General features: G+C 62.5%; 56 protein-coding genes and 1 tRNA gene (2 of these 57 only partly in view). 26 read left to right on the top strand and 31 right to left on the bottom strand.

Translation table 11 applies throughout. The features are described from left to right. The 4 genes in view from LB559_RS25140 to LB559_RS25125 are tightly spaced (at most 32 nt apart) and all read left to right on the top strand, a layout consistent with a single transcriptional unit that may run on beyond the window. Positions 1-121, top strand: partial view of a BMP family protein gene (locus LB559_RS25140; RefSeq protein ID WP_013529887.1) — the end only. Its footprint begins 899 nt before the window's first position; only the last 121 of its 1,020 coding nucleotides appear in the window; the start codon falls outside the window, past its left edge; the stop codon is at positions 119-121. Between the two features lie 32 nt (positions 122-153). Continuing rightward, on the top strand, positions 154-1,677 hold the full coding sequence (locus LB559_RS25135; protein ID WP_224675219.1) for an ABC transporter ATP-binding protein: 1,524 nt from the start codon (positions 154-156) through the stop codon (positions 1,675-1,677). Then, on the top strand, positions 1,674-2,750 hold the full coding sequence (locus LB559_RS25130; RefSeq protein ID WP_224675218.1) for an ABC transporter permease: 1,077 nt from the start codon (positions 1,674-1,676) through the stop codon (positions 2,748-2,750). The genes LB559_RS25135 and LB559_RS25130 overlap by 4 nt, the downstream gene beginning before the upstream one ends. Then, positions 2,743-3,675, top strand: a complete 933-nt coding sequence (locus LB559_RS25125; protein ID WP_013529890.1) for an ABC transporter permease — start codon at positions 2,743-2,745, stop codon at positions 3,673-3,675. Before LB559_RS25130 ends, LB559_RS25125 begins: the two co-directional genes overlap by 8 nt. Positions 3,676-3,685: 10 nt before the next feature. Here the strand turns inward: LB559_RS25125 and LB559_RS25120 are convergent, their stop codons facing one another. The 5 genes from LB559_RS25120 to LB559_RS25100 form a co-directional block, all read right to left on the bottom strand. Then, a complete protein-coding gene (locus LB559_RS25120) occupies positions 3,686-4,606 on the bottom strand; it encodes an ABC transporter permease (protein WP_082826540.1) in 921 nt (306 codons plus the stop codon). Further along, positions 4,606-5,697 carry an ABC transporter permease gene (locus LB559_RS25115; RefSeq protein WP_013529892.1) on the bottom strand — a complete coding sequence of 364 codons (1,092 nt, stop codon included), beginning with the start codon at positions 5,695-5,697 and terminating at the stop codon, positions 4,606-4,608. The genes LB559_RS25120 and LB559_RS25115 overlap by 1 nt, the downstream gene beginning before the upstream one ends. Next, complete coding sequence (locus tag LB559_RS25110; RefSeq protein WP_063172969.1) at positions 5,681-7,228, bottom strand: ABC transporter ATP-binding protein; 1,548 nt, start codon at positions 7,226-7,228, stop codon at positions 5,681-5,683. Before LB559_RS25110 ends, LB559_RS25115 begins: the two co-directional genes overlap by 17 nt. 97 nt (positions 7,229-7,325) lie before the next feature. After that, complete coding sequence (locus LB559_RS25105) at positions 7,326-8,420, bottom strand: BMP family ABC transporter substrate-binding protein (protein WP_013529894.1); 1,095 nt, start codon at positions 8,418-8,420, stop codon at positions 7,326-7,328. Further along, entirely contained in the window at positions 8,417-9,253 is an 837-nt protein-coding gene (locus tag LB559_RS25100) for a GntR family transcriptional regulator (protein WP_063173785.1), read from the bottom strand. The genes LB559_RS25105 and LB559_RS25100 overlap by 4 nt, the downstream gene beginning before the upstream one ends. A 250-nt stretch (positions 9,254-9,503) precedes the next feature. On the opposite strand from LB559_RS25100, the gene LB559_RS25095 reads away from it, so the two are divergent. The 6 genes from LB559_RS25095 to fghA all read left to right on the top strand — a co-directional run bounded on the left by LB559_RS25095 (position 9,504) and on the right by fghA (position 16,033). Next, a complete protein-coding gene (locus LB559_RS25095) occupies positions 9,504-10,361 on the top strand; it encodes an aromatic ring-hydroxylating oxygenase subunit alpha (RefSeq protein WP_032809603.1) in 858 nt (285 codons plus the stop codon). 29 nt (positions 10,362-10,390) lie between these two features. Continuing rightward, a complete protein-coding gene (locus tag LB559_RS25090) occupies positions 10,391-11,284 on the top strand; it encodes an aromatic ring-hydroxylating oxygenase subunit alpha (RefSeq protein ID WP_063172968.1) in 894 nt (297 codons plus the stop codon). 21 nt (positions 11,285-11,305) lie between these two features. Further along, the gene (locus tag LB559_RS25085) at positions 11,306-13,072 is read left to right on the top strand and encodes a Rieske 2Fe-2S domain-containing protein (RefSeq protein ID WP_224675217.1); all 1,767 of its coding nucleotides are present in this window, start codon (positions 11,306-11,308) and stop codon (positions 13,070-13,072) included. Between the two features lie 66 nt (positions 13,073-13,138). After that, positions 13,139-13,789: a glutathione S-transferase family protein gene (locus tag LB559_RS25080; protein ID WP_224675216.1), complete on the top strand. Its 651-nt coding sequence runs from the start codon at positions 13,139-13,141 to the stop codon at positions 13,787-13,789. Positions 13,790-13,847: 58 nt separating this feature from the next. Then, complete coding sequence (locus tag LB559_RS25075) at positions 13,848-14,975, top strand: S-(hydroxymethyl)glutathione dehydrogenase/class III alcohol dehydrogenase (RefSeq protein ID WP_224675215.1); 1,128 nt, start codon at positions 13,848-13,850, stop codon at positions 14,973-14,975. A 212-nt stretch (positions 14,976-15,187) separates the two neighbouring features. Then, positions 15,188-16,033, top strand: coding sequence for an S-formylglutathione hydrolase (gene fghA, locus LB559_RS25070; protein ID WP_063172964.1), 846 nt, complete (start codon positions 15,188-15,190; stop codon positions 16,031-16,033). Between the two features lie 182 nt (positions 16,034-16,215). On the opposite strand, the gene LB559_RS25065 is transcribed toward fghA, so the two are convergent. Further along, a tRNA-Met gene (locus tag LB559_RS25065) sits at positions 16,216-16,292 on the bottom strand. Between the two features lie 240 nt (positions 16,293-16,532). On the opposite strand from LB559_RS25065, the gene LB559_RS25060 reads away from it, so the two are divergent. Further along, entirely contained in the window at positions 16,533-17,498 is a 966-nt protein-coding gene (locus tag LB559_RS25060; protein WP_013529902.1) for a Gfo/Idh/MocA family protein, read from the top strand. A 56-nt stretch (positions 17,499-17,554) separates the two neighbouring features. Here the strand turns inward: LB559_RS25060 and mnmA are convergent, their stop codons facing one another. After that, entirely contained in the window at positions 17,555-18,745 is a 1,191-nt protein-coding gene (mnmA, locus tag LB559_RS25055; RefSeq protein ID WP_013529903.1) for a tRNA 2-thiouridine(34) synthase MnmA, read from the bottom strand. A 289-nt stretch (positions 18,746-19,034) separates the two neighbouring features. On the opposite strand from mnmA, the gene LB559_RS25050 reads away from it, so the two are divergent. Then, positions 19,035-19,310, top strand: coding sequence for a DUF1153 domain-containing protein (locus LB559_RS25050; protein ID WP_013529904.1), 276 nt, complete (start codon positions 19,035-19,037; stop codon positions 19,308-19,310). A 69-nt stretch (positions 19,311-19,379) separates the two neighbouring features. On the opposite strand, the gene LB559_RS25045 is transcribed toward LB559_RS25050, so the two are convergent. Then, positions 19,380-20,306 (bottom strand): NADP-dependent oxidoreductase, encoded by a 927-nt coding sequence (locus tag LB559_RS25045; RefSeq protein WP_224675214.1) that lies wholly within the window; start codon positions 20,304-20,306, stop codon positions 19,380-19,382. 90 nt (positions 20,307-20,396) lie between these two features. Between LB559_RS25045 and LB559_RS25040 the strand changes: the two genes are divergently transcribed. After that, positions 20,397-20,795 (top strand): winged helix-turn-helix transcriptional regulator, encoded by a 399-nt coding sequence (locus LB559_RS25040; RefSeq protein WP_224675213.1) that lies wholly within the window; start codon positions 20,397-20,399, stop codon positions 20,793-20,795. A 97-nt stretch (positions 20,796-20,892) separates the two neighbouring features. On the opposite strand, the gene LB559_RS25035 is transcribed toward LB559_RS25040, so the two are convergent. Further along, a complete protein-coding gene (locus tag LB559_RS25035; RefSeq protein WP_013529907.1) occupies positions 20,893-21,270 on the bottom strand; it encodes a flagellar export protein FliJ in 378 nt (125 codons plus the stop codon). 452 nt (positions 21,271-21,722) lie between these two features. Between LB559_RS25035 and ctrA the strand changes: the two genes are divergently transcribed. Further along, entirely contained in the window at positions 21,723-22,418 is a 696-nt protein-coding gene (ctrA, locus tag LB559_RS25030; protein WP_006203583.1) for a response regulator transcription factor CtrA, read from the top strand. 104 nt (positions 22,419-22,522) lie between these two features. On the opposite strand, the gene LB559_RS25025 is transcribed toward ctrA, so the two are convergent. After that, positions 22,523-22,927 carry a PleD family two-component system response regulator gene (locus LB559_RS25025; RefSeq protein WP_024504503.1) on the bottom strand — a complete coding sequence of 135 codons (405 nt, stop codon included), beginning with the start codon at positions 22,925-22,927 and terminating at the stop codon, positions 22,523-22,525. A 237-nt stretch (positions 22,928-23,164) separates the two neighbouring features. Next, positions 23,165-23,794, bottom strand: a complete 630-nt coding sequence (gene chpT, locus LB559_RS25020; protein WP_027162205.1) for a histidine phosphotransferase ChpT — start codon at positions 23,792-23,794, stop codon at positions 23,165-23,167. A 392-nt stretch (positions 23,795-24,186) separates the two neighbouring features. Here chpT and LB559_RS25015 point away from each other — a divergent pair, with 392 nt between their 5' ends. Next, entirely contained in the window at positions 24,187-24,723 is a 537-nt protein-coding gene (locus tag LB559_RS25015) for a DUF1134 domain-containing protein (RefSeq protein ID WP_224621527.1), read from the top strand. A 175-nt stretch (positions 24,724-24,898) separates the two neighbouring features. Further along, positions 24,899-26,035 (top strand): hypothetical protein, encoded by a 1,137-nt coding sequence (locus LB559_RS25010; protein WP_224675212.1) that lies wholly within the window; start codon positions 24,899-24,901, stop codon positions 26,033-26,035. A 91-nt stretch (positions 26,036-26,126) separates the two neighbouring features. Here the strand turns inward: LB559_RS25010 and LB559_RS25005 are convergent, their stop codons facing one another. From LB559_RS25005 to LB559_RS24980, 6 genes are all read right to left on the bottom strand, one after another. Then, on the bottom strand, positions 26,127-26,942 hold the full coding sequence (locus tag LB559_RS25005; RefSeq protein ID WP_224675211.1) for a TrmH family RNA methyltransferase: 816 nt from the start codon (positions 26,940-26,942) through the stop codon (positions 26,127-26,129). 164 nt (positions 26,943-27,106) lie between these two features. Next, positions 27,107-27,451 (bottom strand): ArsR/SmtB family transcription factor, encoded by a 345-nt coding sequence (locus tag LB559_RS25000; RefSeq protein ID WP_013529913.1) that lies wholly within the window; start codon positions 27,449-27,451, stop codon positions 27,107-27,109. 152 nt (positions 27,452-27,603) lie between these two features. Beyond that, on the bottom strand, positions 27,604-28,383 hold the full coding sequence (locus tag LB559_RS24995) for a HugZ family protein (RefSeq protein WP_064994473.1): 780 nt from the start codon (positions 28,381-28,383) through the stop codon (positions 27,604-27,606). Between the two features lie 31 nt (positions 28,384-28,414). After that, the gene (locus LB559_RS24990; protein WP_127367270.1) at positions 28,415-29,590 is read right to left on the bottom strand and encodes a CaiB/BaiF CoA transferase family protein; all 1,176 of its coding nucleotides are present in this window, start codon (positions 29,588-29,590) and stop codon (positions 28,415-28,417) included. 7 nt (positions 29,591-29,597) lie between these two features. Continuing rightward, the gene (locus LB559_RS24985) at positions 29,598-30,359 is read right to left on the bottom strand and encodes a 3-hydroxyacyl-CoA dehydrogenase (RefSeq protein WP_013529916.1); all 762 of its coding nucleotides are present in this window, start codon (positions 30,357-30,359) and stop codon (positions 29,598-29,600) included. 60 nt (positions 30,360-30,419) lie between these two features. Beyond that, the gene (locus LB559_RS24980; RefSeq protein WP_013529917.1) at positions 30,420-30,956 is read right to left on the bottom strand and encodes a GNAT family N-acetyltransferase; all 537 of its coding nucleotides are present in this window, start codon (positions 30,954-30,956) and stop codon (positions 30,420-30,422) included. 274 nt (positions 30,957-31,230) lie between these two features. Here LB559_RS24980 and LB559_RS24975 point away from each other — a divergent pair, with 274 nt between their 5' ends. Next, positions 31,231-32,223 carry a glutathione S-transferase family protein gene (locus LB559_RS24975; protein ID WP_224675210.1) on the top strand — a complete coding sequence of 331 codons (993 nt, stop codon included), beginning with the start codon at positions 31,231-31,233 and terminating at the stop codon, positions 32,221-32,223. Between the two features lies 1 nt (position 32,224). Here LB559_RS24975 and LB559_RS24970 read toward each other — a convergent pair whose 3' ends face one another. Further along, a complete protein-coding gene (locus LB559_RS24970; protein ID WP_013529919.1) occupies positions 32,225-32,719 on the bottom strand; it encodes an NUDIX domain-containing protein in 495 nt (164 codons plus the stop codon). Between the two features lie 53 nt (positions 32,720-32,772). Between LB559_RS24970 and LB559_RS24965 the strand changes: the two genes are divergently transcribed. Beyond that, a complete protein-coding gene (locus LB559_RS24965) occupies positions 32,773-33,696 on the top strand; it encodes a metallophosphoesterase family protein (RefSeq protein WP_224675209.1) in 924 nt (307 codons plus the stop codon). On the opposite strand, the gene LB559_RS24960 is transcribed toward LB559_RS24965, so the two are convergent. The 4 genes from LB559_RS24960 to leuA form a co-directional block, all read right to left on the bottom strand. Next, positions 33,680-34,297: a hypothetical protein gene (locus tag LB559_RS24960; protein ID WP_224675208.1), complete on the bottom strand. Its 618-nt coding sequence runs from the start codon at positions 34,295-34,297 to the stop codon at positions 33,680-33,682. The two genes, LB559_RS24965 and LB559_RS24960, sit on opposite strands and share 17 nt — an antisense overlap. Before the next feature lie 113 nt (positions 34,298-34,410). Further along, the gene (locus tag LB559_RS24955; RefSeq protein WP_027162195.1) at positions 34,411-35,214 is read right to left on the bottom strand and encodes an alpha/beta fold hydrolase; all 804 of its coding nucleotides are present in this window, start codon (positions 35,212-35,214) and stop codon (positions 34,411-34,413) included. 197 nt (positions 35,215-35,411) lie between these two features. Beyond that, positions 35,412-37,184 (bottom strand): tetratricopeptide repeat protein, encoded by a 1,773-nt coding sequence (locus LB559_RS24950; RefSeq protein WP_224675207.1) that lies wholly within the window; start codon positions 37,182-37,184, stop codon positions 35,412-35,414. A 184-nt stretch (positions 37,185-37,368) separates the two neighbouring features. After that, entirely contained in the window at positions 37,369-39,108 is a 1,740-nt protein-coding gene (gene leuA / locus LB559_RS24945) for a 2-isopropylmalate synthase (RefSeq protein WP_032899463.1), read from the bottom strand. Between the two features lie 825 nt (positions 39,109-39,933). Here leuA and LB559_RS24940 point away from each other — a divergent pair. Together LB559_RS24940 and LB559_RS24935 are read left to right on the top strand one after the other, a co-directional pair. Then, the gene (locus LB559_RS24940; protein ID WP_024504514.1) at positions 39,934-41,100 is read left to right on the top strand and encodes an ATP-grasp domain-containing protein; all 1,167 of its coding nucleotides are present in this window, start codon (positions 39,934-39,936) and stop codon (positions 41,098-41,100) included. Between the two features lie 4 nt (positions 41,101-41,104). Next, positions 41,105-41,881 carry an esterase family protein gene (locus LB559_RS24935; protein WP_224675206.1) on the top strand — a complete coding sequence of 259 codons (777 nt, stop codon included), beginning with the start codon at positions 41,105-41,107 and terminating at the stop codon, positions 41,879-41,881. 23 nt (positions 41,882-41,904) lie between these two features. Here the strand turns inward: LB559_RS24935 and LB559_RS24930 are convergent, their stop codons facing one another. Next, positions 41,905-43,437, bottom strand: coding sequence for an MFS transporter (locus LB559_RS24930; RefSeq protein ID WP_013529928.1), 1,533 nt, complete (start codon positions 43,435-43,437; stop codon positions 41,905-41,907). Between the two features lie 147 nt (positions 43,438-43,584). On the opposite strand from LB559_RS24930, the gene LB559_RS24925 reads away from it, so the two are divergent. Together LB559_RS24925 and LB559_RS24920 are read left to right on the top strand one after the other, a co-directional pair. Then, the gene (locus LB559_RS24925; RefSeq protein ID WP_224675205.1) at positions 43,585-44,469 is read left to right on the top strand and encodes a LysR family transcriptional regulator; all 885 of its coding nucleotides are present in this window, start codon (positions 43,585-43,587) and stop codon (positions 44,467-44,469) included. A 125-nt stretch (positions 44,470-44,594) separates the two neighbouring features. Beyond that, the gene (locus LB559_RS24920; RefSeq protein WP_224675204.1) at positions 44,595-45,674 is read left to right on the top strand and encodes a siderophore-interacting protein; all 1,080 of its coding nucleotides are present in this window, start codon (positions 44,595-44,597) and stop codon (positions 45,672-45,674) included. Between the two features lie 7 nt (positions 45,675-45,681). On the opposite strand, the gene LB559_RS24915 is transcribed toward LB559_RS24920, so the two are convergent. The 5 genes from LB559_RS24915 to LB559_RS24895 form a co-directional block, all read right to left on the bottom strand. Then, the gene (locus tag LB559_RS24915) at positions 45,682-46,785 is read right to left on the bottom strand and encodes an AbrB family transcriptional regulator (RefSeq protein WP_224675203.1); all 1,104 of its coding nucleotides are present in this window, start codon (positions 46,783-46,785) and stop codon (positions 45,682-45,684) included. Between the two features lie 43 nt (positions 46,786-46,828). After that, positions 46,829-47,122, bottom strand: coding sequence for a type II toxin-antitoxin system Phd/YefM family antitoxin (locus tag LB559_RS24910; protein WP_224675202.1), 294 nt, complete (start codon positions 47,120-47,122; stop codon positions 46,829-46,831). A gap of 28 nt (positions 47,123-47,150) precedes the next feature. Beyond that, positions 47,151-47,459, bottom strand: a complete 309-nt coding sequence (locus LB559_RS24905; RefSeq protein ID WP_013529933.1) for a putative quinol monooxygenase — start codon at positions 47,457-47,459, stop codon at positions 47,151-47,153. A 63-nt stretch (positions 47,460-47,522) separates the two neighbouring features. Next, the gene (locus LB559_RS24900; protein WP_013529934.1) at positions 47,523-48,302 is read right to left on the bottom strand and encodes an SDR family NAD(P)-dependent oxidoreductase; all 780 of its coding nucleotides are present in this window, start codon (positions 48,300-48,302) and stop codon (positions 47,523-47,525) included. 125 nt (positions 48,303-48,427) lie between these two features. After that, a complete protein-coding gene (locus tag LB559_RS24895; protein ID WP_013529935.1) occupies positions 48,428-48,865 on the bottom strand; it encodes a DsrE family protein in 438 nt (145 codons plus the stop codon). Between the two features lie 102 nt (positions 48,866-48,967). On the opposite strand from LB559_RS24895, the gene LB559_RS24890 reads away from it, so the two are divergent. From LB559_RS24890 to LB559_RS24880, 3 genes are all read left to right on the top strand, one after another. Beyond that, positions 48,968-50,086 carry a hypothetical protein gene (locus tag LB559_RS24890; RefSeq protein WP_224675201.1) on the top strand — a complete coding sequence of 373 codons (1,119 nt, stop codon included), beginning with the start codon at positions 48,968-48,970 and terminating at the stop codon, positions 50,084-50,086. A gap of 67 nt (positions 50,087-50,153) precedes the next feature. Then, the gene (locus LB559_RS24885; protein WP_023760667.1) at positions 50,154-50,399 is read left to right on the top strand and encodes an antitoxin; all 246 of its coding nucleotides are present in this window, start codon (positions 50,154-50,156) and stop codon (positions 50,397-50,399) included. After that, positions 50,396-50,782, top strand: a complete 387-nt coding sequence (locus tag LB559_RS24880) for a type II toxin-antitoxin system VapC family toxin (RefSeq protein ID WP_224675200.1) — start codon at positions 50,396-50,398, stop codon at positions 50,780-50,782. Before LB559_RS24885 ends, LB559_RS24880 begins: the two co-directional genes overlap by 4 nt. 6 nt (positions 50,783-50,788) lie before the next feature. On the opposite strand, the gene LB559_RS24875 is transcribed toward LB559_RS24880, so the two are convergent. Beyond that, on the bottom strand, positions 50,789-51,736 hold the full coding sequence (locus tag LB559_RS24875) for a cation diffusion facilitator family transporter (protein WP_013529938.1): 948 nt from the start codon (positions 51,734-51,736) through the stop codon (positions 50,789-50,791). 5 nt (positions 51,737-51,741) lie between these two features. Continuing rightward, positions 51,742-53,931, bottom strand: coding sequence for an anthranilate synthase (locus LB559_RS24870; RefSeq protein ID WP_024504524.1), 2,190 nt, complete (start codon positions 53,929-53,931; stop codon positions 51,742-51,744). A 319-nt stretch (positions 53,932-54,250) separates the two neighbouring features. Between LB559_RS24870 and LB559_RS24865 the strand changes: the two genes are divergently transcribed. Continuing rightward, positions 54,251-55,021, top strand: coding sequence for an isocitrate lyase/phosphoenolpyruvate mutase family protein (locus LB559_RS24865; protein ID WP_024504525.1), 771 nt, complete (start codon positions 54,251-54,253; stop codon positions 55,019-55,021). A gap of 1 nt (position 55,022) precedes the next feature. Here the strand turns inward: LB559_RS24865 and LB559_RS24860 are convergent, their stop codons facing one another. After that, positions 55,023-55,826, bottom strand: the 3' portion of a protein-coding gene (locus LB559_RS24860; protein ID WP_224675199.1) for a succinylglutamate desuccinylase/aspartoacylase family protein. The gene runs 252 nt beyond the window's last position; only the last 804 of its 1,056 coding nucleotides appear in the window; its start codon lies beyond the right edge, outside the window; it ends in the stop codon at positions 55,023-55,025.

Genomic DNA, 55,826 nt, shown 5'->3' with positions numbered 1-55,826 from the left:
ACCCTATCATGATTTCGACGGCAAGATCCCGCAGGCGGTGAAGGGCGAAATATCTGCCAAGCGGCAGGAGATTCTTTCCGGCAAGTTTGTCGTTCCGCTCAACACCGCCGAGGTGAAGTAAGACACATCAACCAGGCAGCCCGGTGCGACCCAATGGAAGACCTGCTGAACGTTCAGAACCTTACCAAGCGATTTGGCAGCGTCATTGCCAATGACGGGGTTAATCTCGATATCCGCAAGGGTGAGATCCACTGCCTTTTCGGTGAAAACGGGGCAGGCAAGTCGACGCTGTCGTCCTGCCTCTACGGCTACTACAAAGCCGATAGCGGCGAGATACGCTTCAAGGGCGAGGTGGTGGAATTGAACTCTCCCGCCGATGCCTTGCGGTTAGGCATCGGCATGGTTCACCAGCATTTCGTGCTGGTGTCGAACTTCACCGTGCTCGAAAACATCATCGTCGGCAGTGCCGATGTCGGGTTGCTGCTGAGGAAGGCCGATGCCCGCCGCAGGGTTCTCGGCCTCTGCAGGGACTGCGGCATCGACATCGACCTCGATCGCGAAATCTGGCAATTGTCGGTCGGTGAACAGCAATGGGTGGAAATCCTCAAAGCACTCTATTTCGGTGCCGAGCTGCTGATCCTGGACGAACCGACGGCGGTCCTGACGCCGCAGCAATCCGACCAGCTCTTCGTCATCCTTGATGGGATGCGCAAGCGTGGATTGTCGATTGTCCTGATCAGTCACAAGCTGCGCGAGGTGATGCAATCCGACAGGGTCACCATCCTGCGCAAAGGCAAGGTCGTCGCTACGGTGGACACCGCCAATACGACAGCCGAGGCGATTACCGCCCTCATGGTCGGGCACAAGGTGACGAAAAACGTCAGGGACAATTCCGTCACGCCGGCGGGAGAAATCCTCTCGGTCGAGAAGGTGTCGGCGGTTGGCGAATGGGGCGAGGATGTCCTCAAGGACGTGACGTTTACCGTCGCCGCCAACGAGGTTCTCGGGCTGGCTGGTGTTGCCGGCAACGGCCAGAAGGAACTGTTCGAGGTACTGATGGGAGTCCGCGCGCTTCAATCGGGCGGTTTCTCGCTGGAAGGAAGCCCGGTCACCGCGCCGACGTCTCGCCAGATTCTCGACAGCGGCGTGGGTTTCATTCCGGACGATCGTTTCCTCGAAGGGTTGATCCCGGAGTTCGGAACCGCCGAAAACCTTGTCCTCGGCTGGCAGCGATCGCCGGAATATTGTCGCGGTCCGTTCCTCGATCGCCGCAAACTGGCTGAGTTGGCGAGGCGCAAGATCGACGAATACAAGGTCGCGACCGCCTCGGCGGACCTCCCGGTGGAGCGACTGTCGGGGGGCAATGCGCAGCGTGTCATTCTTGCCCGCGAGTTCCAGCATGCGCGGCGGCTGTTGTTGGCCAACCAGCCGACGCGAGGGCTCGACGTTGCGGCCTCCGAATTCGTCTACGAGAAAATCCTGGAAAAGCGGGCCGCCGGCTTTGCGATCCTGCTCGCCTCAGAGGAACTCGAAGACCTGCTGCGCCTTTGCGATCGCATAGCGGTCATGTTCAAGGGCCGGATCATGGGCATCGTGCGACCCGAGGAGACCAGCCTCCTCGAACTTGGAATGATGATGGCAGGCGATGCCAGCCAGCTTACGCAGGGAATTCAATGATTTCATTTCAACGACGCTCGGGCAGCAGCCTGGGATGGAACGTCGTCTGCTATTCGGCGGCGATATCAGGTGCTCTCCTGGCTTCCGCTGTTTTGCTGAGGCTTTCCGGCGGCGATCCTGCAAGGGCCTTCACGGCCCTGATCGTCGGTGCATTCGGCAGCCAAGGCGCATTGCTCGGTTCGCTGGCGAAGGCGACCCCGCTGTTGCTTGTCGGGCTGGGCACGGTGTTCGCATTCAGGGCCAAGATCTGGAACATCGGCCAGGAGGGGCAGGTGTTCGCCGGCGCGATGGCCGCCTATTGGGTGAGTTTCTGGATAGCGCCATTGCCAGGCTGGCTGGCCGTCTGCACACTCGCGCTGGCCGGAATGGCGGGCGGCGGCGTGCTCGGCCTGTTGGCCGGCGCACTGAAAGCCAGGTTCGGCACCAGCGAGATCATTTCGACGGTGATGCTGAATTACGTCGTCATGTACCTGCTCGCCTACCTTGTCGATGGCGGCCCCTGGATGGCGACAGGCGTGACCGTATCCTATCACCAGTCGCCGCCCATCGATCCAAGTCTGGAGTGGCCGATCCTCTTGTCCGTTGGGGCGGGAAAGCTGCATGTCGGCTTCCTGTTCGCTCTCGCCGCCTCGGCATTCGCAGCGGTGCTGCTCGACAAGACGTCGCTGGGCTACGAAATCCGCGCGTTCGGCTCAAACCCGACCGCGCTGACGTTTCGCGGCACCAATGTGCGCCGGCTTCTGCTGACCGTCATGCTGATGTCGGGGGCCCTGGCGGGACTGGCTGGCGCCGGCGAGCTTTTCGGTGTCTCGCACCGGCTGCGTGCCGAGACGCTGCTTGGCATCGGCAGTTCGGGGATCGTCGTTGCCATGGTGGGAGGACTGCGCCCGAGCGGCGTGATGATCGCCGCCCTGTTCTTCGGCGCGCTGGAAAGCGGCACGATCTACATGCGGCTGAAGAGTGGCACGCCGGCAGGCCTGGTGTCGGCGATGGAAGGGCTGGTGCTTTTGTTCTTTCTCAGTGCCGCCGTCGCAACGCGCCTTCAGATCGTGAGGAGGGAAGTCCATGCTTGAGCTGCTGCAGGGCCCGCTTCTGATAAGCCTCCTGGCGGCGATGGTCCGCATTGCCACGCCATTGCTTTTTTCGGCAATGGGCGAACTTGTCACGCAGCGCGCGGGCATCTGGAACATCGCTGTCGAAGGCACCATGCTGATTGGCGCCATTGTCGCCTACATGGTTGCCTCAACAACCGGATCGCCTTGGCTGGCTCTGGCGATAGCCATCCTGGCCTGCGCCGCGAGCAGCCTGATCATGTCGTTCGTCACGATTGTTTTGAAGGCCGAGCAATTCGTAGCCGGCCTTGCCCTTAATCTCCTGGCATCGGGCGTGACGCTGTTCTGGTTCCAGGCCTATATTGGCGGTCGCGAGGCGCCGACCTTCATCGGCTTCGACCAGGTTCCGATCCCCTATCTGTCGGATATTCCGATCCTGGGGCCGGTGCTGTTTTCCCAACGCCTGCTGACCTATGTCAGCTTCCTGGTGCCCATCCTCGTCTGGTTCTTTCTCTACCGAACGAAATACGGCCTTGAGGTGCGCTGTGTCGGCGAAAATCCGAAGGCGCTTGACGTCAAGGGCCTGCACGTCGGCCTCAGGCAGTGCCTCGCGATCATGTTCGGCAGCATGATGTCCGGCTTCGGCGGCGCCTTCCTGATGCTTGGCTATTCGGACAAGTTCGTTCCCGATCTCATTGCCGGCCGCGGCTGGCTGGTCGTGGTCGCGATCATCGCCGGCAACTGGATGCCGTTCCGGATCGTTGGAGCGATCTTCATCTTCGCGTTTCTGGAGGCGTTGGGCATCCATGCGCAAGTGGTGGGGATTCCTGTCCCCCACCAGTTGTTCCTCGTCTTGCCCTATGTGGCGTCACTTGTGCTGCTTGCGGGCCTGCGGTCGCGCACCCATCAGCCCGTGGCGCTCGGCATTCCCTACAACAGGGAATAGACCCTGCTGCTCAACCCGCCGGGCGGAAAGGCTTTGCTAGCGAAGCCGGGAAGTGCAGCGCCAGCATTTGCCGGTTTCGCGAGATCAGCACCAGAACGATGATTGTCGCGAGATAGGGCAGGGCCGAGAGCAGTTCGGACGGCACTTCCAGTCCGAGCGCCTGTCCCTGCAGCTGGAGGATCGTCATGCCGCCGAACAGCCAGGCGCCAAGCAGGATGCGCAGCGGGCGCCATGTGGCGAAAACCACCAGCGCCAGTGCGATCCAGCCTTTGCCGGCAGTCATGTTCTCGACCCAGAGCGGTGTGTAGGCGACGGACAGATAGGCGCCCGCCAGGCCAGCCATCGCCCCGCCAAACAGCACGGCCATGTAGCGGATCCTGATCACGGGATAGCCGATCGCATGCGATGTCTGCGGTGACTCGCCGATCGTTCGCAGGATCAGCCCGGCCTTCGTGCGGTAGAGAAACCAGCTGATGGCAGCGAACATCACCAGAGCCAGGTAGACCATCGGATCGAAGCGGAAGAGCAACGGACCGATCAGCGGCAGATCGGACAGAACAGGGACGTTGATGCCGTGCAGCGCCTCGATAGGCTCGCTGCCGAAGCCGCGGCCAAGGAAGGCCGACACGCCGGAACCGAAGATGGCCAGCGCCAGTCCGGCCGCATACTGATTGGTGAGGAAGGTCAGTGCCAGAACGCCGAACAGCAGCGAGGCGGCGGCACCTGCCAGGGCGCCGGCAAGGATCGCAACCGGCATTGGATAGCCCGCTGTGACGGCCCAGAAAGCCAATGCCGCGCCCATCAGCATCATGCCTTCGATGCCGAGGTTGAGCACGCCGGACTTCTCGACCACCAGTTCGCCAAGTGCCGCGAATATCAGCGGCGTGGCGGCGATGACGGTGCCGGTGAAGATGGCGATGATCAAGTCCATCAGGCTGTCTCCAGCGCGTGCGTGTCTCGGGCCGGCCGTATCAGGCGGATGCGATAAAAAATGAAGAAGTCGGCGGCGAGCAGGAAGAACAGAAGGATGCCCTGGAAGATGCGCGTCAGCGCCGAGGGCAGGCCCAGCGTCATCTGCACGCCTTCGCCGCCGAGGAAAAGCAGCGACATCAACAGCCCGCCAAGCACGATGCCGAAGGCGTTCAGCCGGCCGATGAAGGCGACGATGATGGCCGCGAAACCGTAGCCGGGCGAAATCTGCGGCGAGAGCTGGCCGAGCGGCCCGGCGGCTTCCGCCATGCCGGCGATGCCGGCGGCCGCACCACCCGCCATCAGCCCGATCCAGACGGCGGCAGATTCGCGAAAGCCGGCATAGCGGGCGGCTAGCGGTGCCGCTCCGCTCACCGACATCTTGTAGCCAAGGAAGCTGCGGTCAGTGAATAGCCACATCACGAACACGGCGACGACGGTGATGAAGATCGAAGGGTTGAGCCGATAGGCCGGGTCGAAGGATTCGAACAGGGCGGCTGTCGGCAGAAGTGCCGTCTGCGGGTAGTTGAAACCGGCCGGATCGCGCCACGGTCCATGCACGAGATAGGACAGGAACAGCGTCGCGATGTAGGTCATCATCAGCGTGACCAGGATCTCGTTGGTGTTCATGCGGGCGCGCAGGAAGGCAGGGATCGCCGCCCATGCCATGCCGGCGCCCATGCCGGCAACGAACATCAACGGCAACAGCAGCACGCTGTCCGGGTTCGGCCAGAAAAGACCGACGCCGCTCGCCGCAATCGCGCCCATGGTGAACTGGCCCTCGGCGCCGATGTTCCAGACATTGGCGCGGAAGCCGATAGCCAGCCCACACGCAATGAGGATCAGCGGCGAAGCCTTGAGCAGCCATTCCGACAAACCGTTGAGGGAATTCAGCGGCTCGACAAAGAAGGCGTAGAGCGTCGGCAGCGGATCGTGTCCGAGCGAGGCAAAAAAGATCGAGCCGACGACCAGCGTCAAAACCGACGCCAGCACCGGCGCCGCGACGCGCATTGTTGCCGAAGGCTCCGGCCTTTGTTCAATCCTGAAGCGCAACGTCGCCACTCCCAATTGCCATTTGATCCGTGCTCATCGTTCGACCGGTCATCAGCAGCCCGACCTCTTCGCGGTCGGTCGTCTTGCGTACCAGCGGCGGTGACACGCGCCCCTGGCAGATCACCAGAAGCCGGTCACAAATCTCGAACAGCTCGTCGAGTTCTTCGGAGACGACGAGCACCGCCGCGCCGGCGCGGCTGAGGTCGACGATGGTCTGGCGGATGAAGGCGCTGGCGCCGACATCGACGCCCCAGGTCGGCTGGGAGACAAGCAGAAGCTTCGGCTCGAGCGCGATCTCACGGCCGACGATGAATTTCTGCAGATTGCCGCCCGACAGGCTCTGTGCCGTCGAAGCCGGACCGTTGGCCTTGACCTTGAACCTGTCGATGATGCCAGCTGCGAAGGCGCTGGCTTTGCGCCGGTCGACCAGGCCGTTGCGGACGGTGCCGAAGCGATGGGCGGTCAGAACCGCGTTCTCCCACAGCGTATGCGACGGTACCGCGCCACGGCCCAGCCGTTCCTCGGGAACGAAGGCGAGACCGAGCTTACGGCGCTCGTCGGCACGAAGGCGAGCGGCAGCGGTACCGCAAATCCTGATCGCGTCGTTGTTGTGATGCGTGCGTTCGCCGCTGAGCAGGGCGATAAGCTCCGCCTGGCCGTTTCCGGACACTCCCGCCAGGCCGACGATTTCCCCGCCATGAACGTTGAAGGAGACGTCCTTCAGATCCACGCCGAAATGGTCTCTTGCCTTGACCGAAAGGTTGTTGACCTCAAGCACTGGCTTCTCGCTCGGGGTCGGCGGGCTGACATGCATTTCCGGCAGCTTCGAGCCGACCATCATGCGGGCGAGCTCGAGCGAGGTCGTCTCTTTCGGCCGAGCGGTGCCGGTGACCTTGCCGTTGCGCAGCACGGTTGCGGTGTCACAGAGCTCCTGCACCTCGTCGAGCTTGTGGCTGATGTAGACGATGCTGCAGCCTTCAGCGGCGAGTTGTCGAAGCGTCTCGAACAGCTTGACCACCGCCTGTGGCGTCAGCACGGAAGTCGGCTCGTCGAGGATAAGAAGCTTGGGCGCCTGCAGCAGACAGCGCACGATCTCGACACGCTGCCGCTCGCCGACAGAGAGGTCATGCACCTGGCGATGCGGATCGATCGGCATACCGTAGCGAAGCGAAAGCTCGCGGATCTTGGCGGCAAGCGAGGGCAGATCGAAGGCGCTGCTTGCCGAGAGCGCAATGTTCTCGACCACTGAAACGGATTCGAACAGCGCGAAGTGCTGGTAGACCATCTCGATGCCGAGCGCGCGCGACGTCGCCGGGTTGTGCGCCGCGATCGGATTGCCGTCGCAGAAGATCTCGCCGGAATCGGCCTGCGCCGCGCCATAGATGATCTTCATCAGGGTCGATTTGCCGGCGCCGTTTTCGCCCAGCACGGCGTGGATTTCGCCGGGCTGGATAGACAGCGAGACGTCGTCATTGGCGACGACGCCGGGATAGCGCTTGCAGATGTTGCGCAGTTCTAGACGCGGATGCATGGCGGGTCCTGCCGTGGCGTGAAGCGAGGTTGGACGGGAACCAGGCAGGGAGACGCCGAAGGTCGGTCTCGGCGCCTCCCTGGTTCTTTGATGGCATTCAGCTCAGCTTGCCGATCATGCCTTTGACGAACCAGTTCATGCCGCGAACATCGTCATCGGCCAGGACGGAGCCTGCAGCGACCTTGAGGTTGCCGGCCTGGTCCTTCAACTCGCCGCCATAGGGGTGCACCTTGCCGCTGCCGATGTCGGCCTCGAGCTGCTTCAGCTTGGCCTTGGTGTCGGCCGGTATGCCGTCATTGTAGGGCGCCATCTTCACGACGCCCGCCGCCAGTCCATCCCAGCGCACTTCCGGCTTCCAGGTGCCGGCGGCGACGGCCTTGGCGGCGCCGACATAGTCGCTGGTCCAGTCGAGGACAAAGGACGTCAGCTGTTTGCCCGAAGCGAACTTGGCCATGTCGCTGGCGTAGCCGATCGACCAGGCGCCGCCTTCACCCGCGACCTGGACGCCCGTCGCCGTGTCGGTCATCGAGCAGATGACGTCGCAGCCTTGCGAAAGCAGCGTCTTGGCGGCCTCCTTCTCTTTGCCCGGATCGAACCAGGAATTGAGGAAGATGGCGTTGCAAGTGGCGTTCGGATTGACGCTTTGCGCACCGAGCAGCAGCGCGTTGGCCGGGCCGACGATATCCGGAATTGGAAAGCCGCCGATGAAACCAATCTTGCCGGATTTCGACATGTAGCCGCCCGCCGCGCCGGCGACGAAAGTGCCCTCGTAATATTTGGCTTCAAAGGTACCCAGATTGGCAAGGTGGACGATGCCGGAGCAATGTTCGAAAGCCACCTTGGGGAACCGCGGCGCCACTTTCTGCATGGGCGTTCCGTGCGAAAAGCTGGTGCCGAAGATCAGTTTGTTGCCGGCGCTGGCCAGCTCGCGGAAAATGCGCTCCGCATCCTGCGGCATGAAGATGTTGTCGATGACGGTGAGTTCGGCCTTGTCGCCGAACGCGGCTTTGATCGCCTCGACGCCAAGGCTGTGCTGCTTGGTCCAGCCGATTTCGGCGATCGGCGAGACGTAGACGACGCCGATCTTGAGCACCTCTTGAGCCTTGGCGACCGTGCTCAGCCCTCCAGCACCGAGCGCAGCACCCAGCGCACCGCTGTATTTCAGGAATCCGCGTCTTGTCAGGTCGTTCATGTCGGTAACCCTCTGTTGGTTTTTTTGGTTGATGCCCGGCTTGTCGATGCCCGGTCTTTGTTAGGGAGATGGACGTGCGCGTGCGCCGCGCCGTCGCCATTCCCGGATGGTTTTGCCTGCCTCAATCCAGCCGATATCGTTGCTCCGTCGGCCTTGCCGTCGAGATAGGGTGCGAGCGCTTCGGCAGGCGTCATCTCCGGAAACACCTCGCGATCCATGATGTAGCCGCGCACCACGGTGCGGTGATGCGTGTCGATCAGGTCCATGGCCTGTTTCAGGCGGCCCTTTTCCAGGAGGTCGACGACCCTCGAATGATCGTCGAGCAGATTGCAATAGTCGAAATCGGCTGAAATGAGCGAGCGCAGCAGCGTCGTGCGGCGCACCAGCTGGGCATGAATTTCCTGCATCACCTTGTTGCGGCTAAGGCGCACGAACACCGTGTGGAATTCCTGGCCGAGCACGTCGGCCAGCGCATCGTTGCCGGCGGCGACTGCCTGGCGCTGGCGTTCGACATGCTGGCGCAGCTCGGCCCATCCGGCGGGGCCAAGGCGATCGCTGAGCTGGGCCGCCACCCCCTGTTCGACAAGGGTCAGCGCGTCGTAAATCTCCATTGCCTCCTGCATGCTTGGCCTGGCGACGAAGGCGCCGCGGTTGCGCTCGATCTGCGCCAGCCCGTCATCGGCGAGCCGTATCAGGGCCTGACGCACCACGATGCGGCTGACATCGAATATCTCGGCAAGCTCGCGCTCGCCGAGCTTGCAGCCGGGCACCAGCCGATGGTCGATGATGGCGCGGGTCAGCGTGTCCGCGATCGTCTGGGAGCGGCTGCTCAAGGCACGGTTCTCCGTCTTTGCGACGACATGATCAGCAGGCTTTCCATGATGAAGACATGACGCTTCGGGATGTGCCATATCCCAGGTTCAGGTTTTCCATATCGGAATTCAATCATTATAGTCTGTCAACACAAAAAATGATTTTGGCTGACAAAAAATCATTGATTGGTATCCAATCTTGTGATTTCGTCATTGCGAAACGTCAGGCTAGGTTCGTGGTGAAGGGCTAGCCGAGTTGGGAGGGATGCCGATGGCAACCCGTTGCGTCGACCGCGAGCTTCTGAACGACTGGCATATCGTCGCTGACCAGGAATCGCTCAGCCAGGATGTGCCCTTTTCGACCCGTCTGCTTGGGGTCGATCTCGTCGTTCGAAAACATTCAAACAAGATCGAAGTCGTTCGCAACGATACCGGCGACGTGTTGAAGAGCGCCGAGCGCTATGGCTTCGTCTGGACCTGTCTGGACAAACCCTGGCGCGACATCATCTACATCCCCGAGGCCAACGAGGCGGATCGACATCTGGTCAGCGGCGGCTCGATCGCGGTCAAGGTGTCGGGCCTTCGCGCCGTCGAGAATTTTCTCGACATGGGGCATTTCCCCTTCATCCACACAGGCTGGCTCGGCGAGGAGCCGCATACCGAGGTCGTGCCTTACAAGGTGGAAATCACGCCCCAGGACGAGGTGCTGGCGACCGAATGCAAATTCTACCAGCCCATCGCGTCGCCGACCGCGAAGGAAGGGTTCGTCGTCGAGTACATCTACAAGGTGATCCGGCCCTATACGGTGGCGCTCTACAAGAGCAATCCGATCCAGAAGGGGAGGCTGGATGTCATCACGCTGTTCGTGCAGCCGGTCGACGAGGAGAACTGCGTCGCGCATCCCTATCTCTGCTACCTCAAGGAGGGCATGGATGCGGCGACGGTGCGCAGTTTCATGCAATTGATCTTCGCGCAGGACAAGCCGATCCTGGAAAACCAGGTCCCCAAGCGCCTGCCGCTCGATCCGCGCGCCGAGACGCCGATCCGCGCCGATGCCGTCTCGGTTTCCTATCGGCGCTGGCTGCGTGACAGGGCGGTCACCTATGGTGCGATACCGGCACAGATCTGATGACGTCCGAGGGTATTTGAAGGGATAACATGATGACGAAATGCGCTGATCCCGTGATCCTCAATCTCTGGCATCCCGTGGGCGCCATCGCGGAAGCTGCTCCCGGCGCCGTCCAGGAGACCGTTCTGCTCGAGGAGCGCCTCAGCTTTGCGGTGGACGTGGATGGCGAGCCCGTCGTCTGGCGCTCGCGTTCCGATGTGCAAAGGGCTGACCATATTCCACCCGCCGACAGGCTGCCTGCAATAAGCGCCTATGGCTATGTCTGGACCTCGCTCGGGTCGCCGCCGGCCGAGCTGTTCCCGATCCCCGAATATCAAGAGCCGGACCGCCGCAAGCTCAATGCGGCAACGTTCGGCGTCAACGTCTCGGCGCCGCGCGCCATCGAGAACTTTCTCGACATGGGCCACTTCCCCTATGTGCATACCGACATACTCGGCGTCGAGCCGCATACCGAAGTCAAGGAATACGACGTCGAGATCTCCGTCGATCGCGACGAGATCCTGGCCACGCGCTGCCGCTTCTTCCAGCCGATGGCGTCGACGGCGTCCGATGGCGGCGCCGACGTCGACTACGTCTATCGCGTGCCGCATCCCTATTGCTCGGTGCTCTATAAATCGAGCCCGGTCGACGAGACCCGGCGCGATGTCATCGCCGTCTTCCTGCAGCCGGTCGACCAGGAGCATGTGCGCGCCCACATGCTGCTTTGCGTGCTCGACGAAGACAATGAAGACAAGGTGATCAAGCGTTTCCAGCAGACGATCTTCGGCCAGGACAAGCCGATCCTGGAAAACCAGGTGCCGAAGCGCCTGCCGCTCGATCCGCGCGCCGAGACGCCGATCCGCGCTGACAAGTCGGCCATCGCCTACCGGCGCTGGCTCAGCCAGAAGGGCGTGACCTACGGGGTCATCCCGGCTGCAGCCTGACAGACATTTTGGAGACGATTGATGTTGGAAGAAGCCAGAAGCCGGTGGCATCCGATCGCCGCTGCCCATGATTTGCCGTTTCGCCACGTTTTCCACGGCCAGTTGCTCGGCCGGGAATTCGCCGTGTGGCGGGCCGATGACGGTTACGTCAACATCTGGGAGAACCGCTGCCTGCATCGCGGCGTCAGGCTGTCGATCGGCATCAATGACGGGCGCGAACTGAAATGCCAGTATCACGGCTGGCGTTATTCGAACCGCACCGCTGGCTGCACCTATATCCCGGCTCATCCGGCCGATGCACCCGCCCGCACCATCACCAACCGCACTTTTCCGGCGGTCGAACGTTATGGCTTGGTCTGGTCCTCGGAAGAGCCGCGCGGGGAGGTGCCTGAGATTGCCGGCCTCGCCGAAGGCAAGCTCCTCGCCTTGCGCGGCATCGCGGTCAACGCGCCGGCCGACAAGGTCGTCGAGAGGCTGAGAGCCTATCGCTTTCAACCCAACGGAGCGATCGATGGCGAGGGCGCCGACATTCTCGTCGAAGCCGCCCAGGATTTCGCTGTGGCGCTTCGCTCGCGAGCCAGCGGCGCCGAGACGCAGGGCGTTTTCTTCGTGCAGCCGGTCGATTCCAACCGTTCGGTGATCCGCGGCGTGCTCGATCAGGAGGCCGAGGGCGCCGCGCGCATTGCCATTCTGCGTCACCACAATGAGCGGCTTTCCAAGCTGCGCGACGAGGTCGAGCGCGACGTGGCGAACGCGCCGGCGCCGGCGCCGCTCGAGCCGGTCTACGAACGGGTCTCGGCCGAACTCGCCGAAATGCCTGAGGTGACCACGCATGGCCGCAAGGCTGCGCTGCGTGTCAGCGTGGCCAGAAAATGGCAGACCGCCGACGGGATCGCAGGCTTCGAGCTTCGTCCGATCAAGGGCATCCTGCCGACGTTCCAGCCTGGAGCCCATATCGACGTCCACATGCCCAATGGCGAGATCAGGCAGTATTCGATCACCAACGGTCCCGGTGAAACCGACAGCTTCACCATCGGCGTCAAGCTGGAACGGGACTCCAAGGGTGGCTCGAAATGCATGCATGAGACGGTGCGAGAGGGCGACGTGCTGGCGATTTCCGAGCCACGCAACAACTTCCCGCTGCGCCGCGATGCGATCAAGACGCTGTTCGTCGCCGGCGGCATCGGCATCACGCCGCTGCTCGCCATGGCGCAGGCGCTGAAGAACCAGGAGCTTGCGCACGAGCTGCATTATTTCGCGCAAGGCGAGGAACACCTCGCCTTTGCCGATCGGCTGAAGCATCTCGGCGATGCGCTGAAGCCGCATCTCGGCCTCTCGCCCGACGCGACCGGCGCCGAGCTTCGACAACTCCTCGCCGGTTATCGCAATGGCATGCATCTCTACATCTGCGGCCCGGGACCGATGCTGGAAGCCGCGCGCAAGATCGCGGCCGAGCAGGGCTGGCCGGATAGCGCCGTCCATTTCGAGTACTTCAAGAACACCAACAAGATCGACGACAGTTCGAGCTTCGAGGTCGCGCTGGCGCGCTCCTGCGTCACGCTTCAGGTGCCGGCGGGCAAGACGATCATGCAGGTCATGCGCGAAAGCGGCATCGATGTTCCGTCGTCTTGCGAGCAAGGCGCCTGCGGCACTTGCGTGGCGACGGTGATCGAGGGCGAACCGGACCATCAGGACGTCTACCTCAACGATGCCGAGAGGAAGGCCGGAACCAAGATCATGACCTGCGTTTCGCGCGCCAAATCGGCACGCCTGGTTCTGGACATCTAACTGTTTGTTTTACGCAATTCCGGACGGAAACCGTTACTTTTCCTGGAATTGCTTTAGGAGCCGCCGATGATCACGCTTTACGACTACGAACTGTCGGGCAATTGCTACAAGCTGCGGCTGCTGATGAGTTTTCTCGGCATCGACTACAAGACCGTGCCGGTCGACTTCTACCCCGGCCGCGAACACAAGTCGGAATGGTTCCTGAAACTCAATCCGCTTGGCCAGCTGCCGGTCATCGAGGATGAAGGGCTGATCTTGCGCGACGCCCAAGCGATCCTTGTCTATCTCGCCTCGAAATACGATCCGTCGGGCACCTGGTATCCGCGGGACAATCCCGCTCTGCTGGGCGAGATCAGCCAGTGGCTGGCCTTTGCAGACGGTATCACTTCGACGGCGTCGGCCGCCCGCCTGCACGATGCGCTGTTTTATGACTTCGATATCGACGCCGCGCGCGCCGGCGCGCATCGCCTTTTCCGTATCCTCGACGAGCATCTGTGGTTCGGCGAACAGCAGGGCCGCAACTGGATCTGTTCGGCCAGTCACCCGACCATCGCCGACATCGCCTGTTTTCCTTACATCATCCTGTCGGAGGAAGGCGGTGTTCCGCGCCAGGACTATCCGGCTATTCGGCGCTGGTGCGACCGTGTCAAGCGCATCAAGGGCTTCACCGTCATGTCGGGTGTGTTTCCCGCCGGCCCCGGCAAGATCGCCGCATAGTCTGATCATAAGCGCCGCGTTCTGGCCCGGCAAAATAGAGATTTGGGAGAGAAAAAGAATGAAAACCCGCGCCGCTGTCGCTGTCGCCGCCGGAAAGCCGCTGGAGATCATGGAGGTCGACCTCGAGGGCCCGCGCGAGGGCGAAGTGCTGGTCGAGATCAAGGCGACAGGCATTTGCCACACCGACGAATTCACATTGTCGGGCGCCGACCCGGAAGGTCTGTTTCCGGCCATCCTCGGCCATGAGGGTGCCGGCGTCGTCGTCGATGTCGGCAAGGGTGTCACCTCGCTCAAGAAGGGCGACCACGTCATCCCGCTCTATACGCCCGAATGCCGCCAGTGCCCGTCCTGCCTGTCGAGAAAGACGAACCTCTGCACGGCGATCCGCGCCACGCAGGGCCAGGGCCTTATGCCCGATGGTTCATCGCGCTTCTCGATCGGCAAGGACAAGATCTTTCACTATATGGGCTGCTCGACCTTCTCCAACTTCACCGTGCTGCCCGAGATCGCACTGGCCAAGGTCAATCCGGACGCGCCCTTCGACAAGATCTGCTATATCGGCTGCGGCGTCACCACCGGCATCGGTGCCGTGATCAACACCGCCAATGTCGAGATCGGCGCCACCGCGGTCGTCTTCGGCCTCGGCGGCATCGGCCTCAATGTCATCCAGGGCCTGAAACTTGCCGGCGCCGACATGATCATCGGCGTCGATTTGAACAACGACAAGAAGGAGTGGGGCGAGCGCTTCGGCATGACGCATTTCGTCAATCCGAAGGAGATCGACGGCGATGTCGTGCCCTACCTCGTCAACATGACCAAGCGTGGCGCCGACCAGATCGGCGGCGCCGACTACACATTCGACTGCACGGGCAGCACCAAGGTCATGCGTCAGGCACTCGAAGCCTCGCATCGCGGCTGGGGCAAGTCGGTGGTCATCGGCGTTGCCGGCGCCGGCCAGGAGATCTCGACCAGGCCGTTCCAGCTGGTCACCGGCCGCACCTGGATGGGCACCGCCTTCGGCGGCGCGCGCGGCCGCACCGATGTGCCGAAGATCGTCGACTGGTACATGGACGGCAAGATCCAAATCGACCCGATGATCACCCACACGCTGAAGCTCGAGGATATCAACAAGGGTTTCGATCTCATGCATGCCGGGGAGAGCATTCGCAGCGTCGTGGTTTACTGACCGGCTCACACGACACGCTCGCGTCGAAGGCTCTGTGTTCCCAAAATGCCGTGCCTCCCCGACATCGGGCGTTAGGCCGGCGGCGCGACTGACATTCCGGATGTCCGCGCCGCCGGTCGGTTCGACCCCACCTGATCCGCCCGGGTTGCCGCGATCATGGTCGATGCCGTAGACACCGGCCCATTGGTGTTTGAAATCCGTGGAGAGGGAATATGCCGGAACCCATGAAGACCATCTCCCAGGCAAAATCCCATGGCGGAGTGCAGGGCATCTATTCGCACCTGTCGACGAGTTGCTGCTGCGACATGACGTTTGCCGTTTTCGTGCCTCCACAGGCCCGGGAAACGCCTTGCCCCGTGGTGTGGTATTTGTCGGGACTGACCTGCACCCATCAAAATGTCATGGACAAAGGCGAATACAGGCGCATGGCCGCCGAACTTGGCCTGATCGTCGTCTGTCCAGACACCAGTCCGCGCGGCGCCGACATCCCTGATGACAAGGACAATTGGCAGTTTGGCGGCGGCGCCGGCTTTTATCTTGATGCAACGCAGGAGCCTTATGCGAAGAACTACCGGATGTATTCCTACCTCGTCGAGGAACTACCCACGCTGATCGCCGCTAATTTTCCGGCAGACATGTCGCGCCAAGCCATAACGGGCCATTCGATGGGCGGACACGGCGCGCTGACGATTGCTTTGAAAAACCCGCAGCGGTTCAGGAGTTGCTCGGCATTTGCGCCGATCGTGCAGCCAAGCGCTGCCGGCTGGTCAAGGCCGGCTTTCGAAAAATATCTCGGCACGGATGAGGCCTCGTGGCGGGCCTACGACGCTACTTCGCTTGTTGAAGACGGGCGCCGCTTCCCGGAATTTCTCGTCGATCAGGGAACATCGGACGGGTTCCTGAATGACGGGCTGAGACCCTGGCTTTTGGAGGCGGCCTGCGCCAAAGCCGGCATTCCGCTGACGTTGCGCATGCAGGACGGATACGACCATTCGTATTTCTTCATTTCGACATTCATGGACGACCATTTGAGATGGCATGCGGAACGGCTTGCATAGGTCGAGGTCCGAGCGATGCAATCGGATTAATCCTCGTCCAAGCGAGGACCGCGTTACTCTTTTTCGTCTCTACCAGGGCGAGGAACACGATGGCGCCGCATTGAAATTATTGAACAATTTCAACCGGAGGCGCTACCAACGCGTACAAATTTTTTAGCCATTTCAACGGTTTAACTGGATTTTGGTAGCGGGAGAGGGACTTGAACCCCCGACCCCAGGATTATGATTCCCGTGCTCTAACCAACTGAGCTACCCCGCCAGGGCGGCGAAAGACCCGAAATCCGCCTCAAATCGAAAGGCATGTCGGGGGCGTTCGCCAAGGTCGCGCGGATATAAGGTTGGGAGGGCGAGCCTGTCAAGCTTCGAAGCAACCGGCTTGCCGGCTTATCGTCATTATCGAAAAGCTTTGCCGCGGCGACATTTGGTTGTCGCCGCCGGGGTTGAGTTCGAAGGGGCACGTCGCTATGTCTCGGCCACGAGTTTTTAGAGTTTGAAACAGATGAAGCCGCGCATAGCAGTCCTCGGTTGCGGATACTGGGGCAGCAACCACATCCGCACTCTCAAGGCGCTCGGCGCGCTGCACGCGGTCTCCGATACCAACCGGGCCCGCGCGGAAGGCTTTGCCAGCGAGCAGGACTGCCTGGCGATCGAGCCGGACCAGCTGTTCGTCCGTGACGATATCGACGCCATCGTCATGGCGCTGCCGCCGCAGTTCCATGCCGACCTTGCGGTACGTGCCGTCGAGAACGGCAAGGACGTGCTGGTGGAAAAGCCGATCGCGCTGACGGTGGCGGATGCCGAGCGTGCGGTGCAGGCGGCCAAGGACAATGGCCGCGTCTTCATGGTCGGCCATGTCCTGCGGTTCCACCCCGCCTTCGAGACGCTGAAAGGGCTGATCGACAAGGGAGAGCTTGGCGAAGTCCGCTACATCCACTCTCACCGGCTCGGCCTCGGCAAGTTCCACACAGAGAACGACGCGCTGTGGGACCTGGCGCCGCACGATCTGTCGATGATCCTGGCGATCACCGGCACAGAGCCGATCGAGGTGCGCGGCGAGGGGGCCGCCCTGCTCGACAATCTCAGCGACTTCGCGCATCTGCACATGCGCTTCCCCAACGGCCTGCGCAGCCATCTTTTCACCTCGCGTCTCAATCCCTATCGCGAGCGGCGGCTGACCGTGGTCGGCACCAAGGCAATGGCGGTGTTCGACGACGTCGAGCCATGGGAACGCAAGCTGGCCGTCTACCGCCACGCGGTGTGGCAGGACAGCGGCCAATGGGCCTTCACCACCAATGAGCCGTCCTATGTCGCGGTTGCCCAGGGCATGCCGCTGACGCGCGAGCTGGAGCATTTCATCCAGTGCATCGAGACCCGTGCCGAGCCGCGTACCAGCGGCGAGGAAGCGATCCGGGTGCTGCGCATCCTGACCGCCGGCACGGTCACCCACACCAAGTCGAATTCCTGAAGCGCGGATTATTCGGCAGGAAACTTATTCGGCAAGAATCTTATTCCGCGGGAATCTTATTCCGCGGGAATCTGGGCCGGCCGGGCGGCAAGCCGGGTCAGCATGGCCTCGGCCTCGGCGCCACGCTCCGAACGCTCGATGAAGCCGCCGCCGAACACGCGGGCCTCGTTGCCGTCATCGGAGTAGAGCACGCAGGCCTGGCCCGGCGCGATGCCGGACTCGCCGTCGACCAGCTCCACCCATGTGGCACCGGCACGATGATGCAGCACGGCCGGGCGCGGCGGCCGCGTCGAGCGGACCTTGGCGAACAGTTCCAGGCCGCCGGCAGGGACGTCTGTGAGCGGTCCGTCGCCCAGCCAGTTCATATTGCGCAGATAGATCTTGTGCGTCTCCAGCGCCTCGCGCGGGCCAACCACGACGCGAGCCCGGTCGGCATCGAGATGGACGACGTAAAGCGGCTCGCCGGAAGCGATGCCGATGCCGCGGCGCTGGCCGATCGTGTAGCGCAGGATGCCCTCATGGCGGCCGAGCACGCGGCCGTCGATGTGGACGATGTCGCCCGGATTGGCCGCAGTTGGCTTCAGCTTGGCGATGATGTCGGAATACTTGCCCTGCGGCACGAAGCAGATGTCCTGGCTGTCCTGCTTGGCGGCAACCGCCAGCCCCATCTCCTCGGCGATGGCGCGAACCTGAGGCTTCGACAGGCCGCCGAGGGGAAAGCGCAGATAATCGATCTGCGCCTGCGTGGTGGCGAACAGGAAGTAGCTCTGGTCACGGTCGGCGTCGACCGGACGGTAGAGCGCGCGCTGGGCGCCATTGGCGCCGGAACGGATGTAGTGGCCGGTGGCCAGCGCGTCGGCGCCGAGCTCCTTGGCGGTGGCCAGGAGGTCGGCGAACTTCACCGTCTGGTTGCAGGAAACGCACGGGATCGGCGTCTCGCCGGCGACGTAGCTCTCGGCGAAGGGATCGATGACCGCCTTGCGGAAGCGTTCCTCGTAGTCGAGCACATAATGGGGGATGCCGAGCGTCTCGGAGACACGGCGGGCATCGTCGATGTCCTGCCCCGCGCAGCATGAGCCGGCCCGGTGCGTCGCCGCGCCGTGGTCGTAGAGCTGCAAGGTGACGCCGACGACGTCGTAGCCCTCGCGTTTCAGCAGGCCGGCGACGACCGATGAATCGACACCGCCGGACATGGCGACGACGATGCGGGTGTTTTCGGGACGTCCGGGAAGATCGAGACTGTTCATGATGCTTTCGTTCTGCGCGGCGCCTCAATGCCAATGTCGAGAATATAGGTCAAGCTTTACCGGCGCGCCAGCGTGCAGGGCGATTCACCGTTTGTGGCCGATCTTCGCCAAGGGATGCATTTTCCCCCGGCAAATCAGGGTTTGCGGGCAGATGTTTCAAATGCCGGCGAAAAGACTAACGCGGCGTTCATGATCCTTACCTAGTCATTAGGGTCTGCTTAGGCAATTTTTAAAGCTGTGGCGGTAACGTGGCGGGGATTGGGTCTTTGAGTTTTTTGTAGAGAGTACGATGACCGATCTGGTTAGACCGAGAGTCAAATATGTTATCGGGCCTGACGGCAGCCCTCTTACGATTGCCGATCTGCCGCCGACCAATACACGTCGCTGGGTTATCCGGCGTAAGGCGGAAGTGGTTGCGGCCGTGCGCGGCGGGCTTTTGAGCCTGGACGAGGCATGCCAACGCTACAAGCTCACCACCGAGGAATTCCTGTCCTGGCAGGCGTCGATCGACGAATACGGCCTTGCCGGGCTGCGCACGACACGCATCCAGCAATACCGGCACTGACCATTGCGAATTTAGATGAAGGGCGCGGCTAACCCCGCGCCCTTCTGTTTTTCACGGTCACCGTTCCGCTCAGAGCGACAGCACAACCTTGCCGATCGGCTTGGTGGCAAGGAAGGCGTGAGCGGCCCCCGCCTGGTCCAGTGGGAAGCTCTTCGCCACATGGACGGTGAGCTTGTGGGCATCGATCAACCGAGCCAGTTCCAGCAGGCCCTCCCTGTCGGGGACGACCGACATACGCTCGACCCGAATATCGCGCGCACTGGCCTGCGCCCTGGTGTCGTTGCTGACATCAAGCAATGACACCAGCACGCCGCCACGTTTGAGCACCTTCAGTGAGCGTTGGGCGTGGTCGCCGCCCATTGGATCCAGCACCAGATCGATGTCGCGAACATGGTCGGTGAAATCGCCCTTGGTGTAGTCGATGACCTCGTCGGCGCCGAGGTTGCGGACGAAATCGAGCTTGCCCGGGCTGGCCGTGGCGACGACGTAGGCGCCGCGCGCCTTGGCGATCTGCACCGCCAGATGACCGACGCCGCCGGCTCCCGCATGCACCAATACGCGCTGCCCCGATTTCAGCCCGCCGTGGCGAACAAGCCCTTGCCAGGCGGTGAGGCCGGCCAGCGGCAAGGCGCCTGCCTCGAGGTGGCCCGCGCCCTTCGGCTTCAGTGTGATTTGATCGGCAGGTACGGCAACCAACTCGGCATAGGCGGCGGCCTGCTTGGGAAAGCGCGGCATCCCGAACACCTCGTCGCCGATCTTGAAGCCGGTGACGCCGGCGCCGAGTGCTTCGACAGTTCCCGAGATATCCCAACCCAGGATGAAGGGCGGCTCGCCGAGCAAGGGGTAGTAGCCGGCACGGACGGCGCCATCGACCGGATTGATGCCCGCGGCCTTGACACCGACCAGCACTTCGCCGGCCTCTGGCGTGGGATCGGGCTGATCGGCGATGACAAGGACGTCGGGTCCGCCGACGGAATTCTGGATAGCGGCACGCATTGAGATGTCTCCTGCTCGGTTGATGCCACTATCATTTGGATAGTAATAGCCCCTTGTCCAGTATGTACCTTCCTGATACATACGCACCTCATGGATAGTGAAGATGATTGCGGTTTCGGCTATGACGCGTTCCGGCGGACGTGTCCTTCGCACACGGTGCTGGAGATGCTGGCCAGCAAATGGGTCTATCTGGTGGTTTGCGCGCTGCGCAAAGGCCGGCTGCGCAATGGCGAGCTTGCCCGGAAGCTTGACGGCATCACGCCGAAGATGCTGACGCAGACGCTGCGCGTGCTCGAGCGCAACGGATTGGTACGGCGCGAGATCTTTCCGGTCATTCCGCCGCGCGTCGAATATGAATTGACCGAGCTCGGTCAGAACCTGGCGGGACTGCTTACCCAGATCAGGTCATGGGCGGAGCAGCATGCGCCGGATATCAAGGATGCCCGTGCAAAGGCAATTGCCGAGAATGAAGGGGATTGGGCCGCGTAGGGCGGTTTTCATTCTTCTGGGCGTATTCCCGCCGGGCCGCAAGCCGCGACAATGCGCCAGTCCGATGGCGAGCGTTGACGTCGCCAAGGGCAGGGTTTTAGCCGATCATGGCGCTGCGGCCACCGACTTCGGCTTCGCGGATCTTCGTGTCGCGCGATTCCAGCATTTCCGCTTTGGAAAGCTCCGCTTCAGCTTCGCCGAGTAATGATTCGGCGGCGCTTCGCTGCTGGGCGAGGTCGCTTTGGGAATTCCTGAGATTGTCGCGGCGCAGGCGAGCCGCCTTGGCGAAGGTCGGATAGGCGAAATGGTTGATGTCGGTGATGCCGGCCTTCTTTTCCTCGGCGGTAATCTGAAGCTCCAGCTCGACGGCCATGCGTTCGAACTCGGCGATCATCATGTCGAGCTGCAGCAGCTGCCGCCGCTTCTCATTCACCTGAAACTGTTTCAGCCGAACGAGGTTTTCACGTGACTTCATGATTCGGTACTCCCGGAAACGCACACCCGCACTTATCGTCCAAACCACCTGGAAACGCCCAGGCCGCACCCGTGTCCACCGGCTTTCCCCCAACTATGGGAAACAAAACCCTAAAGTTTTTTGCCGGCGGTAACCATTCGTTTACGGGCATTGTTAATCATACGGGTCAGGACTTAAGGCCGGGTAAAAATTCCGGCCACCGATGCGGAAGCGACGTCGATGAGTCCCTGGAGTCGCTTAGTCCAGATTGTTAATGTGTTGCATTAGGAATTTGGTTCTGAGATTCGTTATTAGATTCAAGAGGGTGTAGAAAGAGGTTAAAAAATCTGGTACCGTCATGGACGGGAAATTAGGATTTGTTAACCATTCAATGGCAGCCTCTGCACAAGGCAACCACTGCTCCGGGTCCGGACGGGTCGTGAAATGGTCCGGCAGCAGAAAAGGGGAATAAAATGCGTGTTCTGCTGATAGAAGATGACAGTGCAACCGCACAAAGCATCGAACTGATGCTGAAATCGGAAAGTTTCAACGTCTACACGACCGATCTCGGTGAAGAGGGCGTCGATCTAGGCAAGCTCTACGACTACGATATCATTCTTCTCGACCTCAACCTGCCTGACATGTCAGGCTACGAGGTCTTGAGAACGCTTCGCCTTTCCAAGGTCAAAACACCTATTCTCATCCTCTCCGGCATGGCCGGCATCGAGGACAAGGTGCGCGGCCTCGGCTTCGGCGCAGACGACTACATGACCAAGCCATTCCACAAGGACGAGCTGGTTGCCCGCATTCATGCCATCGTGCGGCGTTCCAAGGGCCACGCCCAGTCGGTCATCACCACCGGCGACCTGGTGGTCAACCTCGATGCCAAGACAGTCGAAGTGGGCGGCCAGCGCGTGCACCTGACCGGCAAGGAATACCAGATGCTGGAGTTGCTCTCGCTACGCAAGGGCACCACGTTGACCAAGGAAATGTTCCTCAACCACCTCTATGGCGGCATGGACGAGCCTGAGCTGAAAATCATCGACGTCTTCATCTGCAAGCTGCGCAAAAAGCTCGACGCGGCATCGGGCGGTCAGAACTACATCGAAACGGTCTGGGGTCGCGGCTATGTGCTGCGCGAACCGGAAGACATTCGCGTCAGCGCCTGAGCGACGAATCGTTCGAATCTTTTCAATAAAAAACCCGGCTTCGGCCGGGTTTTTGCATGATGGGCTGGTAACGGTCTGCTTTTGGGTTTCCGAGCAGAAGACCGTCACGCACTTTTTCTGGAGTTGCTCAAGGATGCCGAATCAGGTGCGCTCTTCAAGGTGCGAAAGCGCTCGAGCAGCTGCGGGCGGTTGAACGGCTTCAAGAGATAGCCCTGGGCGCCGGCTCGCTTGGCCCGCATGATCGAAGCAATATCGAGCTCGACCAGGGAAATCAGGATCTGCGGCCTTATCGGGCTCTCCATGGCGCGGACGCGACGGATGAGATCGACTGCCGGTACGTCGGGCAAGGCGCCATCGACGACGATGATGTCGGGCATGTCGGCGGCGCACATCTCCAGCGCGTCAAGTCCGCTGGCGGCCTCGATGACAATCATTTCGGAGCCGCCCAGGATGCGTTTTGCAACCTTCCTGATAACGCTTGAATCGTCGACGAACATGCAGCGTTTCATTTCCGGGTCCTCTTTGCCTTCTGGCGGTCCGGTAGCGTCGGGGCATCCAGGACGCACCATAGGCCAATCTGGTAAAGAAGCCGAAAAGGCGTTAGGTAAAATTTTTACAAAGATGGGCAGGTGCCTACTTTTATTCACGAATGCTTTGGCGCCGCCTGAACGACCAGACGCATCTCAAGTCGATGAGCTGGAATTACAGCGTTAAATGAAAAAATACTTCGCTTTATCGGCTGCGCATCAGGCCGCCGAAAGCACGATTTCTTCCGGCGTCGCGTGGATCGATATCGTCATGCCGGCTTCGCGCGCCAGGAGCAGCGTGTAATAGGGCTGCACGGAATGCGCGTCGATCGGCTCCTCCGGCTTGTGGCCGGAATGCAGTTCGAGGAATTTCGGCGGCACCCGCAGCATCGGGCCAGCCGACGTAAGCGCGAAACGCGGTTCGGTCTCAAGGTTTTCCAGCGTCACGGAAAGCTTGCCGCCGCGCGGAATGGCGGCATTGGCGACGAGGATCAGGTTGAGCAGCAGCTTGACCTTGTTCTTGGGCAGCAACGCGCGGGGCCCGTTCCAGGTCAGTTCCGGCTTTTCGTTCTTGAGGAAGGCGATGGCGACCGCTTCGGCATCGCCGGTATCGATCAACATACCGGCCGAACCGGCGGCACCGAAGGCGATGCGGGCGAACTGAAGGCGGGCCGAAGCGTTGCGGGCGCTCTGACGGATCAGCTTCATGGCGTCCTCATCGGCGCCGCCTTCATCAAGCAATTCGAGCCCGTTGTTGATCGCGCCGACCGGCGAGATGATATCGTGGCAGACCCGGCTGCACAAAAGCGCTGCCAGATCGGGTGCGGAAAGGGTGAACAGATCGGCCATCGGCGAAAAATCCCTGCAAAATCTCACAACTCATGGCCGGGCGATCGATCGTCGCCTGCCACACGAATCACGCACTCTCTCCTCAGGCTTTCTGAATACACAGCGCCCGTGCGTGCAGCAACAAATCCAAATTGTGGTTGTGGCAAATGGCGTGTTCACGCAGGCTGCCGACCCCAATTGAGCGACCCCAAAACAGCCTTCGAACCGCCATGTTCATGTGGGAGCTTAATGGTTGAAAAAGGATTACGGCATAATTTGCCCCTAACAGTTACCCTTAACGGCCGGCTAAAAGAGCCGTACGGGGTGCGAGGCGTCGGCGAAGGTGCTCCCTGACGGAGATTGGAAGCATGTTTTCCCGATACTACGACCGGAGCTTTCTCCGTGTCTTCTCAATGGCGGTCACGCTCCTGGGCGTTCTCGTCTTCTCGACTTCAGCCTTGCGGGCCCAGGAATACACCGCTCAGGAGATTGTCGATTCCGGTCACAAATTTTTTGGCGCCACATCGGGCGGACTCGCCACGGTGATCGAGAAGATTTTTGCCTCCTACGGCCTGCCCAACGGCTATCTGCTGGGCGAAGAGGGCTCTGGTGCGCTGATCGGTGGCCTGACCTATGGCGAAGGCACGCTCTACACCAAGAATGCCGGCGACCACAAAGTGTTCTGGCAAGGCCCGTCGCTCGGCTGGGATTTCGGCGGCGAGGGGTCGCGGGTGATGATGCTGGTCTACAATCTCGATGATGTGGGCAGCCTCTACAACCGCTATGGCGGCGTTGCCGGTTCAGCCTATGTGGTGGCGGGCGTCGGCTTCAACGTGCTGAAGAACAACAATGTTCTCCTGGTGCCGATCCGCACCGGCGTCGGTGCTCGGCTCGGCGTCAATCTCGGCTATCTGAAGCTTACCGAGCGGGCCACGTGGAATCCGTTCTAGGCTGAAGTCCTTGGCTGTCGTTGTCCAATCCGGGACCGCTTTTGGGTCGACATGCATTAAACTCGTAGCGTTGCGGCAAACCCTTGCCGCAACGCTGGATTTCCGCCATGTCAACGTGGCACAGTCAAAGCGATCTATGCGCTTTTGATGCTTGCCGGCCACAACGGGTAGTCACTTGGTCCAGTCGGTCCTGTTCTTCGTCCTCGGCTTTCTCTGCGCTGGCTTTCTGGCGCTCATGGTGGCTCCGGCCATATGGCGTCGTGCGGTCGCGCTTACACGCAAACGCATCGAATCCTCGATCCCTCTGACGCAGACCGAAATCCAGGCGGACAAGGATCGCATCCGCGCCGAATACGCCATGACGACGCGCCGCCTGGAAATCAGCGTCAAGGCGTTGCGTGAGAAGGCGGCCGAACAACTGGTCGAGATCAATCGCGGTCGCGAGGCCATGAAGGGCCTGGCGGTCGAGCGGACGGACAAGAACCAGGCGCTGACCGAGCTGGGCGCGAAGAACGAAGCGCTGCGTCAGCGAGAGGGCGAGTTGCAGCAGCTTTCGGAGCGTCTGAAGGAAACCGAACGCAAGCTGGAAAAGCGCGCACTTGAGCTGGAAAAGCTGGAGCGCATGTATGACGACGCCAGTTTTTCCTCGAGCAGCCGGCAGATCGAGCTCGTGGCGCGAGAGTCCGAAATGCAGAAACTCGCCAGTGACATTGCGATGCTGCGCGGCCAGCGCAAGGAAGCCGACAGGCGCGGCCAGGAAATCGCGGCCGAAAGCAAGGCCGCGCGGGACGCCCTGAAAGCCGAGAAGAAAAAGACCGCCGAGCTCGACAAGAAGGTCGAACGGCTGCTGGCCACACTTGCCGATCGAGAAGACAAACTCGATCGCCGCGAAAAGGAACTGGCACGCATGCGCGAAAGATCGAAATCCGAGGACAGCGCGCCAGCCTTGCGGCTGGTCGGCAAGGGCGGCGATGTCGCGACGAGCGATGATTTCGACAAGGCAATCGCCAAGCTCGACAGCGACCGTGAGCAGCTCGAGGCGAGGCTGACGGCGCTGGCGCGCGAGAACAAACGGCTGAAGGCGGATCTCACCGCACTGGCCGCCTCCAAGGCCACTGACAGCAGCTCCGCCTTGCGCGAGCAGATGAACGAGCTGGCGGCGGAGGTCGTCCATCTGACGGCCAAGCTCGAGGGGCCTGGTTCGCCGATCGCCATGGCATTGGCGGTACCGTCGGACGCACGCTCCGGCAACGGTGACCGCAGTCTTGCCGACCGCGTGCGCGCGCTGCAGAAGGCTGACGCGACAAGCTGAAGTCAGGTCTCCTTAGAGCATTTCACCGTTTCACGGAAACGGCGAAATGCCCTAACTCTTTGCTTTGACGCAATTCTGGACGGAAACCGCTTCACACTTTTCCTAGAATTGCTCTAGCCGCAAAATGATGCAGCGCGATGGCTGAAGCCGCGGCGACATTCAGGCTGTCGAAGCCTTCCGCCATGGTGATCCGCACGTCGTGCAGGCTTGCGAGCAGGTCGTCCGGCAAGCCTTCGCCCTCGGTGCCGAGATAGAGCGCCAGGCGCTCGCTGCGCTGCGCATCGCGGATGTCGGTCTTCCCGCGTGGCGAGAGCGCGAATTGTTCGAAGCCACGTCGGGCGAGCGTCGTTGTGAAGCCGGCGGTGTCGGTGAACGATGCGAACGGGATCTTGAGCGCGGCGCCGACCGAAACGCGGATCGCCTTGCGATAGAGCGGGTCGCAGCACGTCGCATCCAGCAAAACCGCGTCAGCGCCAAAGGCGGCGGCGTTGCGGAAGATCGAGCCCACATTGTCATGGTTGGCGATGCCGACGAGCACCACGACCAGCGCACGAGGCGGCAAGCCATCGAGCAGGGCTTCGGCCGGCTGCGGCGCTCCCTTGCGGCCCATGGCCAGGATGCCGCGATGCATGTGAAATCCGGCGATTGCGTCCATCACAGCGCTGGTGGCCACATAGACCGGGAGTTCGGCGGGCGCCTTGCTCAGGATCTTGTCGAGACCCGCCAGCCGGTTTTCCAGGACGAGGGCCGATTCGGCGGCAAAGCGTCCAGTTGTGAGCAGCAGGTCGAGCACCACCTTGCCTTCGGCGACGAAGCGGCCTTGCCGGCCGGCGAGGTCACGCTCGCGAATGTCGAGATAGGCAGCGACGCGCGGATCTTGCGGGTCGTCGATGCGAATGGGATCCATGCATTCCTCGCGACCGTCGCATCGGCCCGAAAATCCGGACCGCTTCCCGGCGCTCACCTTGTTTGGAAAGCACGATGCGACAATTCGGGACAATCAGCCAGCTTTGTGCGCCCCAAATCGGCGCATGCCGCTCTGAATCACCGGCGAGATCGGCGGCTGTGTGGTCAGGTTCCAGCACGGCGCAAGCGGTGCGCCATCTGGGACAGGTCATCCTTGCCGCTGCCGAAAATGCCGTCCAGCATGACAAGCAGTTCTCGCACGGCGTCGGATTTGCAGGAGTAGTAAATCATCTGGCGGTCGCGGCGGGTGTCGACAAGGTCGAGCGCCCGCAACTTGGCGAGATGCTGGGACAGGGCGGATTGGCTGAGCATCACCTTCTCGGCTATGGCTCCCACCGACATTTCACCTTCGGCGAGGTAGCTCATGATCAACAGTCGCTTCTCATTGCCCATCAGCATGAGAAACTCTGCCGCCGATTCGGCGTTCACGATTAGCTTTGTCGAGACCATCGATCCCCCATGCTTCCTGTTCATCCCGACGCCATGGGGGCAATGGCGTCTGATTCCATAAATTCACTTATCGATCGGCGCTGGCGATTCAGCGTCACTAAAAGGTAGAGCATTTCACCTAAATCTCAAGTGTTGCTTTTGATCCAGCATAATTAAGTCTCAGTCCCGGCGTCGACAATGGCTCGGCCCGCCCTCGCCATATCGACCAGAACGTGCCGCAATTCACCTGCTGCGCCCAGAGGTTGCGGGTAAAAGACCCGGCAAGCATCGTCGCCCGACACCAGATCCATGCCATCGGCATCGAATCCGGCAATACGCCAGCCGTTGCCGGATACTTTGGCGAAATGCTGTGCGTAAACGGCGATCGCGTCGAGATGGTCGGCGTTCATGTGGTCGATGGCCGATTGTTCGCGCGCCGCGAGTTCCTCGACGACCGGTCCGCTGGCGAGCAGATCCGATCGGTCGAGCTGATAGGCCTTGCCGAAGCCGCCGTTGAGGCTGGCGCGTTGCGGATCGAGGCGAAAGATCGAAAAGTCACCGAGACCGGCGTAAAGTTTCGCCCTGGCATTGTGATTGAGGTAACGGCGCTCGGTGCGGGCGTGTTCGGCCGATCCGCGCTCGATCCTTACCGCCTGGCAGACCAGTGTCAGGCGCGGGTGCGCCAGCGGGTCGCCCTTGCCTGGTTCGCCGAGCAACAGGGAACAGCGCGGGTCGGCAAGCAGCGCGCCGGTGTGCGCCGAAAGCATCGACACCAGGATCAGCGGTGCGCCGTCGATGTCGGTGGCCACGCCAACCCTGCTGGCCAGCGGCGAGCCGGTTTGCGGTTCGATCACCGCCAGGGCGCCAAAGCGGGCGCTGCGCAGAAGCGTCTTCGCCAGCCGGATCGCTTCGGCGTCCGTCTCACGGATCACGTCCTTCTTCGGCTCGTCCAAGGCAGCACCGCAGTAAGTTGATCTTTGTTCTCTAGTTATCGGTCAGCAAGCCGGATTTGACAAGGTCGTCGATCTCGGCTTTCGCAAAGCCGAAACGTGCCAGCATTGTCGACGGCAACAGATCCTCATCGCCGGGCATAGTGGCCAATGTCGGTTGCGAACTCGAGAAACGCGGGGCCGGGGCCGGGCGCTCAAATGCACCTGCCGTCACAGAGGCATTGCGTGCCCGATTGTGCGGGTGGTGCTTTGCCTCTTGCAGCGACAGAACGGGTGCAACGCAGGCATCGGTTTGCGCGAACAACCGGTCCCAGTCGTCGCGTGGTTTCTGCCGGATCCGATCGGCAATGGCGGCGCGCATCGGCGGCCACAGGGCCTTGTCGTACTGGCCGGATGCAAAGCGCTCGTCGAGCGGCAGCAGCCTGGCGAATTCGGCGAAGAATTGCGGCTCGAGACAGCCGATGGCGATATGGCGTCCGTCCGACGTCTCATAGGTGTCGTAGAACGGGGCGCCGGAATCGAGCAGGTTCGCGCCACGCTTATCGCTCCACAAGCCGGCCGCCATCAAGGCGTGCAGGGGCACCGCCAGCATCGAGGCGCCATCGACCATCGCGGCGTCGATGACTTCACCCTTGCCTGTGCGCGAACGTTGGAAAAGGGCGGCCAGCACGCCGGCAACCAGCATCATGGCGCCACCGCCATAGTCTGCAACGAGGTTGAGCGGCGGGACGGGACGGCCGCCGGCATGGCCGATGGCGTGCAGCACGCCGCTATAGGCGAGGTAGGTTATGTCATGGCCGGCGCGGCCGGCGAGCGGACCGTCCTGGCCGAAGCCGGTCATACGGCCGTAAATCAGCGCCGGGTTACGCGCCAGCACCGTTTCCGGGCCGAGGCCGAGCCGCTCCATGACGCCCGGACGAAAGCCTTCGAGCAACATGTCCGCCTTTTCGGCAAGGCGCAGCAACAGATCGGTGCCTTCACGGCGCTTCAGGTCGAGGCGCAGCACGGCGCGGCCATGGCGGTCGATGTTATACTCATCCGGCAGCGGCAGGAGCTGGCTCGTCCCCGCCCGTTCGATGCGCAACAGTTGCGCGCCCATCTCCGACAGCATCAGGCCGGCCAGCGGCACGGCGCCGAGCCCGGCCATCTCGATCACCTTCAGCCCGGTCAGCGGACCGGTTTTAGCGGCAGCGGACAGGCCGGCGCTCATGACCGGTTTATTTCGGCGCCATGCGAATGGCGCCGTCGAGGCGAATGGTCTCGCCGTTCAGCATCTGGTTCTCGATGATGTGCAGGGCGAGAGCGGCATATTCGGACGGTTCGCCCAGGCGCGACGGGAAGGGCACGGCGGCGCCCAGTGAATCCTGCACCTCTTGCGGCATGCCGGCCATCATCGGCGTCTTGAAGATGCCGGGAGCGATGGTGCAGACGCGGATGCCGGAACGGGCAAGGTCGCGCGCCACCGGCAGCGTCATGCCGACGACGCCGCCCTTGGACGCCGCATAGGCGGCCTGGCCGATCTGGCCATCATAGGCGGCAACCGAAGCGGTGTTGACAATGACGCCGCGCTCGCCGCCCGGCAGCGGCTCGAGCTTCGACGCGCGTTCGGCGACGAGGCGGATCATGTTGAACGTGCCGATCAGATTGACCTCGATCACCTTGCGGTACTGATCAAGCGGATGGGGACCATCCTTGCCGATCGTCTTCACGCCGATGGCGATGCCGGCGCAATTGATCAGGATACGCGGCTCGCCAAGCTTGGCGGCGACGTCGGCGAGGGCAGCAGTCCCACTGTCGGCGCTGCTGACGTCGCATTGGACGGCAATACCGCCGATCTCGGCCGCGACCTTGGCCGCGCGGTCAATACCGACATCGAAGATGGCGACGCGGGCTCCCTTGGTGGCCAGCGCGCGCGCCGTTGCCTCGCCAAGGCCGGAGCCGCCGCCGGTGACGATCGCGATCTGGCCGTTCGGGTTCATGACGTCATCCTTTGATCTCAGGAGCAGTGGACGGATCAGGCGCCAGATCGATGGGAAAGGTCAAGCCATCGCCGCGGTAGGATCGGTCACCCTGGCCTGATCGGCGTGGCAGACCTCGCCCAAGAGCCTGGCGACCGCGCCCGGCGCGATCTCGTGCGACAGCAGCCGGTCGAGGTCGACGGGGCGCGGCATCGAAATCTGGCCGCGCGGAATCCGCTTGAAACCGAGCGGCCCGTAATAGGGCTCGTCACCGACCAGCATGACGGCAGGTGCGCCGGCCCGGGCAGCGGCCTCGAGCGCGATCGCCACCAGCCGGCGGCCGATGCCGAGATTCTTGAAGGCCGGCCGCACGGCGAGCGGCCCGAGCATCAATGCGCGGCCGGCACCGGCGGCGATGCGGGTCATGCGCACCGAGGCGACGACGATGTCGCCATTGACGGCGACAAAGGACAGCGAGCGCTCGTGCCCTCCGGCCTCACGAATCTTGTAGGCGGCCAGCACAAAGCGGCCGGGCCCGAAGGCTTCGTCGTTGATGGCTTCGATCTCGGGGTCGTGCGCCGGGGTTTCCGGCAGGTATTTCACGTCGGCAAGGCTCATGGTCTTTGCGGTCCGGTACAAGGAGGAAAGGTTGCTGCAAACGGCAGCATTCGCCAGTCAGCGCTTCATCAAGCGCGGGCGCCCTTTCGTCGTCGGTCAAACCGGATCAAAGCAAAGTCGAACATGCGGATTGTCCGCTAGCATCAATTTCCCGCCGCTGCAATCGGCCGTTTCTGTCCGTCATTTCTGCCAAGTGACGGTCTGTTCAGCACCTGACGTCTTCGACAGGGCAGCCTTGCGCCTACATCAACCAACAGGACGCAAGGAGATTCGCATGGGATTGCTGGTCGAAGGAAGATGGCAGGACCGCTGGTACGATACGGCGGACAATGGTGGCAGGTTCGTGCGGGCGCAGTCGCAATGGCGCGACTGGATCACCGTTGACGGGGCGCCCGCCGAAGGCCGGACGCGCGGTTTCAAGGCCGAGCCCGGCCGCTATCACCTCTATGTCTCGCTTGCCTGTCCGTTGGCCCACCGGACGTTGATCTTTCGCGCGCTGAAGAAGCTGGGGGGCATCATATCGGTGTCCGTGGTGCATCATTTCATGGGCGCCAACGGCTGGACGTTCGTAGCTGAGGACGGCGCCACGGGCGACACGCTCTACGGCCTCGACTTCCTGCACCAGATCTATGCCAAGGCCGATCCCGCCTATTCGGGCAGGGTGACTGTGCCGGTGCTGTGGGACAAAAAGGAGCAGACCATCGTCTCCAACGAGTCTTCCGAAATCATCCGCATGCTGAATTCAGCCTTCGATGAATGGGGCGACGCCAGCTTCGATTTCTATCCGAAGGCGTTGCGCGGCGAGATCGACCGCATCAATGCGCTGGTCTATCCCGCCATCAACAACGGCGTCTATCGCGCCGGCTTCGCCACCACGCAACGCGCCTATGAAGAGGCTTTCGGCGAGCTGTTCTCGGCGCTGGATACGTTGGAGGAGCGGCTGGCAAAACAGCGCTATCTCGTCGGCGGTCGTATCACCGAGGCCGACTGGCGGCTGTTCACCACGCTGGTGCGCTTCGATCCGGTTTATGTCGGCCATTTCAAATGCAATCTGCGCCGCATCGCCGACTACCCGAACCTGTCCAACTATCTGCGCGATCTCTATCAGGTCCCTGGCGTGGCCGGGACGGTGAACATGCATCACATCAAGGCTCATTATTACGGCAGCCACCAGACGATCAATCCGACGCGGATCGTGCCTGTCGGACCGGATCTCGATTATGGCGCACGGCATGACCGGGCGCGCTTCGAGAAAGCGGCGGCCTGATCTACCAGTAGGGCGAGGGCTGCTCGCCGTCAAAAACCTCGGCGATCCGGCGCAGCGTCGCCGGCGTCGTGCCCTGCGGCAAGCGGTCGAGCGGGAAGAAGCCGGCTTCGGCGATCTCGTGGTCCGGCAGCTTCGGCGCCGTCTGGCTGAAATGCTCGAGCAGATAAAAGCCGACATGGTCGCGGTGGCTGGAGCGGCGGTTGAAATGCATCGATTTGAGCACCGGCGGGGCGGTCAGAGCGATGTTGCCTTCCTCGGCCAGTTCACGGGCCAGCGCCTCGTTCATCGTCTCGCCGACTTCGACGCCGCCGCCGGGAAGCTGCCAGCCCGGTACATAAGTATGGCGAATAAGGAAGACGGATCTGGACGCTGTGTCGTGGATCAGGCCGCGCACGCCAAGCGTCATCGGCCTCCGCAGCACGAAATAGAGATGGAACAGCCTGGCCCTCAACCCTGGCCAGCCGGTCTGGCGGAAGGCATCTTCAGGGCTCGTCATTGATAGCGAAACCGTGGGTGGAAAGCCGCGCGCGGGTCGCCTATGAAGGTTGTATGTTCAGGCTCGCGCATATTTCCGATGTCCATCTGGGGCCGCTCCCCGATGTATCCTATCGCGATCTCGCCTCCAAGCGCGTGCTCGGCTATGTCAACTGGCAGCGCAACCGCCGCCGCCATATGCATGATGCGGTCATTGACACGATCGTCGCCGACATCAAGGCGAACACGCCTGATCACCTCGCCGTCACCGGCGACCTGGTCAATCTGGCGCTCGACGGCGAGATCGAGATGGCCAGGCACTGGCTGGAGACGCTGGGGCCGCCGCATGATGTTTCGGTCGTTCCGGGCAATCACGACGCCTATGTGCCGGGCGCCTTCGACAAGGTCTGCCGGTCCTGGGCGGCGTGGATGAGCGGCGACGGCGTCAACACGCCGGTCGACCGCAACGCCTTCCCCTATCTGCGTGTACGCGGCAATGTCGCGCTGATCGGCGTCTCGACGGCGCGCGCCACGGCACCCTTCATGGCCAATGGGTTTTTCATGGAAGGCCAGGGGGATAGGCTCGGCAAAATCCTCCAGGACACTGCCGGACAGGGGCTGTTCCGCGTCATCATGATCCATCATCCGCCGGTGCGCGGCGCGGTCCCGCAGCACAAGCGGCTGTTCGGCATCGCCCGCTTCAACAAGATCATTCGCCGCCATGGCGCCGACCTTGTGCTGCACGGCCATTCGCATCTGCCGTCGCTGTTCTTCATCGGCGGTCGAGGCGTCAGGATCCCGGCGGTCGGTGTCGCTGCCGCCGGCCAGGCGCCGGGTGGCAAGCACCCGGCGGCGCAGTATAATCTGTTCGACATTGACGGTGAAAAGGGAAACTGGCGGATCCGGCTGACACGGCGCGGCCTGACCGGGCCGTCCATACCGCCATCCGATCTGCAGACGGTGGGGCTTGGCGCCGAGGCCGCTATGGCCGCAAATTGATAACCATGGCCACGATGCGGTCCCAGAACAGGACGACCGACACCACAAGGCCGACCAGTGCGCCGGCAGCGACCAGGCCAAGCCCGGACAGAAGGGCCGACCAGCGTTTGCCGCGCTCCGTCGCGCGCAGCGGCGGTTCGGCTTCTGGCACATACGCACGTTTCAGGCCGGCGACGGCGGGTTCGACGCCGCCTTCCAGCATCCTCTGACGCTCGACGATGCGCTCGGCGACATAGCGCGTCACGGAATCGGCAACCGATTTCATCTCAGTGGATTCGGCAAGCACCACCCGGCCGATGCGGGTGTCCTTGAGGAAGCGATAGGTGCGGCGGTCGCGCCCCATGGCGACATGGCTGATGGCGTCGATCCACAGGCGCGGCTGCAAGCCCGACGAGACGACAAAGTCGAAATTGTCCATGTCGGCCGGAACATCGGCAAAAACCGGCGCCAGCTCGGCGGCAAGCAGATCGAGACGCATGCGATGCGCCTCGCGCATGTCGACGACGACATCGTCGCGGTCGGCGAAGGCATTTTTGACATCACGGATGGCATCGGACAGTTTCTTCGACTGGTCGATGGTCTTCTCGCCTGCTTCCTTCATCGGCGTCTGCCTCGTGGGTTTGGTTAACACTGGGTTAACACAGCCGCCGACAAAATGCACTGGCGAGATCGACGGCGTCGGGATGCTCAGGAGGGTCGTCGTGCGCGAAAAGGTCAGCTTGCTGCTGCGGCGAATTTCTGGCGGTGCGGCCTGGCGCGGCGGCTGGTGTTGCGGCGAATGATCTCGGCAACGAGGTCGGGTGCTTCCTCGGCCAGCATGTGGCCCGCCTCCAGCACGTGGTGCACGTGAAAATGCGCCGGCAGGTCATCCGCCTGGGTAAAGGGCAGCACCGCATCGCTGGTTCCCCATGCCACCATTACCGGCATGTTCAGCCGATCGAGGCGATCGTGCGGGATGACGCCTTGCCGATCGTCCACGGTCATGGCGGCCGCGATCCCGACCAGCTTTTCGAGTTGGCCGGGTCGCCTGCGCATTTCCCAAAGGATGTCTACCGTATGTTCGAGCGGCAGGGCAGAAGGTCCCGACATCACGGAGAGGCAGGAGCGGATCTCGGACCGATCCGCGGCTTCGGCATAGCGGCGCAACAGCGGTCCATTGATTTCGGGGCCAAGGCCGCCCGGCGCCAGAAGCGTCAGCGAGGCTATCTTTTCGGGCTCGGCCAGCGCCATCAGCGCCGCCACGGCACCACCCATCGAGTGGCCCACGAGATGAACGCGCTTCAGGCGACGCTCCGAGAGGTCGGTCAGCACGGCCTTGGCCGCCACCCTGGCCGGACCGGCGGCGGGAAAGTCGAGCGACATCCCATGCCCAGGCAGATCATAGGCCAGCGTATGCGTGGAAGGCGTCAGAGCGGAAATCACCTCGCGCCATACATCGTGGCAGCCGCCGAAACCGTGCAGCAGGACGATGGCCTTCGAGCCAACACCCTCTTCGGCGGCAAAAAGTGATGCGGTCATGAAAGCTGATTTTTTGTTATTGCAGAATGCGCGACACCAATCGTGGCTGAATTGCTCCTAGTCCGACATGATGACCAGTAAAATTTTCGCGATTTGTACGGTTGTGTACAGAACTTGGGGATCAACCGGCATTCGGCGATCGGAGCGCAGTAAACCCATCGGGACATGGCGCAGCCAGTGCGCGGACGTCGATGGTGTCAGCTCGGGCTGCCGAGCCCGGCAACACGCAGTGCCTGAACCAGCCGGTCGGTCAGGTCGGCCGGATATTTCCGTTCGACGAAAGTCGCCCGCGGATCGGCGGCAAATTTGGGGAACTCGGTGGTCAACTGTTTCAGCAGCGTGCTCACCAGATGGTCCTGTCCGGCAGCCTTGGCGCCGATCAGCCGTGCCGCCAGATAGTGTGATTTCGTTGCCGTCGTTCTCAGTGCCATGCTGGCCGCGACTGCCTTGTTCGTGTCGCCGAGCATGAGCTCACCGACGAACAGCCCATAGTCCCACCATGTCGGGTGTCCGCTGAAGGTCTCCGCCGCATGATCGAGGATCGGCGTTCCCTCGGCGTATCGTCCGGCGAAGATCAGCCCGTAGCCGTAAGCGGCGGCCATGCCGAGATCGTAGGGGTTGAGTTCATAGGCCTTGCGCATCCAGCGGATTGATTCGTCCGTATTGCCGAGGCGCGAACTGACATAGCCGTAGGCGCGATGCGCATAAGGGCTGGTCGGACCCATCTGCACGCCGCGATGGGCAAACTCGACGGCTGTTTCAATCGTCGCGTTGGGCGGATAGGCGTAATGATCGGACACCGCCTCGAGATGCAGGGAAGCAAGTTCCGAATAGACGAGCGAGGACTTGGTTCCACCATTGGCCAGCTTCTCGAGGCAACGATAGGCCGCCTCATGGGTCCTGGCGTTCTGGTCGAGGTAATATTTGCCGTTGAGCAGCAGGCACTGCGTCAGACCGTTTGGCGTGCCGGTCTGCTCGATATAGTTGTAGATGGTGCCGGAGGCGGGGAGTGCCGAGCTCAGCATGTCGGCAATACGGTCTTCGACCGCCGCAGGTGCGCTGTCGGCAGGGGTGAGATTGCGCGATAGAAGCACCCGTCCGGACGCCATGCTTTGCAGTTCTATCGTGATATCGCCCGCGTCCGGTCCGGGCAGGATGTCGAATATGAAGCTCGCAGCGTCGTCGGCTGGATCGTTGACGGTGTCGCGACCGATGAAGTCGATCGTATCGAAGCCACTCAGGCCGGCGCGCAGCGATGCGGCGACACGGCTGGCGTCGGGGCCGTCAGCCTTGAGTCCGATATAGACTTGCGGCAGGGCGTCAGCCCTTGCCGACGATGTGATGCTTGCGGTTGCACCAGCGGTCTCCGGCGTTGCCGAGATGTCGCCGCCTGCCAGCAAGGCAGTGCTGCCCTGGCGAAGAATCAGTACGCCCAGCATGGCGATGACCAGCGCGATCGCCATCCAGAAAAAGCGGAGATGGCGCGCCACCGAGGGGGCAGGCGAAGTCGGTACGGAAGTCAGAGACATCGCCTCCGGCGTGCCCGTGCCGGCTTCGTTTGACCGATCGGCGGATGCGCCGTCCAGCCTGAGTTCGGGAACAGCCTCGGCAATATCCGGCAGGCGGATCGCATTCGATTCATAGGCAGGAACATAGCCGCCGCGCGGAATGGCGATGCGGACCGGTTCGGCAATTCCCTCATTGGCGAAATAGTGCTGCAGAAGCTCGCGCAGCCTGCCTGCCTGCACCCGCACCACGGCATCGGTGGACGGGTCGAAATCGCCGTCCTTGCCGAAAACATCCATGGCAATGGAAAAGCCCTTGAGCCTGTCGGCTTCGCCGGCCTGTTCACGTTCGACAAGATAACGTAGCAGCTTGCGCGCGCGTTCGGATCGGCCGAACGTTTGGCTGGCAAGCAGTCGCTCCAGTGTCTCGCGCACTGCGGGGGCGGCAGGCGTGGCATGCTGCAAGTGTCGATCCTCTCGAAGTCGGCACAGGTTGAGGCGCGATCATATAGGTCCCGCACCACCACACAAGTATACACCCCATTATGCGATCACGTACCCACCGGATAATTCCGCGGTGGTTAACGGCCCGAAAGGTCGGAACCGATCACCAGATTGGGACGGTTCCGATCTTTGTTCCCGTCGGGCGTCAGCCGGCTTTTTTGCCGACGATACGGTTGGCGGCGGACATCACTGCTTCCAGCGAGGCGGCGACGATGTTGGTGTTGATGCCTGCGCCGAACAGCTTGCCGCCGGGATATTCCATCTCGACATAGGAAATGGCCGACGCGTTCGAGCCGCGCTGCATCGAGTGTTCGGAATAGTCGAGCACCGACATCTCGACACCGAGATGACGTGACAGCGCATCGACGAAGCCGTCGATCGGGCCGGTGCCTGTGCCCGATATCGTCAGTTCCTTGCCGTTGTCGAGGATGACCGCCTCGACGACGCGCCGGCCCTTGATCTCGGTGCTGGGATAGGTGTGGTGATCGAGGAATTTCAGCCGCGCGCCGGGCTGGTCGACATAGGTCTCGAGAAAGCGCTCGTAGATGCGCCTGGCCGGCACTTCCTTGCCCTCGGCATCGGTGATCGCCTGGATTTCCTGGCTGAACTCGATCTGCAGGTTGCGCGGCAAATTGAGGCCGTAATCGGCCTGCAGCACATAGGCGATGCCGCCCTTGCCGGACTGCGAATTGATGCGGATGATGGCTTCGTAGCTGCGTCCGACATCGGCCGGGTCGATCGGCAGATAGGGCACTTCCCACAGGCTCGTATTGGCCTTCTTCAGCGCCTTCATGCCCTTGTTGATGGCATCCTGGTGCGAACCGGAAAAGGCGGTGTAGACGAGTTCGCCGACATAGGGGTGGCGCTCGGGGATCTTCAACTGGTTCGAATATTCATAGACGTCCTTCATCCGGTTGATGTCGGAGCAGTCGATCAACGGATCGACACCTTGCGTGTACATGTTCAGCGCCAGCGTGACGATGTCGACATTGCCGGTGCGCTCGCCATTGCCGAACAGCGTGCCTTCGACACGGTCGGCGCCGGCCATCAGGCCGAGCTCGGTGGTGGCGATGCCGGTGCCGCGGTCATTGTGCGGATGCAGCGAGACCAGCAGGTTCTCCCGGTTGTCGAGGTTGCGGCACATCCACTCGATGCGATCGGCATAGATGTTGGGTGTCGACATCTCGACCGTCGAGGGCAGGTTGATGATCAGCTTGTTGTCAGCGGTCGGCCTGACGATCTCGGTGACGGCGTTGCAGATCTCCAGCGCCACTTCCAGCTCGGTGCCGGTAAAGCTTTCCGGCGAATACTCGAAACGAAAGCCTCCCCCGGCCTTGGCCGCCATGTCGGTGATCATCTTGGCGGCGTCGGTGGCGATCCGCTTGATGCCGCCGACGTCCTTCTCGAAGACGACGCGACGCTGCAGCTCGCTGGTCGAATTGTAGAAATGGACGATCGGGTTGGTGGCGCCCTTCAGCGCCTCGAAGGTGCGGGTGATCAGCTCCGGCCGGCACTGCACCAGCACCTGCAGCGAGACATCTGCGGGTACGTTGCCTTCCTCGATGCACCAGCGGGCAAAGTCGAAATCGGTCTGGGAGGCCGACGGGAAGCCGATCTCGATCTCCTTGAAGCCCATGTCGAGCAGCAGGCCGAACATGCGTGCCTTGCGCTCATGGCCCATAGGATCGATCAGCGCCTGGTTTCCGTCGCGCAGGTCGACCGAGCACCAGATCGGCGCCTTGTCGATAACCTTCGAGGGCCAGGTGCGATCGGTGAGACCGACGGTCGGATAGGGCTGATATTTGCGGGCTGCGTCGGGCATGCCTTTGGCCGAATCCGTGTCGGCTACCGCGGCATCGGAGCGGATCTCTTCTCGTGCGTTCATCGTCGTTTCTCCCGGCGGCTCATGGATCCACCTTCAGGTGGATTGATGGCGAGCGGCGCCTTTACCAGAATTTCGTTCGCTTGATGTGATTGCCAAGGAGCATGCGCTTGCGCGGCGGTTCGACCGCCGGGCGCTCCTTCAGCGAACCCGGCGATCGCCGATAAGGCCGAGAAGAAGCAGGGTCGAAGCCAGCGCGCGCACGGTCTCGCCGGAAAAACCGGTCGGACGGGAAGCGTTGCTGGCGCGCGTGTTCATGGCGGTTCTCTTACAGGAGCGGCTTGTGGGAGGCAAGTGGGCCGCGGGCCGTGTCGTAAGCACATGAGTTGTCCGGATTAGGTAGCACGTGAGTTGTCCGGTTTTATCGCCAGCGAATGGAGGCTGGGGATGAAGCGGGCCGCAGGCCGTGCAGGACAATGAATCCGGGTTAACGGGCTTCGGAGCCTTTGCCGGCGCGTTGGCCGACGAAGCGTCAAACGAAAAACCCGCCTGTGCGGCGGGTCACTGGCGCAAATCAGCACCATGGATGAAAATGTACCTTAGCTGAGGGCAGGGAGTCAAGAAAAAATTCCTATCATTAAAAAACTTTCGGCACAAAAGCTGCCAACACCGCCGAACTGACTGCCGCCGCCAGGCCTTTGTTCAGCTGAGTTCGGCAGGCCGTGTCGTAAGCAGTCGTCCGGATTAGGCAGCAGATGAGTTGTCCGATTTGTCTGCCGGCTGGTTGAGACGGGCGGCACCCCGACGCGCGTGCTCTTCCCCAGGCGCGGCAAATGGGCCAGACTTGGGCGACGGGTTGCGATGTCCAGTCGCCGGGAGGGGTCGTCCATGAATTTCGTGTTCTTCTCGCCGCATTTTCCCGCCAATGGCGCGGATTTCTGCGACCGTTTGAAGAAGGCCGGGGCCAGGGTGCTCGGTATCGGCGACGCGCCCTATGACGCGCTCGATGCCAAGCTGAAGGCGGCGCTCAGCGAGTACTACCGTGTCGCCGATATGGAGGACTATGATCCGGTGTTCCGGGCAATGGGGCATTTCATCCACAAGTGGGGCCGCATCGACCGCTTTGAATCGCTCAACGAACACTGGCTGGAGCTGGAAGCCAACATCCGCACCGATTTCAACATCTACGGCACCAAGCTCGATTTCGTGAAGAACCTGAAGCGCAAGAGCCGCATGCGTGCCTTCTTCCGCAAGAGCGGCGTCGACACCATCGCGCAGCGCAAATGTTCCGACCGCGCCGGGGCCATGACCTTTATCCGGCGCGTCGGCTATCCGGTGGTGGTCAAGCCCGACAGCGGTTCCGGCGCATCGAACACCTTCAAGATCTCCAACGCCAAGGAGCTCGACCAGTTCTTCCGGGACAAGCCCGAGGACGTGACCTTCGTCATGGAGCAGTTCATCGAGGGGCTGGTGGTGACCTATGACGGGCTGGTCAACCGCGACGGCGAGGTGGTGCTGGCGGCCAGCCACCGCTACGACCAGAGCGTCATGGAGGTGGTCAACAAGGACCGCCACATGAGCTATACCTGCTTTCCCAGGATCAACCCGGCGGTCGAGGAGGCCGGTCGAAAGATCCTGAAAGCATTCGACGTGCGTGAACGCTTCTTCCACATCGAGCTGTTCGAGACCAAGGACGACCGTGTCATCGCGCTGGAGGTCAACATGCGCCCGCCCGGCGCGTGGATGACCGATGCGATCAACTATACGTTCGACATCGATGTCTATGCGGCGTGGGCCGACATGGTGGTCAGGGATGCCGCCGGCGGCCCTTACGAGGGCAAATATTTCACCGCCTATGCCAGCCGCAAGCGACGCCTCCACTATTTGCACAGCCATGAGGACGTGCTAGCCGCGCACCGCGACAAGATCGTCCACCATCAGGCCATCGAAGAGGTTTTCAGCCGCGCCATGGGAAATTACGCCTACCAGATGCGCTCGAAAGACGAAGCAGCGCTGCGCGAAGCGGTCGCGTACATCCACGCGGAAAAGGCGTGAGGCGATGGACATTTCCTATCACAAGAATTTCTCGAGCCAGCTCGGCCGCGACATGGAATACAAGCGCTACGGCCATGCCGGCCGGCCGGTGGTGGTGTTTCCGACCTCGCAGGGCCGGTTCTACCAGTTCGAGGATTCCGGCGGGGTGGGCGCACTGGCCGAATTCATCGACACCGGCCGCATCCAGCTGTTCACGGTCGACGGCGTCGATTCGGAATCCTTCTTCGACAAGCATGCCGACGCGGCTCATCGCATTGCCCGCCAAGAGGCCTATTTCCGCTATGTGCGCGAGGAAGCGCTGCCGGACTTCCTGTCCACGGCCGAGCAGGCCAATGGCGGGCGCAAGCTGAAGCCGCTGTTCTCGGGCTGTTCGATGGGCGGCTATCACTCCTCGAACTTCGTCTTCCGCTTTCCCGAACTCGCCAGCGGCGTCATCGCGCTGTCGGGCGTCTATTCGGCCCGCGATTTTTTCGGCAGGGCGCTCGAGGGCGACATCTTCTACAACTCGCCGCTCGACTATCTGCCCGGCATCGTCGATCCCAAACTGCTGGCCCGGCTGAAGACGCTCAGGCTGATCTTCTGCTGCGGGCAGGGCGCGTGGGAAGAGCGGATGCTGGTCGAGACGCGCAGGTTGGAACAGATCCTGCGCGACAAATCCATTCCCGCCTGGGTCGATTACTGGGGCGGCGATGTCAGCCACGACTGGCCGTGGTGGCACAAGCAACTGGTCTATTTCTTCGGCCGTTGGCTGGATGAGGACCTGATGCACAGGCTGGATTGATAGGGAGGCCCGTCCGCTGACGGCTACCCTTCCTGGCATGCCGGCAGGGCGGTTTCGCGCTCCGAAGCCGATACGCGACGCAGGCCAAGGAAGACGACAAGGGCGGTGACGACGGTGATCGCCGCCAACACGATCAGCAGCCTGTCGAACGCCGTCTCGTAGGCCTGGACCAGAACAATGGCTCCGGCTTGGGGCAGATGTTGTGCTGCTTCGCCGAGATTGCCGGTCACCAGCAACTGGGCTGCCGCCGCTGCGTCCGTCGAAGATGCCATTCCTTGTGCGGCGAGCTGCGCGGCGGCAAAGCCGGAAAGCGTCGCCATGACGATCGCCAGCGCCACACCCTCGCAGGCGACGCGGGTGGTGTTGAAGATGCCGACCGCCATGCCGGCGCGCTCCCTCGGCACGACGCTGACCGCAAGCCCGTCCATCAATCCCCAGGGCAGAGCGATGCCGACGCCGATCAGCATCAGCGGCGCCATCAGCGCACTATCGACCGGTGGTGTCAGGCTCAGCCAGACAAGCCCGGCGGCAGCGACGAGCAGGCCGACGCCGCAGATGGTGGCCGGTGCGATCCAGCGCGCCAGCTGGCCGGCGAGCATCGGCAGGATCAGCAGCGGACCTGAGAGGCAGATCATCAATTGCCCGGCCTTGATCTCGTTCATCCCTTCGATGCCGATGAAACGGATCGGCAACAGGACGAGCAGGACGACGAAGGCGTAAGCGGGTGCCGCAGCCAGGAACTGGACGCCGACGAAGCGGGGGTAGGCAAACAGCGTGAGATCGAGCATCGGCCGTTGTGCTTGCCGCTCGACAACGACGAAGGCGACAAAACAGATGATAGAAGCGGCCAGAAGCGTGACGACGAGGGGATCAGCCCAGCCGCTCTGCGGCGCCTGGAGCACGCCATAGGTCAGCGACGCCAGCGCGATCGTGAAGGTGCCGGCTCCCGCCCAGTCGAGGCCCGTCGCATCCGGGTCGCGCGATTCCCTGATGGTGCGCAGGCCGAGCATGGCGGCGGCAATCGCGAGTGCCGCAACCAGAAGAAAGATCGACCGCCAGCCGAATGCGGAGATGAGCAGGCCCGACGCGATCGGGCCGAAGGCGAGGCCGATGCCGAAACTGGTGCCGAGGAAGCTGAAGGCGCGCAGCCGCAATGGCCCTTCGAATTCCTGGGCGAGTGCCGAGGCGCCGCCAGCGAAGGCGGCCGCACTGCCGATCCCCTGCACGGCCCGGAAGATGTCGAACCAGATGATGTCCGGCGCCAGCATCGCGCCCAGCGATGCCAGGATATAGAGGGAGAGGCCGACGAGGAAGAGGCGCTTGCGGCCGTGGTTGTCGGCCAGGGCGCCCGACGCCATCAGTGTGGCGCCGAAGGTCAGCATGAAGGCGTTGGTCACCCAGTTGAGCTCGATGGGACTGCCGCCGAGATCGGCCGCGATGCGCGACAGAGCGACGGCCGGACCGGTGAAGGTCAATGGCATCGTCATGGCGGCAAGGCACACGGACAAGAGCACGAGCCATCTCTCGGCAGAGCCGGTTGTGGTCCTGGAAGTCATGGATTTTCCTATCTGAAACAGCACTCGCCGGTGGGCCGCGCGATTGCGGAGCCGGTCGTGATGACAAGATAGGTCGTCGGCATTTCCGGAAAAATGGTGCTATATCTCCTGGTATATCGGACTGAAACGCTCGAATGGAATGACACGATGGATCGTCTCAACGGGCTCCTGGCCTTTGCCCGCACCGCCGAATTCGGCAATTTCGTCGCTGCCGGACGGGCGCTTGGCATCTCGGCTTCCGCTGTCGGCAAAAGTGTCGCCCGGCTCGAGCAGGAACTCGGCGTGCGGCTCCTGCAGCGCAGCACGCGGCGCATTGGCCTGACGGAAGAGGGCAAGCTGTTCAACGAGCGGGTGCGCCGCATCCTCGACGACATCGACGATGCCGAGGCGATGCTGTCGCGGACACGGGAAACACCGCGTGGGCGGCTGCGCATATCCACCCCGATCGTCACCTATCATCTGTTGCTGCCGGTGCTGTCGGAGTTCATGGCCCGCTATCCCGAGATCGAGCTCGATATCGATTTCAACGACCGGATCGTCGACGTCATCGACGAGGGCATCGATGTCGCGATCCGCAGCGGCGAGCTGCCTGATTCGCGCCTCGTGTCGAGACCCGTTGCGCCCTTCCGCATGCTGCTGGGCGCGGCGCCCTCCTACCTCGAGCGCCATGGCACACCCGGCGAGCCGGCGGATCTCATCAGGCATTTCGGCATAAACTTCCGCTTCCTCAACAGCGGCAGGCTGCTGGAGTGGCCGTTCATAACCGGAAGCGCTGAACCGCAGATCCGCTCGATGCTGACCTGCAACAACATGGAAGCATTGAAGGGCGCCACGATCGCCGGCCTCGGCATCGCCTGCATGCCGGATTTCCTGGTGCGTGAGGCGCTGCACGAAGACAGGCTGCGTACCGTTCTCGACGGTCATGTCGACGGCCGTGGCCAGTTCCGGATGCTGTGGCCTTCCAACCGCCATTTGTCGCCGAAGGTGCGCGTGTTCGTCGATTTCCTTCCCGATCGCCTTGCGGCGCGCTAGGCGTTCATCGCATAATATGACAGTGATGGTCATGTTTGTGTGGAAGCGCTTGAGCGGCTGTGGCATGCCGCTGACCGCGGTGGCGCTGCGGCGCTTGCCCCGAACTGTTGCATAGGACTTGAATGATGGACCAATTGAGCGCGCAAACCCGGATCAGCGACGCGGCGATCAGGTCGGTGATGGACCGGCTGCGCGCCGAGCACAGCGAATTCGAGATCGACACCGGCGTCGCCGACCAATGGGAGCTTCGCCTCTATTATGGTTCGTTGAGCGCCACGCTCGATGATGAAAGCGTACTGATCCGCGTCGCGGCGTCCGACGAAACCTGCCTGTCCTACATGAAGATGACGGTTGCCGGCCATGTCGCCGAACATCTCGGCACGACTAGGGGCATCCATTGGCAAGGCGACGGCATTGACGCCGGCATGCCGGTCTTCTTCCGCGAGATCACGGTGATGTCGTCGACGCGGATCTCGGCGCATATGCAGCGTCTGCGCTTCGCCGGTAAGGATCTCGGCCGGTTTAGCCATGGCGGCCTGCACATACGGCTGCTGCTGCCGCCGGCTGGCCGCCAGCCGCTCTGGCCGTCGATGGGTGCCGATGGCTTGATTGTCTGGCCTTCGGGCGACGATGCGCTTGCCGTGCGGGTCTACACGATCCGGGCGCTGGATGCCGCAAGCGGCTGGCTCGATGTCGATTTCGTGCTGCACCCCGGCCAGGAGACGCCCGCCGCCAGCTTCGCGCAAAATGCACAGGCGGGAGATGTCATCGGCATGATCGGACCCGGTGGCGGCGACGCTCCGGTGGCGCAGACCTTGCTTCTGCTCGGCGACGACACAGCACTTCCCGCCATAGGCAGGATTCTGGAAGATCTGCCGCCGTCAACACGCGCTGAGGCGCTGATCGAGATCGATGGGCCGGATGACCGGATGGCGCTGGCGCAAGGGGATAATATCGACATCACCTGGCTTTACCGGCACGGCCGCAAGGCCGGCACCGCGGGCCTGTTGTCCGCCGCCTTGCGCGAGCGCAAGCACATGGCGCTTGCCGACGGCCTGTACGTCTGGGCCGGTTGCGAATTTGGCGATTTCCGGGAGATCCGCAAGATCGTGCGTAAACAGTGGGGCCTGCCGCGCGACCGCCACCTGGTTACGGCCTACTGGCGCCGGGACGCGCACAGCGTGGGCGAGGGCGGCGAGGACTAGTCGCTGCCTATTGCCTGACGCTTCTCGCCACCAGCCGCGCCATGCTCGGGCCGATCAGCAGCACGATCAGGAAGCGTGCTGATTGCAGGGCCATGACGAAAGAGATGTCGACGTTCTGCGCTGCTGCAGCGATGATGGCGATGCTGTCCATGCCGCCGGGGCTGGTCGCCAGATAGGCGGTCAGCGGATCGATGCCCAGGAGATGGCTGATCATAAAGGCAAGGCCGCCGCAAAAGGCGATCAAGGCCACGATCGAGGCGATGATCTGCGGCAAGGCGCGCGCCGCATGGCGCAGGATCGCCCTTGTGAAGTTCAGGCCGATCGACCAGCCGACCATGGCGTAGCTGACGGCCAGCAGCCATTGCGGCAATTGCATTTCCACGCCCAAGCCGAGATGGACGACGGTGCCGAAGATGAAGGTGCCGAGGAAGAAGGGCGAGGGCAGTCGGCACAACTTTCCCCCCAGGCCGCCTACGACCGCGATGCCGATGGTGGCGGCGAAGGCTTGGGCATCGATCGGCGGAAACCAGACGATGGCGGGGATCTCGACATCAGACGTGTCGACCCACATCTTGGCAACGAGTGCCGCCGTCATCGAGACGAAGATGACGCGCAGATATTGCATGAAAGCGACGAGGCGCTGGTCGGCGCCGAAGGCACCCGCCATCAGCACCATGGCGGTGGCCGCACCCGGCGACGAGCCCCAGACGGCGGTGGTGCCGGGCAGGATGCGCCAGCGGCTGATCAGCCAGCCGAGCAGGCTGGAGGCTGTGACGGTGGCCACCACGACGCCGAGAAACAGCGGCCATTCCTGGGTGAAGACCGGAAAGATGTCGGCCGAGATCGACGCCGCGACGAGGCAGCCGACGATCGCCTGGGCGGCGCCGAACAGAAGACGCGGCACGCGTACCGTGGCGCCATTGGTGCCGGCGACGATGGCCGCCAGCATCGGCCCGATCAGCAGCGCCGCCGGCAGGGCGGCGAGTTCCAGCGCGCCGGCAAACAGCAAGGAAACAACCAGCAGGGCAAGCCACTGCCAGAGCTTGCGCATCCGCGCCATGCGCTCGAGTGTGGGCAGGTCCGGGGAGGGCTGCTCGGCCGAGGAATCCATGTTTCGCTCTTAGACCCGCAGGGCGAAAAATGCGAACCGCGATTCACAGAAAAATGATTGTTTCACCCGCCCAGGTGTCGAGTAACAGGTCTCGCAAGCCGGCGTTGAACCGTTGCTCGATCTCATTGCGACCCATGCGGTCGAAATCGTCGGGGACGGAAAACTGGCCGGCCATAAAACCGACCCGTCGCGCCTGCAGCGTCGGCTGTTCGATCGGCACGATTCTGGCCAACGGCTTGCCGGCTTTGGCAATAACAAACGACTCGCCTTGGGCTGCACGTCTCACAAGGCGCGACAGATGAGCTTTCGCATCGCGAATGTTTACTGTCTGCGTCAAAGATTGCTCGTCAAAATTGGCATCGAACTCACCCCGTCTTGCTGTCGGCTAGGCCGAAGCCGCCGACGGGGTGGGTCTCGACCTGGAATTCGAAGCCGGCGATGAACGGCCGCGCCTTGGCGATCGCTGCCTGGACTTCGGGAAGCTGCAGCGAGGCCTTGTGGCTTTCGGCGTCGGTCCACACTTCGGTGACCCAGATCGCGTCGGCATCGGCGGGATCGCGCGCGATGATATAGCTCAGGCAGCCCGGCAGGGCGCCGGTGCTGGCGCGCAGGAGGTCCATGACCGCGTCGCGCTGGCCGCGCGACGCCCGCATCTTGCCGATCAGTCCGTACATTCCGTTGTCTCCCTTTGAGGTTTTCGACAAGAGCGTGCAGATCGCCAGTATGCCGATAGCCGTTCAAGGCATCAACTGGCCGCCATTCACCTCGATCACCTGGCCGGTGATGTAGCCGCTGAGAAGGTCGGAAGAGAGGAACAGATAGGCGCCGACGCAATCCTGCGCCGTGCCGGCGCGTCCCTGCGGAATGGTGGCGACCATGCCCTTGATCTGCTCGTCGGTCGAATAGCGCTCGTGGAACGGGGTGAGAATTGTGCCGGGCGCCACCGCGTTGACGCGGATGCCGAAGCCGATCAGCTCCTTTGCCATGCCACGCGTCACATTGGAGACGAAGGCCTTGGCCGAGCCGTAAAGCCCGGCGCCGCCGCCCGCACCATTGCGGGCGGCGATCGACGAGGTGTTGACGATGAAGCCGCCCTGTTTCTTCAGCCACGGGATCGCCTTGCGCGAAGCAGTCAGCACCGAACGGGCGTTGAGGTCCATCACCGCGTCGTAATGCGCCTCGGTCTGCTCGGCATAGGGGATGCGGCCGAGCATGCCGCCGGCATTGTTGACCAGCCCGTCGAGGCGGCCGAAATATTGCGCACTGTCCTCGACGACGCGCTCGACATCGGCGGCAACGGAGAAATCGCCCTGGACGAGAAACACCTCGCCGCCCTTGTCGGCAATCGTCAGACCGAGCTTCTCGGCGGCGTCGCGGCTCGAGTTATAATGCAGCGCCACCTTGCATTTCTGCGCTGCATAGGCCAGCGCGAGCGCCGCCCCGATGCCGGTCGATGCACCGGTAACCAGCACTGCCTTGCCGGCAAGATCGGGTATGCTGAGTGTGGTGGCTGGCACGGTTCTTCCTCCGGGATGTCTGCCTGCCCTTCGTAGGCCCTTGCCACCCCGGTGTTCAAGCCTTGGAGCAATTCAAGGAAAAGTGTGAGCGCTTTCCCCGGGGGATTTGCGTCAAACAAACCGCTCTACGGACGCAGATAGGCGTAACCCTGGCCTTGCAGTTCGGCGAGTTTGACGACGCCGCCCTTGTCGGCGGCATGAAATCCGGCGAGCAGGTCGGGGAGTGTGATGTCCATGCCGTGCATGGTGTTGGCGCAGGCGTGGGGTTCCAGTCCCTGCTGCACCAGGCCGGCGAAGCGCCCGGAAATCGCGGCCGATATGCCTTTCGACTTGAAGGCCGCGAGCGCGGGACCATGCACGACCAGCACGATGTCGACCTTGCCGCCGGTGCCTTCATAATGGTTCTTGATGTTGCCGAGCACGAAATTGACCTTGTCGGTGTCGCTCAAGTGGTAGGCGACTTTTTGCCTTGTGGGCTCGGTGGCGGCTGCCTGTGCTGCCCGCAGACCGAGAAGCGTTCCGGTTCCGGCAAGAACCGTGCGGAACATATCGCGCCTGCGCATGGCATCCTCCTCCGCTTGGCGGCTGACCGCGAATTGCGTGACTCCAGCCGCAATACTAGCATAAATTGCCGTTGCGTCCTTTCGATGCGGAGGAGAGGTCACATGGCGTTGAAGGAATGGGCGTTTGGGTTGGGGGAATGGAAGACGGTTGCCGGCGCCGGGTTTGGCGCCGTGCTGCTCGGCGCGCTTGCCGGATCGGCCTCCGCCGACGATGCGCTGAAGCTTACCGAACTCAGTCCGAACGGCGCTGACGCCTGTTTCGGCCGCGTCTATGATGCGGGGCATCTCAAGGCGCACCCGAAGCAGAAGGTGGGGCGGATCTTCTTCTACTACGGCCATGATCCGGTCAGCCGGCCGAACGAGGAACCGACCGCGAATTCCGACACGTCCTACAATGCCTTCATCGCCACCACCGTGCGCGGCGCCAAGTCGCCTGAATGGGCCGGCGGCTGGTGCAATCATGCTTCCGAGGACGGCAAGACGGGCCCGGTCCATTGCGGCATGGAATGCGACCGGACGCTTGCGTCGCTGAAGGTCGATGACAAGGGTCGGCTGTTCCTCTCGGATCTGCAGCCCGACATCTATCTCGATGCCGGATCAGAAGAGGAGCTTGGCGCAGCGGAATATGACAGGCGGGCGCTCGGCTCGGAGGATGACAATTTCCGCCTCGACCCGATGCCGGCAGCGACCTGCCAGGCGGAGTTCGCGCGCATCGACCCAGTCGCCGCTGCGCTCGGAGCTCCGCTACGCGAGCGGCTGAAGCCGGACCAGGCGTTCTGCTATGGGCGCGACTACGATGCAGCGCATCTCGGCTCGCACCCCGATCAACTCACCCAGTCGATCCGGGTTTTCCGCGGCAAGGTAGAACTGGCGTCCTTCGCCTCGGGCGGTGACACCGCCAATTGGCCAGACGGCGCCGACATTGCCGTTACCGTCACCACACGGCAGAAATCGGCCAAGGTGACGCAGACCTATTCCTGCCAGGGCGAAGCCGACCAGTGGCGCTGCGCGGCCAGCACGAAGATGAGCAATTTCTCCTGCGACATCGCGCAGAAGGAGATTTTCCTCAAGCGTGGCGCCAACGGCACGATGATGCTGGCCAACCCAAACAGCGCGCTTGCAATCGTCGACCTGTGTTCGAAGGCGGACGCCGGAAAGACGAAATCCGACGACAAGGTCTATCGGCTGAAGCCAATGCCGCAATCGGCCTGCTCGCCCTGAGCTCGGACTTGTCTACGTCGCCATGAAGGGATATATCTTTGCTATATTCTCATTTGAGGATAGCATGATGGACAAGGCGAAAGTGTTCTGGTCGGGCCGGTCACAAGCTGTGCGTCTGCCCAAGGAGTTCCGTTTCGAAACAGATGAGGTTTCGATCCGCCGTCACGGGCAAACCGTCATTCTGGAACCGCTTGCGCAGGACTGGGCGTGGCTAGACCAAGTGATCGGACCGCTTGATAACGATTTCGCCGAGGCGGCGCTCGAACGTCAAGACGGGCAGGATCGACCTGCCTTGGATGACGTTTTCAAGTGATCTACCTGCTCGACACCAATGCCGTCATCGCGGTCATCCAGGGCGACGCGGGTCTGTTGGCGCTGCTAAAACGGCACAGGCCGCAGGACTTTGCCCTCTCTGCGATCGTCGCGCACGAACTGCACTATGGTGCTGAAAAGAGCCAGCGAAGGGCTGAAAATTTGGCGCGCATCGAAGCTCTGCAGTTCCCGGTGCTCGAATTCGACCGAGAAGACGCAAGACATGCTGGGGAGATTCGGGCAACGCTTGCGACGTTAGGAACTCCGATCGGTCCCTACGATGCGTTGATCGGTGGGCAAGCGCGCGCTCGGAACCTTACGCTGACGACCCGTAATGTCCGGGAATTCGAGCGGATCAAAGATCTCTCAATCGAGACCTGGTGAACCGCCTCATGCGAACGGCACGGCCGTCGTGCCCTTGGGCAGCTTGGCCTCGTCGTCGGGCTCGACATGGATGGTGACGCGCACCGAGGGGATTTCGGCTTTCAGCGCGTCCTCGATGCGGTCGCAGATGACATGGCTGGCGCCGACCGACATGTCTGCGTCGACGACCAGATGAAACTCGATGAAGGTGGCGCGGCCGGCGATGCGCGTCTTGAGGTCGTGCACCTCGAGCGCGCCCTTGCAATTGGCCGAGATGACGTCACGGATGCGCATGTGTTCCTGGGTGTCGACGGCGCGGTCCATCAGGCCGTTCATCGACGAGCCTATGACATGCCAGCCCTGCCACAGGATGTTCAAAGCCACGAGGACGGCAAGTGCGGGGTCAAGGATCTGCCAACCGGTCAGGATCGCCCCGACCAGGCCGCCGAAGACCCCGATCGAGGTCACCACGTCGGTCATGATGTGGTTGCCGTCGGCGACCAGTGCCGGTGATTTCTCCGCCCTGCCGGCGCGGATCAGCGTCCAGGCCCAGAAGGCGTTGATAATCGTGGCAACGCCGTTGACCGCAAGACCTTCCCAAGGCTGTTCCAAGGGTGACGGAGTCTGCCAGGAGCGCCAGACCTCGTTGAGGATCAATAGCGCGGCAAGCACGATCAACACGCCTTCCAGCACTGCCGAGAAATACTCGGCCTTGTGATGGCCGAAGGGATGATCCTGGTCGGCCGGCTTGTGGCTGATTTGGATCGCCCAGAAGGCGGCGACCGAGGCGATGACGTTGACGATCGATTCCAGTGCGTCCGAATAGAGTGCGACTGAGCCGGTGACGTACCAGGCGGCAGCTTTCAGCGCGAGCACGACAAAGGCGACGATAATCGACCAGAAGGCGAGGTTCGCGACCTTGCGCTTCGCGGCCGCCTTGGCCGCGATCGCCATCGTGTTCTCGGCTTCGGCCATGATCGTCAGGCGGCCTTTTCCTTGGCCTTGCGCGGCAGGTGGGCGACGATGTTCTCGATGATGCGCATGCCGGCATTGTGCCCGAGCGTCATGATCGATTCCGGGTGGAATTGCACTGCGGCGATCGGCTCCTTGCGGTGCTCGAAGGCCATGATGACGCCGTCCTCGGTCTCGGCCGTGACGATGAAATCGTCGGGCAGCCGCACCGGATCGGCAAAGATCGAGTGGTAGCGGCCGACGGTGACTTCCTTGGGCAGGCCCGAGAAGATGATGCCGGGCTTGGAGACGCGGATGCGCGACGGCTTGCCGTGCATCGGTATGTGCAGCTGCCGCAGTTCGCCGCCATAGGCCTCGGCCAATGCCTGTAGGCCAAGGCAGACGCCGAAGATCGGCAGTTCGCGGGCGCGCGCCTTCTTGATGGTTGCGGCGCAATCGAAGTCCTTCGGCGTGCCGGGGCCGGGCGACAGCACGACGAGGTCGGGTTTCAGCCGGTCGAAGACTTCCTCAGGCACCGGCGAGCGAACGGTCGAGACGTTGGCGCCGGTCTGGCGAAAATAATTGGCCAGCGTGTGGACGAAACTGTCCTCGTGGTCGACCAGCAGGATGTTGACGCCGTCGCCGACGCGCGCGGTGGTGCGCTCGGTGCTGGCGGAATTGCCTGTCTTGGCGTCGCGGATGGCGGAGAGCATGGCGGATGCCTTCAGTTCGGTTTCGGCTTCTTCTTCCTCGGGAATGCTGTCGAACAGCAATGTGGCGCCGGCGCGCACTTCGGCAATGCCGTCCTTGATACGGATGGTGCGGAGCGTCAGGCCGGTGTTCATGTCGCCGTTGAAATTGACCATGCCGATCGCGCCGCCATACCAGGCGCGCGGGCTCTTCTCGTTCTGCTCGATAAAGCGCATGGCCCATAGCTTCGGCGCGCCGGTGACGGTGACCGCCCAGGCATGCGACAGGAAGGCATCGAAGGCATCCATGCCTTCGCGCAGCCTGCCTTCGATGTGGTCGACCGTATGGATCAGGCGCGAATACATCTCGATCTGGCGCCGGCCGATAACGCGCACCGAACCCGGCTCGCAGACCCGCGACTTGTCGTTGCGGTCGACGTCCGAGCACATGGTCAGCTCGGATTCGTCTTTCTTCGAGTTGAGCAGTTTCAGGATCTGCTCTGAGTCGGAAATTGCGTCGTCGCCGCGCTTGATGGTGCCCGAGATCGGGCAGGTCTCGACGCGGCGGCCGTTGACGCGCACGAACATTTCGGGCGAGGCGCCGATCAGATATTCACCTTCGCCCAGATTGATGAAGAAGGAATAGGGCGACGGATTGATGGCCTTCAGCTTGCGCGAAATCTCGGACGGCTGCGTCTCGCAGCGCTCGTAGAACATCTGGCCCGGCACGACCTCGAACAGGTCGCCGCGCTTGAACGAATCCATCGCCTTGCGCACCAGGTCGGCGTATTCGCCGGGTTCATGGTCGCCGCGCGGCGGGATGCGGTCGGGGCTCTTGAACGGCTCGGAGATTTCGTCGCGCGGCAGCCCTTCGGTCGAAAAACCCTCGCCGGCATAGTCGTAGCGGTCGGTCCATGCCTTGGCCGAATAATGGTCGACGACCAGGATCTCGTCAGGCAGGAACAGCACCAGGTCGCGCTGGCTTGGCTTGCGTTCGAGCTTGTAGTCTACCGGGTCGAACTGGAAGGCGAGATCGTAGCCGAAAGCGCCGTAGAGACCTAGATTGGCGTCTTCCTCGGTCTTGAACAGAGCGGTGATGGCGCGCAGCACCGTGAACACCGAAGGAACGCGGCTGCGCTCTTCTTCCGTGAAGACACGGCCGGGCTTGGCGACGTCGAGACGGATGAGCCTTTTCGATGTCTCGGCGATGGTGATATCGGCCAAGCTATCCAGCGCTTTGCCGATGACCGGCAACAACACCTCGCCACGGCCGTTGAGCGCCTCGATACGCATGGCGCGGCCGCGCGCGGAGACAACCAGAGGCGGGTCGATGATGGCGGTGTCCCAGCGCGTGTAGCGGCCGGGATATTCATAGTTGGAGGAAAACACCGCGCCGCGGCGCGAATTCAGGCCGTCGACGTAAGCGTCGATCGCGCCCGCATACGGCCGGTCGTGGCGCGCGCGGGTGATGGTGATGCCACCCGCGGTCACGAAACTTTCCGCGCCGTTTTCCAGAACCTTCATCGTCATTGCCGTCTCCATCAGCTTCTTGGGGCAACGGACCCGGGAATGGCTTGGAAAAAACAAATGGCCGCCCGGACTTTCCGTTGCGGCCACCCTCTCTATTCACGCGCACGTGTTCGAACAGGCCGCTGTCAGCAGGCCCACCACCAAATGGTCTTGATCGAACGCATATTCATGGCGAAATCCATAGCTGCGAAAAGAAGGATGCGCAACAGGTTTGAAAGTCTGTTCGTTGGCCGCCGCTTCTCAGGCTCATGGCACATCGCCAGAGCCGACAGTGCCGCTTAGAGTGCTCATCCAACAGCAGGAAGACGGGAAAATAACCATGACCGAGCAGATCGAGCGCGCGCGGACGTTTCATTCCCTCCACGTCAAGGGCAACCCGGTCGTCCTCTACAATGCCTGGGATCCGGGTTCGGCCAAGATCATCGAGAAAGCGGGTGCCAAGGCGATCGCCACCGGAAGCTGGCCGGTCGCGGCCGCGTTCGGCTACGCCGATGGCGAGAAAATCCCGCTGGAACTGGCGCTCGACAACATCAAGCGCATCGTCGGGTCGGTCGACCTGCCGGTGACCATGGACCTCGAGGGCGGCTACGGCGTTGACCCGGAAATCGTCGCTCGCACGGTGACGTTGGCGCTGCGGGCCGGCGCTATCGGTTTCAATTTCGAGGATCAGATTGTCGGTGGCAGCGGCCTGCATGACATTTCCGTGCAGGCAAAGCGCATCGAAGCCGCGGCGGCGGCCGTCAAGGCTTCCGGCATACCGGCATTCATCAACGCTCGAACCGACATCTTCCTCAAGGCGAAACCGGATGCGCATGATGACGTTCTGCTCGACCAGGCCATCGAGCGCGCACAGGCCTTCGAAAAAGCCGGCGCGCACGGCTTCTTTGCGCCGGGCCTTGGCGACGAAGGCCTGATCGAGACGCTCTGCAAGGCAATTGCGTTGCCGGTCAACATCATTGCGCTGGCGCATGTGCCGCCGCGCCAGCGGCTGGCGGAACTGGGTGTCGCCCGCATCAGTCACGGCCCGGTGCCTTACCGGCAGATGGCGGAATGGCTGGAGGCGAAGGCGCGACTGGCTATTTCGGGCTAAGTCAGTCCTCCAGCGTTCCCGACCGGGCATCAGTGCTCTTCCTGTCGCCGACCAGCTTCAGAAGATCTTCGCCGGCGCGGATGATGCGGCGCGAGCGGCGGGTCAGGATGATGCCGTCCTGCGGCGCGAACACTTCGGTGCGGCCATCGGTTTCACCCGGTGCATGGACGATGGTGGCGAGGCGCGCGCCCTTGGCGACGCGGTCGCCGGGCTTCACGTCGTAGAGCACGGCACCGGCCCGTGGCGCCGGCATCATGTCGATGTTTTCCAATGGCGCCACGAAGCCGGTGAAAGGACCCGGCGCGGGCAGGGCGCTGTCGGCGATCACGCCGCGCGCCACCAGCAGCCGGTAGAGGCCGTCGGCGTCGGCGGCGGCCAAGGCACCATCGACATCGAGGATGCCGCGATATTCGACGGTGGTGGCGACGCGACGGTCGAGCTTGGCCACATCGGCGGGGACGTTCTGATAGGGCATGATCGAGGCGCCCTCGAAGGTGCCGTCAGTGTCTTCGCTCCACAGCACGACCGCGTCGACGCCCATGGCCGCGGCGCAATCGGCCATATCAGGCCACAGGCTGGTGTGGACGTAGAGATAGGCGAGGCCCTCGTCATCGCAGTGCAGGTCGAGCACGATGTCGTGGCCGAGCGACAGCTGCACCAGCCGCGACTTCAGCCGCTGGTCGACGCTGCCAAGGGTGGTGTCGGGCAGGAGCGCTGTGTCGGGCGCCGTTAGCAGCGGAAAGCCGCGGTTGAAATTGGTGCGCGTGCCGAGATGAAAGCGGCCCTGATGCTCGCCGAAATGATA

It is taken from the genome of Mesorhizobium sp. BR1-1-3, assembly GCF_020165455.1.
GTDB lineage: Bacteria > Pseudomonadota > Alphaproteobacteria > Rhizobiales > Rhizobiaceae > Mesorhizobium > Mesorhizobium ciceri.
This window is presented reverse-complemented; position numbering and strand designations above follow the sequence as displayed.

Bases quoted from the DNA above. Each gene is read 5' to 3' on its own strand.
- LB559_RS25130 (WP_224675218.1), top strand. From the start codon at position 1,674: ATGATTTCATTTCAACGACGCTCGGGCAGCAGCCTGGGATGGAACGTC.
- LB559_RS25110 (WP_063172969.1), bottom strand. From the start codon at position 7,228: ATGCATCCGCGTCTAGAACTGCGCAACATCTGCAAGCGCTATCCCGGC.
- LB559_RS24930 (WP_013529928.1), bottom strand. From the start codon at position 43,437: ATGACTTCCAGGACCACAACCGGCTCTGCCGAGAGATGGCTCGTGCTC.
- LB559_RS25060 (WP_013529902.1), top strand. From the start codon at position 16,533: ATGAAGCCGCGCATAGCAGTCCTCGGTTGCGGATACTGGGGCAGCAAC.
- fghA (WP_063172964.1), top strand. From the start codon at position 15,188: ATGCCGGAACCCATGAAGACCATCTCCCAGGCAAAATCCCATGGCGGA.
- LB559_RS24920 (WP_224675204.1), top strand. From the start codon at position 44,595: ATGGACCAATTGAGCGCGCAAACCCGGATCAGCGACGCGGCGATCAGG.
- LB559_RS25095 (WP_032809603.1), top strand. From the start codon at position 9,504: ATGGCAACCCGTTGCGTCGACCGCGAGCTTCTGAACGACTGGCATATC.
- LB559_RS24905 (WP_013529933.1), bottom strand. From the start codon at position 47,459: ATGTACGGACTGATCGGCAAGATGCGGGCGTCGCGCGGCCAGCGCGAC.
- LB559_RS24885 (WP_023760667.1), top strand. From the start codon at position 50,154: ATGGACAAGGCGAAAGTGTTCTGGTCGGGCCGGTCACAAGCTGTGCGT.
- LB559_RS25105 (WP_013529894.1), bottom strand. From the start codon at position 8,420: ATGAACGACCTGACAAGACGCGGATTCCTGAAATACAGCGGTGCGCTG.
- LB559_RS25135 (WP_224675219.1), top strand. From the start codon at position 154: ATGGAAGACCTGCTGAACGTTCAGAACCTTACCAAGCGATTTGGCAGC.
- LB559_RS25085 (WP_224675217.1), top strand. From the start codon at position 11,306: ATGTTGGAAGAAGCCAGAAGCCGGTGGCATCCGATCGCCGCTGCCCAT.
- LB559_RS24990 (WP_127367270.1), bottom strand. From the start codon at position 29,590: ATGAGCGCCGGCCTGTCCGCTGCCGCTAAAACCGGTCCGCTGACCGGG.
- LB559_RS25025 (WP_024504503.1), bottom strand. From the start codon at position 22,927: ATGAAACGCTGCATGTTCGTCGACGATTCAAGCGTTATCAGGAAGGTT.
- LB559_RS24875 (WP_013529938.1), bottom strand. From the start codon at position 51,736: ATGGCCGAAGCCGAGAACACGATGGCGATCGCGGCCAAGGCGGCCGCG.
- ctrA (WP_006203583.1), top strand. From the start codon at position 21,723: ATGCGTGTTCTGCTGATAGAAGATGACAGTGCAACCGCACAAAGCATC.
- chpT (WP_027162205.1), bottom strand. From the start codon at position 23,794: ATGGCCGATCTGTTCACCCTTTCCGCACCCGATCTGGCAGCGCTTTTG.
- LB559_RS24985 (WP_013529916.1), bottom strand. From the start codon at position 30,359: ATGAACCCGAACGGCCAGATCGCGATCGTCACCGGCGGCGGCTCCGGC.
- LB559_RS24890 (WP_224675201.1), top strand. From the start codon at position 48,968: ATGGCGTTGAAGGAATGGGCGTTTGGGTTGGGGGAATGGAAGACGGTT.
- LB559_RS24915 (WP_224675203.1), bottom strand. From the start codon at position 46,785: ATGGATTCCTCGGCCGAGCAGCCCTCCCCGGACCTGCCCACACTCGAG.
- leuA (WP_032899463.1), bottom strand. From the start codon at position 39,108: ATGAACGCACGAGAAGAGATCCGCTCCGATGCCGCGGTAGCCGACACG.
- LB559_RS25035 (WP_013529907.1), bottom strand. From the start codon at position 21,270: ATGAAGTCACGTGAAAACCTCGTTCGGCTGAAACAGTTTCAGGTGAAT.
- LB559_RS25050 (WP_013529904.1), top strand. From the start codon at position 19,035: ATGACCGATCTGGTTAGACCGAGAGTCAAATATGTTATCGGGCCTGAC.
- LB559_RS24980 (WP_013529917.1), bottom strand. From the start codon at position 30,956: ATGAGCCTTGCCGACGTGAAATACCTGCCGGAAACCCCGGCGCACGAC.
- LB559_RS24895 (WP_013529935.1), bottom strand. From the start codon at position 48,865: ATGCGCAGGCGCGATATGTTCCGCACGGTTCTTGCCGGAACCGGAACG.
- LB559_RS24975 (WP_224675210.1), top strand. From the start codon at position 31,231: ATGGGATTGCTGGTCGAAGGAAGATGGCAGGACCGCTGGTACGATACG.
- LB559_RS24940 (WP_024504514.1), top strand. From the start codon at position 39,934: ATGAATTTCGTGTTCTTCTCGCCGCATTTTCCCGCCAATGGCGCGGAT.
- LB559_RS25120 (WP_082826540.1), bottom strand. From the start codon at position 4,606: ATGGACTTGATCATCGCCATCTTCACCGGCACCGTCATCGCCGCCACG.
- LB559_RS24935 (WP_224675206.1), top strand. From the start codon at position 41,105: ATGGACATTTCCTATCACAAGAATTTCTCGAGCCAGCTCGGCCGCGAC.
- LB559_RS25090 (WP_063172968.1), top strand. From the start codon at position 10,391: ATGATGACGAAATGCGCTGATCCCGTGATCCTCAATCTCTGGCATCCC.
- LB559_RS24925 (WP_224675205.1), top strand. From the start codon at position 43,585: ATGGATCGTCTCAACGGGCTCCTGGCCTTTGCCCGCACCGCCGAATTC.
- LB559_RS24865 (WP_024504525.1), top strand. From the start codon at position 54,251: ATGACCGAGCAGATCGAGCGCGCGCGGACGTTTCATTCCCTCCACGTC.
- LB559_RS24965 (WP_224675209.1), top strand. From the start codon at position 32,773: ATGTTCAGGCTCGCGCATATTTCCGATGTCCATCTGGGGCCGCTCCCC.
- LB559_RS25015 (WP_224621527.1), top strand. From the start codon at position 24,187: ATGGCGGTCACGCTCCTGGGCGTTCTCGTCTTCTCGACTTCAGCCTTG.
- LB559_RS25005 (WP_224675211.1), bottom strand. From the start codon at position 26,942: ATGGATCCCATTCGCATCGACGACCCGCAAGATCCGCGCGTCGCTGCC.
- LB559_RS25125 (WP_013529890.1), top strand. From the start codon at position 2,743: ATGCTTGAGCTGCTGCAGGGCCCGCTTCTGATAAGCCTCCTGGCGGCG.
- LB559_RS24870 (WP_024504524.1), bottom strand. From the start codon at position 53,931: ATGACGATGAAGGTTCTGGAAAACGGCGCGGAAAGTTTCGTGACCGCG.
- LB559_RS25045 (WP_224675214.1), bottom strand. From the start codon at position 20,306: ATGCGTGCCGCTATCCAGAATTCCGTCGGCGGACCCGACGTCCTTGTC.
- LB559_RS24955 (WP_027162195.1), bottom strand. From the start codon at position 35,214: ATGACCGCATCACTTTTTGCCGCCGAAGAGGGTGTTGGCTCGAAGGCC.
- LB559_RS25000 (WP_013529913.1), bottom strand. From the start codon at position 27,451: ATGGTCTCGACAAAGCTAATCGTGAACGCCGAATCGGCGGCAGAGTTT.
- LB559_RS25080 (WP_224675216.1), top strand. From the start codon at position 13,139: ATGATCACGCTTTACGACTACGAACTGTCGGGCAATTGCTACAAGCTG.
- LB559_RS24960 (WP_224675208.1), bottom strand. From the start codon at position 34,297: ATGAAGGAAGCAGGCGAGAAGACCATCGACCAGTCGAAGAAACTGTCC.
- LB559_RS25075 (WP_224675215.1), top strand. From the start codon at position 13,848: ATGAAAACCCGCGCCGCTGTCGCTGTCGCCGCCGGAAAGCCGCTGGAG.
- mnmA (WP_013529903.1), bottom strand. From the start codon at position 18,745: ATGAACAGTCTCGATCTTCCCGGACGTCCCGAAAACACCCGCATCGTC.
- LB559_RS24970 (WP_013529919.1), bottom strand. From the start codon at position 32,719: ATGACGAGCCCTGAAGATGCCTTCCGCCAGACCGGCTGGCCAGGGTTG.
- LB559_RS25040 (WP_224675213.1), top strand. From the start codon at position 20,397: ATGGATAGTGAAGATGATTGCGGTTTCGGCTATGACGCGTTCCGGCGG.